Annotated in this window: 48 protein-coding genes (1 of these 48 running past the window's edge); 31 read left to right on the top strand and 17 right to left on the bottom strand. The window is 61.1% G+C overall.

Annotated features, from left to right (window positions below; genetic code table 11):
* Positions 1-2,317, top strand: the 3' portion of a protein-coding gene (locus ABNT42_RS17040; RefSeq protein ID WP_348698956.1) for a glucoamylase family protein. 6,434 nt of this gene lie to the left of the window's left edge; 2,317 of the gene's 8,751 nt are visible here — the last part of the coding sequence; the start codon falls outside the window, past its left edge; the stop codon is at positions 2,315-2,317.
* On the opposite strand, the gene ABNT42_RS17035 is transcribed toward ABNT42_RS17040, so the two are convergent.
* The gene (locus ABNT42_RS17035; protein ID WP_348698955.1) at positions 2,306-2,881 is read right to left on the bottom strand and encodes a TMEM165/GDT1 family protein; all 576 of its coding nucleotides are present in this window, start codon (positions 2,879-2,881) and stop codon (positions 2,306-2,308) included. The two genes, ABNT42_RS17040 and ABNT42_RS17035, sit on opposite strands and share 12 nt — an antisense overlap.
* A gap of 85 nt (positions 2,882-2,966) precedes the next feature.
* On the opposite strand from ABNT42_RS17035, the gene ABNT42_RS17030 reads away from it, so the two are divergent.
* Both ABNT42_RS17030 and ABNT42_RS17025 read left to right on the top strand, forming a co-directional pair.
* Entirely contained in the window at positions 2,967-4,823 is a 1,857-nt protein-coding gene (locus ABNT42_RS17030; protein WP_348698953.1) for a M1 family metallopeptidase, read from the top strand.
* Positions 4,823-6,460, top strand: coding sequence for a serine hydrolase (locus tag ABNT42_RS17025; protein WP_348698951.1), 1,638 nt, complete (start codon positions 4,823-4,825; stop codon positions 6,458-6,460). The genes ABNT42_RS17030 and ABNT42_RS17025 overlap by 1 nt, the downstream gene beginning before the upstream one ends.
* A gap of 1 nt (position 6,461) precedes the next feature.
* Here the strand turns inward: ABNT42_RS17025 and ABNT42_RS17020 are convergent, their stop codons facing one another.
* Complete coding sequence (locus ABNT42_RS17020; RefSeq protein WP_348698949.1) at positions 6,462-8,180, bottom strand: sensor domain-containing diguanylate cyclase; 1,719 nt, start codon at positions 8,178-8,180, stop codon at positions 6,462-6,464.
* A 189-nt stretch (positions 8,181-8,369) separates the two neighbouring features.
* Between ABNT42_RS17020 and panD the strand changes: the two genes are divergently transcribed.
* Positions 8,370-8,729 (top strand): aspartate 1-decarboxylase, encoded by a 360-nt coding sequence (gene panD / locus ABNT42_RS17015; RefSeq protein WP_155436685.1) that lies wholly within the window; start codon positions 8,370-8,372, stop codon positions 8,727-8,729.
* A gap of 100 nt (positions 8,730-8,829) precedes the next feature.
* On the opposite strand, the gene ABNT42_RS17010 is transcribed toward panD, so the two are convergent.
* Positions 8,830-9,450, bottom strand: a complete 621-nt coding sequence (locus ABNT42_RS17010; RefSeq protein WP_348698947.1) for a Crp/Fnr family transcriptional regulator — start codon at positions 9,448-9,450, stop codon at positions 8,830-8,832.
* A 443-nt stretch (positions 9,451-9,893) separates the two neighbouring features.
* On the opposite strand from ABNT42_RS17010, the gene ABNT42_RS17005 reads away from it, so the two are divergent.
* The 11 genes from ABNT42_RS17005 to ABNT42_RS16955 are packed head-to-tail and all read left to right on the top strand — an operon-like array spanning position 9,894 to position 20,562.
* Positions 9,894-11,060: a methyl-accepting chemotaxis protein gene (locus ABNT42_RS17005; protein ID WP_348698945.1), complete on the top strand. Its 1,167-nt coding sequence runs from the start codon at positions 9,894-9,896 to the stop codon at positions 11,058-11,060.
* A 23-nt stretch (positions 11,061-11,083) separates the two neighbouring features.
* On the top strand, positions 11,084-11,452 hold the full coding sequence (locus tag ABNT42_RS17000; protein ID WP_161040858.1) for a response regulator: 369 nt from the start codon (positions 11,084-11,086) through the stop codon (positions 11,450-11,452).
* Between the two features lie 16 nt (positions 11,453-11,468).
* Positions 11,469-11,783 carry an STAS domain-containing protein gene (locus tag ABNT42_RS16995; protein ID WP_348698942.1) on the top strand — a complete coding sequence of 105 codons (315 nt, stop codon included), beginning with the start codon at positions 11,469-11,471 and terminating at the stop codon, positions 11,781-11,783.
* A 45-nt stretch (positions 11,784-11,828) separates the two neighbouring features.
* Entirely contained in the window at positions 11,829-13,991 is a 2,163-nt protein-coding gene (locus ABNT42_RS16990) for a chemotaxis protein CheA (protein ID WP_348698941.1), read from the top strand.
* A gap of 16 nt (positions 13,992-14,007) precedes the next feature.
* Positions 14,008-14,589 (top strand): chemotaxis protein CheW, encoded by a 582-nt coding sequence (locus ABNT42_RS16985; protein WP_348698939.1) that lies wholly within the window; start codon positions 14,008-14,010, stop codon positions 14,587-14,589.
* A gap of 12 nt (positions 14,590-14,601) precedes the next feature.
* Positions 14,602-15,408, top strand: coding sequence for a protein-glutamate O-methyltransferase CheR (locus tag ABNT42_RS16980; RefSeq protein WP_348698938.1), 807 nt, complete (start codon positions 14,602-14,604; stop codon positions 15,406-15,408).
* Positions 15,405-15,932 (top strand): chemotaxis protein CheD, encoded by a 528-nt coding sequence (locus tag ABNT42_RS16975; RefSeq protein WP_348698937.1) that lies wholly within the window; start codon positions 15,405-15,407, stop codon positions 15,930-15,932. The genes ABNT42_RS16980 and ABNT42_RS16975 overlap by 4 nt, the downstream gene beginning before the upstream one ends.
* The gene (locus ABNT42_RS16970; RefSeq protein WP_348698935.1) at positions 15,929-17,002 is read left to right on the top strand and encodes a chemotaxis response regulator protein-glutamate methylesterase; all 1,074 of its coding nucleotides are present in this window, start codon (positions 15,929-15,931) and stop codon (positions 17,000-17,002) included. Before ABNT42_RS16975 ends, ABNT42_RS16970 begins: the two co-directional genes overlap by 4 nt.
* Positions 17,003-17,013: 11 nt before the next feature.
* Positions 17,014-18,288: an EAL domain-containing response regulator gene (locus tag ABNT42_RS16965; RefSeq protein WP_348698933.1), complete on the top strand. Its 1,275-nt coding sequence runs from the start codon at positions 17,014-17,016 to the stop codon at positions 18,286-18,288.
* Positions 18,289-18,328: 40 nt separating this feature from the next.
* Positions 18,329-20,008, top strand: a complete 1,680-nt coding sequence (locus tag ABNT42_RS16960) for a methyl-accepting chemotaxis protein (RefSeq protein WP_348698932.1) — start codon at positions 18,329-18,331, stop codon at positions 20,006-20,008.
* Between the two features lie 11 nt (positions 20,009-20,019).
* Complete coding sequence (locus ABNT42_RS16955) at positions 20,020-20,562, top strand: chemotaxis protein CheW (protein ID WP_348698931.1); 543 nt, start codon at positions 20,020-20,022, stop codon at positions 20,560-20,562.
* A 34-nt stretch (positions 20,563-20,596) separates the two neighbouring features.
* Here ABNT42_RS16955 and ABNT42_RS16950 read toward each other — a convergent pair whose 3' ends face one another.
* Entirely contained in the window at positions 20,597-21,418 is an 822-nt protein-coding gene (locus ABNT42_RS16950; protein ID WP_348698930.1) for a methyltransferase, read from the bottom strand.
* A gap of 391 nt (positions 21,419-21,809) precedes the next feature.
* On the opposite strand from ABNT42_RS16950, the gene ABNT42_RS16945 reads away from it, so the two are divergent.
* The 10 genes from ABNT42_RS16945 (at position 21,810) to ABNT42_RS16900 (ending at position 35,286) form a co-directional block, all read left to right on the top strand.
* A complete protein-coding gene (locus ABNT42_RS16945; protein ID WP_348698928.1) occupies positions 21,810-23,447 on the top strand; it encodes a TldD/PmbA family protein in 1,638 nt (545 codons plus the stop codon).
* Positions 23,448-23,464: 17 nt separating this feature from the next.
* Positions 23,465-24,802, top strand: coding sequence for a TldD/PmbA family protein (locus ABNT42_RS16940; protein WP_348698926.1), 1,338 nt, complete (start codon positions 23,465-23,467; stop codon positions 24,800-24,802).
* A 61-nt stretch (positions 24,803-24,863) separates the two neighbouring features.
* On the top strand, positions 24,864-26,501 hold the full coding sequence (locus ABNT42_RS16935) for a TldD/PmbA family protein (RefSeq protein ID WP_348698925.1): 1,638 nt from the start codon (positions 24,864-24,866) through the stop codon (positions 26,499-26,501).
* Between the two features lie 3 nt (positions 26,502-26,504).
* Positions 26,505-27,842, top strand: coding sequence for a TldD/PmbA family protein (locus ABNT42_RS16930; RefSeq protein WP_348698923.1), 1,338 nt, complete (start codon positions 26,505-26,507; stop codon positions 27,840-27,842).
* Between the two features lie 18 nt (positions 27,843-27,860).
* Positions 27,861-28,481, top strand: coding sequence for a DUF4159 domain-containing protein (locus ABNT42_RS16925; RefSeq protein ID WP_348698921.1), 621 nt, complete (start codon positions 27,861-27,863; stop codon positions 28,479-28,481).
* A gap of 14 nt (positions 28,482-28,495) precedes the next feature.
* The gene (locus ABNT42_RS16920) at positions 28,496-29,500 is read left to right on the top strand and encodes a MoxR family ATPase (protein WP_348698974.1); all 1,005 of its coding nucleotides are present in this window, start codon (positions 28,496-28,498) and stop codon (positions 29,498-29,500) included.
* A 15-nt stretch (positions 29,501-29,515) separates the two neighbouring features.
* Positions 29,516-30,412: a DUF58 domain-containing protein gene (locus tag ABNT42_RS16915; RefSeq protein ID WP_348698920.1), complete on the top strand. Its 897-nt coding sequence runs from the start codon at positions 29,516-29,518 to the stop codon at positions 30,410-30,412.
* Positions 30,412-31,527, top strand: a complete 1,116-nt coding sequence (locus ABNT42_RS16910) for a hypothetical protein (protein ID WP_348698918.1) — start codon at positions 30,412-30,414, stop codon at positions 31,525-31,527. The genes ABNT42_RS16915 and ABNT42_RS16910 overlap by 1 nt, the downstream gene beginning before the upstream one ends.
* Positions 31,511-33,550, top strand: coding sequence for a DUF4175 family protein (locus ABNT42_RS16905; RefSeq protein WP_348698916.1), 2,040 nt, complete (start codon positions 31,511-31,513; stop codon positions 33,548-33,550). Before ABNT42_RS16910 ends, ABNT42_RS16905 begins: the two co-directional genes overlap by 17 nt.
* Positions 33,547-35,286 carry a hypothetical protein gene (locus ABNT42_RS16900; RefSeq protein WP_348698914.1) on the top strand — a complete coding sequence of 580 codons (1,740 nt, stop codon included), beginning with the start codon at positions 33,547-33,549 and terminating at the stop codon, positions 35,284-35,286. The genes ABNT42_RS16905 and ABNT42_RS16900 overlap by 4 nt, the downstream gene beginning before the upstream one ends.
* On the opposite strand, the gene ABNT42_RS16895 is transcribed toward ABNT42_RS16900, so the two are convergent.
* Positions 35,243-35,899 (bottom strand): pyridoxamine 5'-phosphate oxidase family protein, encoded by a 657-nt coding sequence (locus ABNT42_RS16895; protein WP_348698912.1) that lies wholly within the window; start codon positions 35,897-35,899, stop codon positions 35,243-35,245. The two genes, ABNT42_RS16900 and ABNT42_RS16895, sit on opposite strands and share 44 nt — an antisense overlap.
* An 89-nt stretch (positions 35,900-35,988) precedes the next feature.
* Here ABNT42_RS16895 and ABNT42_RS16890 point away from each other — a divergent pair, with 89 nt between their 5' ends.
* The gene (locus tag ABNT42_RS16890; RefSeq protein WP_348698910.1) at positions 35,989-37,446 is read left to right on the top strand and encodes a PLP-dependent aminotransferase family protein; all 1,458 of its coding nucleotides are present in this window, start codon (positions 35,989-35,991) and stop codon (positions 37,444-37,446) included.
* A 9-nt stretch (positions 37,447-37,455) separates the two neighbouring features.
* Here ABNT42_RS16890 and ABNT42_RS16885 read toward each other — a convergent pair whose 3' ends face one another.
* The 11 genes from ABNT42_RS16885 to ABNT42_RS16835 all read right to left on the bottom strand — a co-directional run bounded on the left by ABNT42_RS16885 (position 37,456) and on the right by ABNT42_RS16835 (position 49,984).
* A complete protein-coding gene (locus tag ABNT42_RS16885; protein WP_348698908.1) occupies positions 37,456-39,876 on the bottom strand; it encodes a TonB-dependent receptor in 2,421 nt (806 codons plus the stop codon).
* Positions 39,877-40,148: 272 nt separating this feature from the next.
* A complete protein-coding gene (locus ABNT42_RS16880; RefSeq protein ID WP_348698906.1) occupies positions 40,149-40,916 on the bottom strand; it encodes a spermidine synthase in 768 nt (255 codons plus the stop codon).
* A 69-nt stretch (positions 40,917-40,985) separates the two neighbouring features.
* Positions 40,986-41,480, bottom strand: coding sequence for an FxDxF family PEP-CTERM protein (locus tag ABNT42_RS16875; protein ID WP_348698904.1), 495 nt, complete (start codon positions 41,478-41,480; stop codon positions 40,986-40,988).
* A gap of 217 nt (positions 41,481-41,697) precedes the next feature.
* Positions 41,698-43,065 (bottom strand): ATP-binding protein, encoded by a 1,368-nt coding sequence (locus ABNT42_RS16870; RefSeq protein WP_348698902.1) that lies wholly within the window; start codon positions 43,063-43,065, stop codon positions 41,698-41,700.
* Positions 43,065-44,399, bottom strand: coding sequence for a sigma-54 dependent transcriptional regulator (locus ABNT42_RS16865; RefSeq protein WP_348698900.1), 1,335 nt, complete (start codon positions 44,397-44,399; stop codon positions 43,065-43,067). The genes ABNT42_RS16870 and ABNT42_RS16865 overlap by 1 nt, the downstream gene beginning before the upstream one ends.
* A 65-nt stretch (positions 44,400-44,464) precedes the next feature.
* Positions 44,465-45,700, bottom strand: coding sequence for an FtsX-like permease family protein (locus ABNT42_RS16860; RefSeq protein WP_348698898.1), 1,236 nt, complete (start codon positions 45,698-45,700; stop codon positions 44,465-44,467).
* Positions 45,701-45,743: 43 nt separating this feature from the next.
* Positions 45,744-47,060, bottom strand: coding sequence for an ABC transporter permease (locus ABNT42_RS16855; protein WP_348698896.1), 1,317 nt, complete (start codon positions 47,058-47,060; stop codon positions 45,744-45,746).
* A gap of 10 nt (positions 47,061-47,070) precedes the next feature.
* Positions 47,071-47,781, bottom strand: coding sequence for an ABC transporter ATP-binding protein (locus ABNT42_RS16850; protein WP_348698895.1), 711 nt, complete (start codon positions 47,779-47,781; stop codon positions 47,071-47,073).
* A gap of 16 nt (positions 47,782-47,797) precedes the next feature.
* Positions 47,798-49,066, bottom strand: coding sequence for an efflux RND transporter periplasmic adaptor subunit (locus tag ABNT42_RS16845; RefSeq protein ID WP_348698893.1), 1,269 nt, complete (start codon positions 49,064-49,066; stop codon positions 47,798-47,800).
* A gap of 73 nt (positions 49,067-49,139) precedes the next feature.
* Positions 49,140-49,748 carry a hypothetical protein gene (locus ABNT42_RS16840; protein WP_348698891.1) on the bottom strand — a complete coding sequence of 203 codons (609 nt, stop codon included), beginning with the start codon at positions 49,746-49,748 and terminating at the stop codon, positions 49,140-49,142.
* Positions 49,749-49,759: 11 nt separating this feature from the next.
* Positions 49,760-49,984 carry a hypothetical protein gene (locus tag ABNT42_RS16835; protein WP_348698889.1) on the bottom strand — a complete coding sequence of 75 codons (225 nt, stop codon included), beginning with the start codon at positions 49,982-49,984 and terminating at the stop codon, positions 49,760-49,762.
* A gap of 166 nt (positions 49,985-50,150) precedes the next feature.
* Between ABNT42_RS16835 and ABNT42_RS16830 the strand changes: the two genes are divergently transcribed.
* Positions 50,151-51,701, top strand: coding sequence for a DNA mismatch repair protein MutS (locus tag ABNT42_RS16830; RefSeq protein WP_348698887.1), 1,551 nt, complete (start codon positions 50,151-50,153; stop codon positions 51,699-51,701).
* Here the strand turns inward: ABNT42_RS16830 and ABNT42_RS16825 are convergent.
* Positions 51,684-53,624 carry a phosphoethanolamine transferase gene (locus tag ABNT42_RS16825; protein WP_348698885.1) on the bottom strand — a complete coding sequence of 647 codons (1,941 nt, stop codon included), beginning with the start codon at positions 53,622-53,624 and terminating at the stop codon, positions 51,684-51,686. The genes ABNT42_RS16830 and ABNT42_RS16825 overlap by 18 nt on opposite strands.
* 270 nt (positions 53,625-53,894) lie before the next feature.
* On the opposite strand from ABNT42_RS16825, the gene rpsL reads away from it, so the two are divergent.
* The 4 genes from rpsL to ABNT42_RS16805 form a co-directional block, all read left to right on the top strand.
* A complete protein-coding gene (gene rpsL / locus ABNT42_RS16820; RefSeq protein ID WP_008444270.1) occupies positions 53,895-54,278 on the top strand; it encodes a 30S ribosomal protein S12 in 384 nt (127 codons plus the stop codon).
* Between the two features lie 154 nt (positions 54,279-54,432).
* The gene (gene rpsG, locus ABNT42_RS16815; RefSeq protein WP_155436655.1) at positions 54,433-54,903 is read left to right on the top strand and encodes a 30S ribosomal protein S7; all 471 of its coding nucleotides are present in this window, start codon (positions 54,433-54,435) and stop codon (positions 54,901-54,903) included.
* Positions 54,904-55,014: 111 nt separating this feature from the next.
* Positions 55,015-57,120: an elongation factor G gene (gene fusA / locus ABNT42_RS16810; RefSeq protein ID WP_348698882.1), complete on the top strand. Its 2,106-nt coding sequence runs from the start codon at positions 55,015-55,017 to the stop codon at positions 57,118-57,120.
* Positions 57,121-57,191: 71 nt separating this feature from the next.
* Positions 57,192-57,671 (top strand): GTP-binding protein (locus ABNT42_RS16805; protein ID WP_348698880.1); only part of this gene is annotated, 480 nt, incomplete at its 3' end.

The raw sequence follows: 57,671 nt of genomic DNA, 5'->3' as shown, positions 1-57,671 counted from the left end.
GCTGGCCAATCCCCAGTTCGGTAGCGTGATCTCGGAAAGCGGACAGGCCTATAGCTGGCACGAAAATGCGCACGAATTCCGCCTGACGCCATGGCATAACGATCCGGTCAGCGATAGCAGCGGCGAAGCGTTCTATATCCGCGACGAGCACAGCGGCCAGTTCTGGTCGCCCACGCCGCTACCGGCACCGGCTGCAGGGCGCTATGTGACGCGCCATGGTTTTGGTTACAGCAGCTTCGAACACAGCACGGCAGGCATCGCCAGCACGCTGACCACCTTCGTCGCCATCGATGCGCCGATACGTTACACCCTGCTGAAAGTGAGAAATCTGTCTGCTGTCAGTCGCAGGCTGTCGCTGGCAGCCTATGTGGAATGGGTGCTGGGGGATATGCGCGCCAAGTCCGGCATGCATGTGCTGACCGAGGTAGATGGCGCCAGTGGCGCACTGTTTGCACGCAATCCCTACAACACCGAGTTCACCGGCAGGGTAGCGTTCTTCAACTGTGATGCCGCGCTGCGCAGCCACACGGCCGACCGTAGTGAATTCATCGGCCGCAACGGCACGCTGGCGGCACCGGCTGCCATGCGGCGCCTGCGACTGTCCGGCCGCACGGGCGCCGGGCTGGATGCCTGTGCGGCGCTGATGGTGCCGCTCGAACTACTGCCCGGGCAGGAACGCGAAGTAGTGTTCGTACTCGGTGTGGCAGGGCGGCGCAATGCCGATGCCAGTACGCTGGTGCAGAAGCATCGCAGTGCGGCGGCCGCCTATGAAGCGCTGGACGCCGTACAGGCCTACTGGCAGGCCACGCTGGATGCGGTACAGATCCGCACGCCGGAGCCGGAACTCGATGTGCTGGTCAATGGCTGGCTGATGTACCAGACCATTGCCTGCCGTATGTGGGCGCGCAGCGGCTACTACCAGTCCGGCGGCGCATTCGGCTTTCGCGACCAGTTACAGGACGCCATGGCCACCATCCACACCCGTCCGGTACTACTGCGCGAACAATTGCTGCTGTGCGCGGCGCACCAGTTCTTGGAAGGCGATGTGCAGCACTGGTGGCACCCGCCGTCCGACCGTGGCGTACGTACCCACTGCTCGGACGACTATCTGTGGCTGCCGCTGGCGGCCGCGCGCTATGTGCAGGCGACTGGCGATCTGGCTGTGCTGGAGGAGCTGCAGCCGTATCTGGAGGGGCGTGCCGTCAAGCCGGAGGAAGATTCCTATTACGACCTGCCGCTGCGCTCGGCCCAGCAGGGCACGCTGTACGAGCACTGCCAGCGCGCCATACGCCATGGCTGGCGACTGGGGGCGCATGAGCTGCCGCTGATCGGTTCCTGCGACTGGAACGATGGCATGGACAAGGTGGGCGAGCAGGGGAAGGGCGAAAGCATCTGGCTGGCTTTCTTCCAGTGCGAAGTGCTGCAGCGTTTTGCCGAAGTGGCCGAGCTACGGCAGGATGCCATCTTTGCGGCCGAATGCCGTACCCGTGCCCGCGCGCTGGCCGCTGCCGTCGAACAGCATGGCTGGGATGGCGAGTGGTACCGGCGCGCCTATTTCGATGACGGCACGCCGCTGGGTTCGCACCTGAACGAAGAATGCCAGATCGATTCGATCTCGCAGAGCTGGGGCGTGCTGTCCGGTGCGGCCGATGCCACCCGCGCACGCGCTGCCATGGCGCAGGTGAACCAGCGGCTGGTGCGGCGCGAGGATGGCATCATCCAGCTGCTGCAGCCACCGTTCGACAAGGATGGGCCGAATCCCGGCTACATCCGTGGCTATGTGCCGGGCGTGCGCGAGAACGGCGGCCAGTACACCCATGCCGCCATCTGGACGGCGATGGCGTTTGCCCGTCTCGATGAAACGGCGCTGGCATGGGAACTGGCGCGCATGATCAATCCGCTGCGCCACACGGCGACGCCGCAAGCCATGCAGCGCTATCGGGTGGAACCGTATGTGGTGACGGCCGACGTGTATGCCGTGCCGCCCCACGTGGGACGGGGCGGCTGGAGCTGGTACACGGGATCGTCAGGCTGGATGTATCGGCTGCTGGTGGAAGCGCTACTGGGATTGCGGCGCAGCGGTAATCAGCTGGAACTGGCGCCGCGCATGCCGCCCGAATGGGCGAATTTCGAACTGGTCTACCGTTTTGGTGCGGCACGCTATGTGATCCGCGTGCAGCGCAGCCAGTCGGCAGACTGGCTGCTGGTACAGGATGGGGTACGGCTGGCGGGGCTGCAGATCACGCTGGAAGACCAGCCGCTCACGCATACGCTGGATCTGTACGTGCCCCGTGCTACCGAAAGATCAGGCGCCTAGTGCGGCGCCAGCGCCCATCAGTGTGGCCACGCCGAGGATGGCGAATACCAGTGCCGCAATGCCGTGCACCAGTTTCAGCGAAACGCGGTTGGCGATCTTATCGCCCAGATATACGGCCGGTACATTGGCCAGCATCATGCCGAAGGTGGTGCCGCACACCACTGCCACCAGACTGTGATAGCGCGCAGCCAGCGCCACCGTAGCTACCTGCGTCTTGTCGCCCATTTCGGCGACGAAGAAGGCGATCAGCGTGGTGAGGAATACGCCGTACTTCGCCAGCGGCATATCGTCTTCGTCGATCTTGTCCGGTATCAGCGTCCATACGGCCATGGCGATGAAGGAGAGACCCAGTACCCAGCGCAGAATATCGGGGCCTAGCAGGCCGGTAATCCAGCTACCGATGGCGGCAGCGAATGCGTGGTTGGCGATGGTGGCGACAAAAATCGCTGCCACGATGGGTAAGGGGCGGCGGAACTTCGCGGCCAGACAGAAGGCCAGTAACTGGGTTTTGTCACCGATCTCGGCGAGGGCGACGATGCCGGTGGAAATGAGGAAAGCTTCCATGATGTTCCTGCTTGAATAGTGGGGCGCATCTTAACATGGGGCTGTGCTATTCTGCTGCGCGCTCCGGTCATTTAGGATGAAACCCATGCAACTCAAGAAGACTCTCAAAACCCTCGCGGCGCTGCTGCTGTCCGCCGGTTCCATGCTTGGTGTGGCCCATGCCGATCCGCTGAGCTATGCGCGCTACGATCAGGTGCGCACTAGCGACCTGCATCTGGATCTGAAAGCGGACTTTGGCCGCCACACCCTGTCCGGCTATGCCGAGCTGACGCTGAACTGGCTAGATAAATCGGCCCGCTCGCTGGTGCTCGATACCAGCGAACTGAATATCGCCCGCGTGCAGTTGCTGCACCCTTCCGGTCGCTGGCAGGCCGCATCGTACATGCTGGATAAGCCGGACGCTGAAAAAGGTCGCGCGTTGCGCATCGCCGTGCCGTTCCAGCCGCACAAAGTGCGCATTTACTACCGCACGGCGCCGTCGGCGACTGCGCTGCAGTGGATGTCGCCGCAGCAGACCATGTCCGGCAAGCGTCCGTTCATGTTTAGCCAGTCCGAATCCATCCATGCCCGCTCGTGGGTGCCGCTGCAGGATACGCCGGCCGTGCGCTTTACCTACAGCGCCCGCATCGCCGCGCCGGAAGGACTGCGCGTGGTGATGAGCGCAGCCAACGACCAGCAATCGCATGGCGTGGGCGGCTGGAAGTTCAGCATGGCGCAGCCTATCCCTTCCTACCTGCTGGCGATTGCCATCGGCGAAATCGAAGTGCGCAATCTGGGCCCCCGTTCCGCCGTGTATGCGGAGCCGGCGCGTATCGATGCGGCGGCTTTCGAACTGGCTGATACGGAGCAGATGATCAGCGCTGCGGAGGAACTGTATGGCCCGTATCGCTGGGAGCGTTACGACATGCTGGTGCTGCCGCCATCCTTCCCCATCGGCGGCATGGAGAATCCGCGCCTGACCTTTGTCACGCCCACCATGATCGCCGGTGACCGCAGTCTGGTTGACCTGATCGCCCATGAACTGGCGCACTCGTGGTCGGGCAATCTGGTCACCAATGCCACCTGGAAGCACTTCTGGCTGAACGAGGGCTTTACCAACTACGTCACCACGCGGGTGGTGGAAAAACTGTATGGCGCCGAAGTGGCGCAGATGAATCTGCAGGTGGAGCAGGAAGAAGCCATGGCCTCGCTGGCTGCTATCCCGCCCGCCAGACAGGCGCTGGTGACGCGTGATGCCGATACGGGATCGGCCACCTATACGGATACGGAACTGGTCTACCCCAAAGGCGCATGGCTGCTGCGTACGCTGGAACAGCGCGCCGGCCGCAGCGTGTTCGATCCTTTCCTGCGCGGCTGGTTCGATCAGCATGCCTTCCAGTCGGTGCGCACGGAGGAATTTGTCAGCTATCTCAAGACCCATCTGCTGGCCGCCCATCCGCAAGTAATGAGTGCAGCAGAACTGGACGAATGGCTGTATGGCGCCGGCATACCGGCCAGCGCGCAGCATGAAGCGTCGCCAAGGTTAGCTGCACTGGATAGCCAGCGCAGCGCTTGGCTGCAAGGCACGCTGGCCACGGCCGATCTGCCCGCACAAGGCTGGATCGCGCTGGAATGGATGCACTTCCTGAACGATATCGATGGCAAGGCCACGGCCAGCCAGTTGCAGGAACTCGATCAGCGCTTTGCTCTGGCCAAGAGCGGCAATAATGAAATCGCCTACCGCTTCTACCTGTCGTCGATCAAGGCTGGCTACAACGTACGCGCGCCGCTGCAGGCCTTCCTGCTCAGCGTAGGACGGCAGAAATTCGTCGTGCCGCTCTACACGGCGCTGCTGAAAAATCCCGCTGAACGCGAATGGGCCAGAGCCCTGTACGCGCAGGCCCGCCCGCACTATCATCCGGTAACCCAAAGCTCGGTCGATAAACAATTCAAGAAACCATGATGCTGAAAATGACTCCTACTCTGGGCGCCGCGCTGGTGGCGCTGGCACTGTCCCACCATGCACTGGCCGCCGCGCCGCTCACCGATAGCGCGCCAGTCAGTGCAAGCCCTGCGCCGGCGGCGGTGCCTGCCCCTGTGCCAGCGTTCGATCTGGCCGCCGATGTGCAGCGCATTCTGAAGACCTTCGATGTGCCGGGCATGGCGGTGGCCATCGTCAAGGATGGCAAGGTGGTGGCTGCGAACGGTTACGGTGTGCGCAAACTGGGCGAGGCCACGCCAGTCGATGGCAATACCCTGTTCGAAATCGCTTCCAACTCCAAAGCCTTTACGGCGGCGGCGCTGGCGCAACTGGTGGATGATGGCAAGCTGGCATGGGACGATCCTGTCACCAAGCATCTGCCGGATTTCCAGATGCACGACTCGTATGTGACGGGCGTGATGACCGTGCGCGATCTGCTGACCCACCGCAGCGGTCTGGGTCTGGGCGCGGGCGATCTGCTGTGGTGGCCCACCACCAGTTTCAGCACGGATGAAATCATCGCCCGGCTGCGCTATGTGAAACCGGCCACCAGCTTCCGCAACAACTACGCCTATGACAATCTGCTCTACATCGTAGCGGGCAAGATCATTGCGCAGAAGTCCGGCAAGCCCTGGGGCGCGGCGGTGCGCGAGCGCATCCTCACCCCGCTGGGCATGCAGGACACCACCACCAGCGTGGACGCCATGCGGGCGGCCAGCAACCACTCTGCACCACACAGCAAGATCAACGACAAGATCAGTGTGGTCAAACCCATGCAGGTGGAGAACGCCATCGGCGCGGTGGGGATTAATACCAGCGCGAGCGATATCGCCCGCTGGATGACCATGCTGCTCAACGATGGCAAGCTGGAAGATGGTCGCCAGATCATCAGCAGCAAGCAGATAGGCGAGATGTGGACCGAGCAGACGCCGATGCGTATCCGTACGCCCAAGCCGGCGCTGGCTGCCACCAAGCCTAACTTCGCCGGCTACGGTCTGGGCTTCAGTCTGCGCGATTACAAGGGCCGCAAGATCGCCATGCATGGCGGCGCACTGCAAGGCTTCTATTCGACTGTGCTGATGGTACCGGAAGAAAAACTCGGTATCGCCATCCTGACCAATGCAGAAAATAGTCCCGCCATGGCCGCGCTGTACTGGCGCATACTGGACCAGTATCTGAACGTGCCGGCCAGCGACTGGATCACGCTGTATGCGGAACAGGAAGCGGCCGCGCATAAGGAAGAACTGGAACGGCAGGGCAAGGAAAGCGCGGCACGTGCCGCCAAGTCGTCGCCGTCGCTGCCGCTGGCTGCCTATGAAGGCGAGTACGAGGATGCGTGGTACGGCAAGGTCAGCATCCGGCGCGAAGGCCGCAAGCAGATCATGCGCTTTAGCCGCACGCCCGATCTGGAAGGCGAACTCGAACACTTCCAGCACGATACTTTTATCGTGCGCTGGAAAGAGCGTAACTTCAATGCCGATGCCTATGTGAGTTTTGCGCTCAATCCCGATGCCAGCATCGAGCGCATGAAGATGGCGCCCGTATCGACCGAGACGGATTTCAGTTTCGATTTCCGTGATCTGAGTTTTACGCCGGTGGTAGTACCGAAAGCGAAGTAACTCAGAGCTGGGTTTCCACCCGGTTGCGGCCCTGGCTCTTGGCGCGGTACAGGGCCAGATCGGCCGAGTGGAACAGGTCGTCGAGCGCGGCGTGCGGGCCATGTGCCACCGCCACGCCGAAGCTGGCCGTAACGCGCAGGATGTAGCCATCGCTGAGCGTGAGCGGTTCCTGTTCGATCGCCACACGCAGGCGCTCGGCCAGCGCGCGTGCCGCTTCCAGCCCGCAGTAGCTGGGCATGACGACGAATTCCTCGCCGCCGTAGCGCGCCAGTATCTCGCCATCGCGCAGGGTGGCGCGTACCACTTCGGCGATGCGGATCAGCACCTGATCGCCGGCATCGTGGCCATAGCAGTCGTTGACGGATTTGAAGTGGTCGATATCGAACAGAATCACGGCCAGCGATTCGTCTTTTTCCCGTGCGCCGCGCAGGCGCAGATTGCCGGCCGTAGCAAAGGCGCGCCGGTTCAGGATGCCGGTCAGGTAATCGGTATCGGCGCGGGTCTTGAGTTCTTCGATCAGACGGGCCCGTTCCTGCTCCAGCCGCTGGCGCTCCAGACTGTTTTCGCGCAGGGTGGCCAGTGCGCGCAGCATGTCGCCGATTTCATCCTGGCGCCGGCTGATGCGCGAGGGCGGCGTGTAGTCGCCATTGCCGAGCCGGACGACGGCGCGGGTAGCACGCAGCAGCGGCGTTACCACCCGCAGCCGGACGATCATCAGCAGCACCACCAGTACCAGCAGGATGGCAGCACCGTTCAGCAGGGCCCAGCTCAGTTCATGGCGAGCAAGCTGGAATTCGGCCCGTGCCTGATGCTGTGCCTCCTGCATCAGCGCATCGCGCACAGCCAGTATCGGTGCCATGGTGGGCACGTAGCGCTGGGCAAACTGCGCCGTGTCCATGCTGTAGTGCTGCCCCGTGCTGCTGGCATGCTCCACTTCGCCGATGATGTGCTGACCCGTTTCGAAATAGTCGCTATCCATGCGCGCGACAGCGGCCTTGATGCGCACCGCCTGATCGGCGTCGTTGTTGGCCATCTTGATCAGCTGGCGTAACTGCTCAAGCCGGCCGCGCAGGAACTGCAGCTCCTGCTGCTGGGCGGTGCTGAGCGCCTGCCCCGTCGCCAGCGGCACGGTCAGGGTGGAGCCTAAGCGGCCGGCGTACTCGCGCAGTTCCACGGCAAGGCGGGCCTTGACCAGCACGCGGGTGATGCGCGGATAGGCCTGTTCGGAGGCACGCGTGGCTTCGGTGACGGCATCGAGCGCCAGTGGCACCAGCGCATACATGCGTTCGACGGCGGTGTGCAGTTGCACCGGCGTACGGCTGCCCGGAGGCTGGGCGGCCAGCTGATCGACATTGCGGCGTGCTTCGCGCAGCGCCAGTTCCAGTGCACCCAGCTGGCCGGCCGGGGTGGCATGGTATTCGGTGAGCTGCAACTGGAGCTGGCGCAGGGCGCTATTGGTATCGTTGCGGGCGGCGCGCAGGCGCTCCTGTTTGGCGGCAGCGGCGGGGTGGCCGTCGCCCATCACGGCATTGCTGGGGCCACGTTCGAACGACAGTTTCTCTGCGGCCCGCATGGAGGCTTCCACCAGCTGCAGTGCCTGCAAGCCCTGTTCGGCTGCCTGATACTGGCGCCATTCACTCCAGAGGGAACGGCCCTGCACGCCACACACCAGCAGCGCCAGAATGGCGCTAATCAGGGTGAAAAGTCGGGTGAGTCGCATTGTGGCTTGCCTGAATGTTTTTTTGCTAGTTAGCAATATGCCACAAACTGCCTCGTTCTGGGGCAAATCTGCGTGCAAGTGCGCTAATCTCGGCGGCTAATGGTAGGATGTCGGCCTCACGTTGTCCGGCGCAGCCGTCGACGATGTAAAGCTTGTCAGTTTATTAAATGAAGGATGAATAAGATGTCTATGCAACGAGTTATGCTGCGCTCCAAGCTGCACCGCGTGACGGTAACCCAGGCCGACCTGCACTACGAAGGTTCCTGCGGTATCGATCAGGATCTGCTGGAAGCGGCGGATATCTGGGTGAACGAGAAGATCGAACTGTACAACGTCAATAATGGCGAACGTTTCTCCACCTATGCGATTCCGGGCCTGCGCGGCACGGGCGAGATTTCGCTCAATGGCGCCGCCGCACGTCGCGCCCAGCTGGGCGATCTGCTGATCATCTGCACCTATGCACCGATGACGGAAGAGCAGGCCAAAGACTACAAACCGAAGGTCGTGTTCGTCGATGACAAGAACAAGATCAAAGGCATGAAAGCCTAAGCGCAGTTTTACTGGCGCCCGATGGTTAAACGGGGCAGGCCGCGATTTCTAGTGAAATCGTTGCCTGCCCCGTTTGTTTTGCAGCGGTTCTGTGTTGCGCTTATTTGTCGATGCCGTCGCTGCGCAGCAGCTGCGACATGTATTGCGGCGTGATGCCGAGGAAGGATGCCACCACCTTCTGCGAGATGCGCTGCTCCAGTCCCGGATATTCGCGCCGGAACGCGGCCAGCCGGCCCTGTGCGGGCGAAGCATTGATGCACATGCGGCGCGCCTGTTCCATGATGCTGCACTCGGACACTTTCAGATAGTAGTCGCGCAGCATGCTATTGGTTTCGCGCATGGCCGTGTAGGCGGCCCAGTCCAGCTTGAAACCATGGACGGCCGTTTCGGCTACCACGAAATGCTGGGCCGGCAAGCCATCGCGCGCGCGCAGCAGGTCGTCGTGCGACGCGGCCGGTTCGCCATCGGTTACAAAGTGCAGCGTGACTTCGGCGCCCGCTTCCGTGATGAAGCCGGTACGCGCTACGCCGCTGTGCAGCCAGTACAGATTCTGCGCCACCGTGCCTATGCGTTGCAGAAATTCGCCTTTGCGGAAACTGACGGGAGTAGCCAGCGGAGCCAGCAGTGCGGTGACCTCATCGTACATAGCGGGTGTAACTTTGTAACGCTGGGAGGTGATGTCACGGTATTTCGCGCGGTGATCGATGAATGCCTGGCTCATTTTGATGTCGTTTTATTCCGGCGCGCAATGCGGCCTATCATGGGAGCCGAAAGTGTAAACCTTTTTTACGGTCTGTAGCGCAATTTTCATTGTATTTCGGAATTAAAATTAGAGAGATACTTCAGATTTAAACTAGTTGAACGCCACGTAAACACCCCATTTTCATAGGTAAAACCTGCCTAAAATGGGCTAAATTGTGAGACCTTGTCAAAAATGGTTGCAACATCGCAACATGCCCGATTTCTGATCTAGCACTCTGTACTCCGACTACAAAAAATTGCAAATTAAGCATGAGAATCCTGCTGTTGTTTAACTGTCAGTGACCATTGTTTTGCCAGTTACTTTGTGGCGCGGAAATAGTTTCTGCGATACATTTGCCTAACAGGTAATGCAAATCAACACGCTGTAAAAAGAAGCTGTAGCTAACCTCGGGGACACGAGTAATGAGCACGAATACGGGTTTCGAAAGCAGAGTTGTGATCCCGCTGGGTCTGGCTGGCGCAGGCGCGGCCGGCACTATCGTGGCAGGCTGGTCGCGCTGGGGCTGGTACACGGTGCTGTGGGGCGCTGTCCTGTTAGGGCTGGCCATCTGGAGCGTGCTGCGCGATCAGTCCGGCACGACCGGGACGGCGGGCGGCTCGGCCAGCGTCGAGCAGTATCTGCAGTCACGCGAACAGTTCGGTGATGCCGTGCTGCCGGTGTGGTGCCGGCATATCGAAAATTCCCGCAGCCAGATGGAAGAAGCCGTGTCCGATCTGGCTTCCCGTTTCTCGAATATCGTCGACCGCCTCGATACGGCGGTACATGTTTCCAGCCATGACAATGCACGCGATGGTCAGGGCATGACGGAAATCTTCAGCCGTAGCGAAACCCAGTTAGGTTCGGTCGTAGGCTCGATGAAATCTGCCTTCGAATCGAAGCAGGCCATGCTGGCCCAGATCAAGGATCTGGAACGCTTTACGCGCGAGTTGCGCGATATGGCCGAAGGGGTGGCCAGCATCGCTGCCCAGACCAATCTGCTGGCGCTGAATGCGGCCATCGAAGCGGCCCGTGCCGGCCCTGCCGGACGCGGCTTCGCGGTGGTCGCGCAGGAAGTGCGCCATCTGTCCAGCCGCTCGGCCGAGACGGGCAAAAACATCGCCAACCGCGTCGGCCTGATCAGCAGCGCCATCCTCGCTGCCAGCGAAGCGGCCGATCGTACGGCCGCACAGGAAAACAGTTCCATGCAGTCGGCCGAAGCCATCATTGAAAGCGTGCTGCACGATTTCCGCAGCATGACCGATGCGCTGGTCGATTCTTCCGAACAGCTCAAGCACGAGAGCGTAGGCATACAGGGCGAGGTAGGCGAAGCACTGGTACAGCTGCAGTTCCAGGATCGGGTGAGTCAGGTGCTGGCACACGTGCGGGAGAATATCGAGCGCCTGCCGTTACTGCTGCGCGAGCACCGCGATCGCTACCACGCTGCCCAGATACTCGAGCCTATGGATGCCCAGCCCCTGCTGCGCGAGTTACAGAAAACCTATGCCATGGCCGAAGAACACGCCGTGCATGGCGGCTCCAGCCGCGCCAAGCCGGCCGCTGCTGCCGCCGATGAAATCACCTTCTTCTGATTCGTAACCGGAGTAGAAAGACTATGGCAAAAACTATTATGGTGGTCGATGATTCGGCCTCGCTGCGGCAGGTAGTAGGCATCGCCCTGAAAGGTGCGGGCTATGACGTGATCGAAGGACGCGATGGCGCCGACGCGCTATCCAAGTGCACCGGCCAGAAAATCCATCTGGTGGTGTGCGATGTGAACATGCCGAATATGGACGGGATTACTTTTGTGCGCGAGTTCAAGGCACTGCCTAATTACCGTTTCACGCCGGTGATCATGCTGACGACCGAATCGCAGGAAAGCAAGAAGGAAGAAGGCAAGGCAGCGGGCGCCAAGGCATGGGTGGTGAAGCCGTTCAAGCCGGAAGTGCTGCTGGGCGCTGTTGCCAAACTGGTTCTGCCTTGAAGCGCGGGAGGATGCCATGTCCGAAACCCCTGCTGCACAGGATGGCGCAGGCCATCTGGCGCTCGAAGGCGAGCTGACGATTTACCATGCGGCCGAAGTCAAGCAGCAGGTGCTGGCGGCGCTGCGCGCCGGCCCCGTGCTGGAGCTGGATCTGGCTGGCGTAACGGAGCTGGATACGGCCGGCCTGCAAGTGCTGATGCTGGCCAAGCAGACCGCGCAGGCTGAACAGCGCGAACTGCGACTGGTGCAGCACAGCCCTGCCGTGGTGGAGATTTTCCAGATGCTCGATCTGGGTGCTTTTTTTGGTGATGCATTACTCATACACGCTTGACGCATAAAGACTGATCTTACGTTCCATCTGTTCTGAGGGCATGCCATGAATCTGGATGAAGCACTACAGACGTTTATTACCGAGAGCCGCGAACTGCTGGAGGAAATGGAGAACGCGCTGCTGAACGTCGATCTGGCTGGCGATCAGAGCGAAGCGATCAACGCGATCTTCCGCGCTGCCCATACCATCAAGGGTTCCGCCGGTCTGTTCAGCCTCGATCACATCGTGGCCTTCACCCATGTGGTGGAAAGCCTGCTCGATGGCGTGCGCGATGGCACCGTGGCGCTGAATGACGAAATGATCGTGCTGCTGCTGTCCTGCTGCGATTATCTGTCCGAGCTGACCGATGCCCTCGCGGCGGGCCGGATGGAGGCCGATCCCGATATGGCGCCGCAGGGCGAAATGCTGCTGGCCCAGTTGCGCCGCCACATGGATGGCGAGACGGCAGACGGCGCTGCGGAAGCGGCACTGGTGCTGCCTGCCGAGCCGGACGTGGAGCGTATCGATCAGGAGCCCGGGCATAGCGATTACTGGCATATCTCGCTGCGCTTCGGACGCGAAGTGCTGCAGAATGGCATGGACCCGATTGCCTTCCTGCGCTATCTGACCAAGCTGGGACGCATTGTCGGCATTGCCACCGTGCCCGATGCGATGCCGCCAGCCGACGAAATGGATGCGGAACAGTGCTACCTCGGCTTCGAAATCGCCTTCGATAGCAATGCCGATCGCGAAGCGATAGCCGGCGTGTTCGAGTTCGTACAGGACGATGCCGAGATCCGCATCATTCCGCCCCATAGCAAGGTGTCGCACTACGTCGATCTGATCCGTGCTTTGCCGGAGCAGGGCGCAAGGCTGGGCGAGATCCTCGTACGCTGCGGTAGTGTCACCGCGCAGGAACTGGCGGGCGCCTTGCAGCAGCAATCGGAGCGCAGCGAGGCGGAAGTGCCGCAGCAGCTGGGCAGCATCCTCGTCGATGGCGGCAACGTGCCGCCCGTGGTGGTAGAAGCAGCGCTGGCCAAGCAGCGACAGGTGAGCGAACAGAAGGCGCAGGAAAGCCGTTCGATCCGGGTCGATTCCGACAAGCTTGATAGGCTGATCGATCTGGTGGGCGAGCTGATCATCGCCGGTGCCCGCACCAGCATGGTGGGCCAGCATCTGCAGAACAGCGAACTGCAGGAATGTACGTCGGCGCTTTCAGGCTTAGTAGAAGAAGTGCGCGACGCCGCGCTGGAACTGCGCATGGTGAAGATCGGCGCCACCTTCAACCGCTTCCAGCGCGTGGTGCACGATGTGGCGCGCGAACTGGGCAAGGATATCGGCCTGATTGTCGATGGCGAAGATACCGAACTGGATAAGACGGTAGTGGAAAAGATCGGCGACCCGCTGCTGCATCTGGTACGCAACGCCATGGATCACGGGATCGAAGCAGCCGGCCAGCGGCTGGCCAACGGCAAGCCGGCCAAGGGCATGATCAAGCTGAATGCCTTCCATGAATCGGGCAGCATCGTGATACAGGTCAGCGACGATGGCGGTGGCCTGCGCAAGGACAGGATACTGGCCAAGGCGATCGAACGGGGGCTGATCGATCCCGAACGCAAGCTGTCGGACAGTGAAATCTACAACCTGATTTTCGAAGCGGGTTTCTCCACCGCGGAAAAGATCACCAACCTGTCCGGCCGCGGGGTGGGCATGGATGTGGTCAAGCGCAATATTCAGGCGCTGCGCGGCAGCGTCGATATCAGCAGCGAAGAAGGCAAGGGTACTACCGTGACGGTACGCCTGCCGCTGACGCTGGCCATCATCGACGGCTTCCTCGTGCAGGTGGGCAGCTCGGTGTTTGTTATCCCGCTCGACATGATCGAGGAGTGCATCGAATATGCCACCGAACCGGGGCAGGACTACTGCAATCTGCGCGGGCAGGTGCTGCCTTTCGTACGGCTGCGCGAACTGTTCCGGCTGGGCGGCGCCGCGACAAGGCGCGAAAGCATCGTGGTGCTCAAACTGGGCAACCAGCGTGCCGGTCTGGTGGTCGATACCTTGCTGGGCGAATTCCAGACCGTGATCAAGCCACTCAGCCCGCTGTTCAGCGAAGTGCGCTGCATCAGCGGCTCGACCATCCTGGGGAGCGGCGAAGTGGCACTGATACTCGATGTGGCAGCGCTGATGCAGTCCGTCAGCAGCAAGGGCACGGCGATACTGGCCGCCTGAATCAGGAAAGGACACCATGAATATTGTTGCGACTTCCCCTGTATCCGATCTGGCACCGCAGGCCGTTACCTATGGCAGTAGCGCTATCGTGGCACTGCAGTCCGGTGCCGCGTTGCCCAGCCAGTTCCTGACCTTCATGCTGGGCGAGGAGCAGTACGCTATCGGCATCCTGCACATCAAGGAGATCATCGAATATGGCAGTCTGGCCACCGTGCCCATGATGCCGCCCTGTGTGCGCGGGGTGATCAATCTGCGGGGCGCGGTAGTGCCTGTGCTGGATCTGTCGGCCCGCTTCGGCCGTGCGCCCAGCGTGATCGGCAAGCGTAGCTGCATCGTCATCGTCGAAGTCGCCAGTGGCGACGAGGAAGACAAGCAGGTGCTAGGCATGCTGGTCGATGCCGTCAATGCGGTGGTGGAGATTGCCGCCAGCGATATCGAAGCTGCACCCACTTTCGGCACCCGCATCCGGCCCGACTTCATCGCCGGCATCGGCAAATATAACGGCAAATTCGTTATCCTGCTCGACATCGAACATGTGATGTCGAGCGAGGAAATCATCGAACTGACGCGTGGCAGTGTGGCCACGCATCTGTCCTGAGGAGCGGCATACATGGCAGTGGTGGCCCTGTCCGATAAAGAGTTCTCGCAGTTCCAGCGCTTCATCTACGATGCGGCGGGAATCTCCATGGCCAATGGCAAACAGGCACTGGTCAGCGGCCGGCTGGCCAAGCGGCTGGCGCACCACCAGCTCAATAGCTACGGCGACTATCTGCGCATGCTGGAAAACCGCGACCACAGCCGCGAACTGCAGATTGCCATCGATCTGCTGACTACCAACGAGACCTATTTTTTCCGCGAGCCCAAACACTTTGCCCTGCTGCGCGATCTGGCCGAGCAGGCCCGTACGGCAAGGCGCAGCATGCGGGTGTGGAGCGCTGCCAGTTCCACTGGCGAAGAACCCTACAGCATCGCCATGGTACTGGCGGACGTGCTGGGCGATGGCGCATGGGAAGTGCTGGGTACCGACATCAGCACGCGGGTGCTGGAGCGGGCGCGCCTGGGCCACTATTCGATGGAACGTGCTAGCGGCATCCCGATCGACCTGCTGCGGCGTTTCTGTCTGAAAGGGCAGGGCAAGGAAGCCGGCACCATGCTGGTGGAAAAAGCCTTGCGCCAGCGCGTACAGTTTATGCATCTGAACCTGAACCAGCCCTTGCCGAAACTGGGCAGCTTCGACGTGATCTTCCTGCGCAACGTGATGATCTACTTTAATCTGGAGACCAAGCGGCAACTGGTGTCACGCCTGATGACGCACCTGCGTTCCGGCGGCTATCTGCTGATCGGCCATTCGGAGACGCTGAATGACATTAACGATACGCTGCAGGCTGTGGCGCCGTCCATCTATCGCAAGCCATGAACACCATGCCCGACACCAAAGTGATCGATATTTTTCTGATGCCCGGCGATGTCTTCGTCGGCGACGAACAATATCGCGTGCGCACTTTGCTGGGGTCCTGTGTTTCCGTCACGCTGTGGCATCCATTGCTGCGCATCGGTGCCATGTCGCACTTCCAGCTGCCGGGGCATGGGCGGCGGCGTCATCACAGCCAGCCCGGCATTTATGGTGCCGATGCAATGGAACTGATGTGCGATGGACTGGCCCAGCATGGTGTGCCGCTGATCCAGTGTCAGGGCAAGATTTTCGGTGGCGGAGCCATGTTTCCGGGGCATAGCAAGGCGCCCGATATCGGCGCCCAGAACGGCGACTTTGCGCGCGACAGCCTGCGCGAGCATGGCATACCACTGGTGTCGGAAAGCCTGTTCGGCGTCGGCCACCGGCAACTGATATTCACCATCCGCACGGGCGAGGTTCTGAGTCGGCAGGTTGCACCGGAACTGGCGCTGGTGGGTGGCAAGCAGACCAGAAAAGGACAGGTATGAGCGGAATCAACGTGATGATCGTGGATGATTCGGCGGTGGTACGGCAGGTGCTGAGCGGCCTGCTGAACGACGCGCCCGGCATCCATGTCAGCTATGCGGTGGCCAATCCGCTGCTGGCGATAGACCGCATGAAAGTGCAGTGGCCCGATGTGATCGTGCTCGATGTGGAAATGCCCAAGATGGACGGCATTACCTTCCTGCGCAAGATCATGGCCGAGCGTCCCACGCCGGTGGTGATCTGTTCCACCCTGACGGAAAAAGGTGCGCAGACTTCGATGGAAGCGCTCAGTGCCGGCGCGGTGGCCATCATCACCAAGCCACGGCTGGATCTCAAGCAGTTCCTGCACGACAGTGCCGACGAACTGATTTCGGCCGTGCGCGCCGCTGCCGGCGCCCGTGTGGGCAAGCTGATGAACCGTCCCGCGCCGCCACCGGTGACGGCCAAGCTGACGGCCGACGCGGTGCTGCCGCCACTCGATGCGCGGCCGATGAGCGCCACCACCGAGCGGGTGGTGGCGATCGGCACTTCTACCGGTGGTACCCAGGCGCTGGAAGAAGTGCTGACGGCTTTGCCGCGGGTTTCGCCCGGCATTGTGGTGGTGCAGCACATGCCGGAAAAATTCACCGCCGCGTTTGCGGCGCGGCTCGATAGCGTGTGTCAGGTCAAGGTCAAGGAAGCGGCGAATAATGACCGTGTGCTGCAGGGGCAGGTGCTGATTGCGCCGGGCGGCAAGCACATGCTGCTGCGCCGTACCGGTGCGCAGTATTTTGTCGAAGTGGTGGATGGTCCGCTGGTGAACCGCCACCGCCCCTCGGTGGATGTGCTGTTCCGCTCGGCCGCACGGGCGGCCGGTGCCAATGCGCTAGGGGTGATCATGACGGGCATGGGCGATGATGGCGCGGCCGGCCTGCTGGAAATGCTCAAAGCCGGTGCGCGCACAGTGGCGCAGGACGAAGCCAGCTGTGTGGTGTATGGCATGCCCAAAGAAGCGGTCAAGCGCGGGGCGGTGGAGAAGTCGATGCCGCTCAATCTGATCTATCGTGAAATTCTGCAGCAACTGGCGTATTGATGGATGCCCTGATGAGCGAAGCGACGGACACTGCCGCCATGGATAACCCGCCACCAGCACGCACGTGGGCGGGCCAGCGCGTGCTGGTGGTAGAAGACAGCACGGTGCAGCGTGGCTATCTGGCTGGCCTGCTGCGCCAGCTGGAATTCGGCGAAATTCTGGAAGCGGCGGATGGTAACGAAGCCTTGCAGGTGCTGGAGCGCTTTGGCGAGTTCGGAACTTATCTGGTGCTGACGGATCTGGAAATGCCGGGCATGGATGGCATCGAGCTGACCTGCCAGCTGCGTGAGCGCAGTCTGGCACGCCATCTGATTGTGGTCAGTGCGCGGGATCCGCGCCTGCTGGAAATAGTCGAGAGCATGAGTTTCGAAGGCGGACAGATCGACCTGCTGGGCACCTTGCTCAAGCCAGTGCAGCTCGATGCGCTGGGTATGCTGCTGGCCCGTGCCGGTAACAAGGCCGAGCCACGCACCGTCTGCGCCCAGCCGGACCGGCCCTGCATCGAAGTGCTGCAGCAGGCCATTGCACAGAAACAGTTCGTGCCGTACTTCCAGCCCAAGATCGCGATTGCCAATGGCCACCTGCGCGGACTGGAAGCACTGGCGCGCTGGCAGCATCCGCAGCGTGGCGTGCTGGCGCCGCTGCACTTCATCGACGCGCTGGAAGGCACGCCGCTGATGGCGGATTTTACGTTGCTGATGTTGCAGCAGGTGCTGGAGCGCCTGACCGAATGGAAGCATGCAGGGCTGCCGCCGCTGACGGTGGCTATCAATCTGTCGGCCGACAATCTGGCCGAGCGCAGTTTTATCGACCGCATGACGGAGCTGGTGGAAGCTTCCGGCGTGCCGACTTCGTCGCTGGTGTGGGAGGTGACGGAAACGGCGGTGATGCGCCAGTTGTCGCAGGCACTGACCAATATGGGACGGCTGCGCCTGATGGGTTACGGGCTGGCGATGGATGATTTCGGCATCGGCTATTCGTCCATGCAGCAGTTTGCCCGCTGCCCGTTCACGGAACTGAAAATCGACCGGGCTTTTGTCAACGGCGCGGCGCAATGGCCTAACCGGCTAGGGGTACTGAAAGGTGCGCTGGATCTGGCGCGTAGTCTGGATGTGGCCACCGTGGCCGAGGGGGTGGAGTTAATGGAAGACTGGCAGTTGTTAGGCAAGCTGGGATGCGATATGGCGCAGGGTTATCTGCTGGCCAGACCGATGCCGGCGCAGGATCTGGTGGGCTGGATCAAGCATGACCGGCGTCGTTTGAAAGCGCTGGCGGAACAGACGTAGTCAATAAATTCAATCGGTTTCAACTCTGAGGGGAATCACTATGTTTTCGACTTTAACGGTTCGGACGAAATTGATCGCACTGCTGACGATCGCCGTACTGGCACTGGTAGTGGTGGTCGCACTGGCGTTTAATGGCCTCAAGCAGGACGCCCTGATGCTCGATGAAATCGGCAAGAACCGCATGCCCTCGGTGAAAGCGCTACAGGTGATCAACGAGGGTAAGACGGCACTGCGTTCCGCTAGCCGGGGCATGGACGCTACGGCGCCCTATCCGGACGAAGTCGCCAATCTGACGCAAGAGCTAAAGCGCAAGCAGGAGATATTTGCCGAGATCGACAAGGCATGGAAGACTTACGATGCTTTGCCGCAGGAGCCGGAAGAAGCCAAGGTCTGGGACGTGTTCGTCAAGCAGTGGGATGCCTGGAAAGCGCGCGACGCCACGGTTAATGAACTGGCAGCACAGATCGTGCGTAGCGAACCCGCCAAGCGCAAGGAATTGTTCGAGCAATTGCACAAGACGCTGGCCGAGAATCGTCCTTTCTTCAGTGCGGCGTCCGAGAGTCTGGAAAAGCTGGTCACCTTAAACGTGGGTTATGGCGAGGATGCTGTCAAGAATGCGGAAGCGGCGTCGGAGCGGGCACGCAATCTGATGTACACCGCTTCGGGAATTTCGCTGGGTTTGCTGATGCTGGTTGGTGTGCTGATCCTGAATGGCATTATGAAGCAGCTTGGTGGTGATCCTGCGTATGCCGCTGAGATTGTGCGGCAAGTGGCGGACGGCGATCTGAGTGCCGAAGTGGAAGTCAAAGCCGGTGACACCACCAGCCTGCTGGCCGCCATGAAGGGCATGATCGAGAAGCTCTCGCATGTGGTTAATGAAGTCAACAACGGCGCCGAAGCGCTGGCCAGCGCCTCCGAAGAAGTCAGCGCCACCGCCCAGTCGCTATCGCAGGCCGCCAGCGAGCAGGCGGCCGGCACCGAGGAAACCAGTGCTTCGGTTGAGCAGATGACGGCGTCGATTTCGCAGAACACGGAAAATGCCCGCGTCACCGACGGCATCGCCAGCAAGGCGGCAGTGGAAGCGGCCGAAGGCGGCGAAGCCGTGAAGTCGACCGTCGCTGCGATGCAGCAGATCGCCAAGAAAATCAGCATCATCGACGATATCGCCTACCAGACTAACCTGCTGGCACTGAATGCCGCCATTGAAGCTGCCCGCGCCGGTGAACACGGTAAAGGCTTCGCCGTGGTGGCGGCCGAGGTGCGCAAACTGGCCGAACGTAGTCAGGTGGCGGCGCAGGAAATCGAACAGGTGGCGTCGAGCAGCGTGGAACTGGCCGAGAAAGCCGGTCATTTGCTTGATGAAATGGTGCCGAATATCCGCCGCACTTCGAATCTGGTACAGGAAATTACCGCCGCTTCGGAAGAACAGTCGGCCGGTGTGGGGCAGATTAATTCGGCGGTGACGCAACTGAGCCAGACCACCCAGCAGAATGCTTCCAGTTCGGAGGAACTGGCGGCAACGGCGGAGGAAATGAGCTCGCAGGCCGAACAGCTGCAGCAGACTATGTCGTTCTTCAAGCTGGCCGGTGGTACCCGTACGGTGCGGCCTGCCGTGGTGCACCGGCCCGGCAAACCGTCGGCACGCAGCGGCGGTATGGGCAGTAGCCGGCGCATGGCAGAAATGAGCGAGCCTGACGAGTCCCACTTCGTCAAGTTCTGAGCGGGGCCGCCATGAGCAGCCTGACGCTAGCGCAGCCGCAGTCGCAGTCGTCGCCCTCAGTGGCTGCAGGCTCGGCGCAGTACCTGAGCTTCATGCTGGGACGCGAGATGTTCGCCATCGGCATACTGGCGGTGCGCGAGATCCTCGAATATCTGGGGGTGACGCCGGTACCGCAGATGCCGCCCTGTATCAGCGGCGTAATCAATCTGCGCGGTACGGCCGTGCCGGTGCTGGATCTGGCGCGCCGGCTGGAACGGGCGACGGGAGAAATTACCAAGCGTACCTGCATCATTGTGGTGGAGGTAGCCAGCGCAGACGGACCGTTTGTGATCGGAATACTGGTCGATGCAGTGAACGCCGTGCTCGATATTAGCGCAGCCGATATCGAAGCGCCGCCCACTTTCGGTGCGCAAGTGCGGGCTGAAATGCTGCAGGGCATAGGCAAGGTGCAGGGGCGTTTCGTACTGCTGCTGAATGTGCAGAACGTGGTGTCGGGCAGCGATCTGGCCGCCATGGTGGCCAGCGGCGTGCGCCCGCAGGAAGCCGGCAGCTGATCACCTCAGCTGCCGGCCGTGTGTCGCAGGTGAATTACGGTTTGACGAACTTCAGGGTCATGCGGTCGCTTTCGCCGATGGCCTGATACTTGGCGCGATCTTCATCCTTGTTGGTGTAGGTGGGTGGCAGCGCCCACACGCCGCCTTTATGGTCGGCCGTATCTTTCGGGTTGGCGTTGACTTCCGACTTGGCCAGCAGCTTGAAGCCTGCCGCTTCGGCCAGACCGATCACATACTGCTCATGCATGTAGCCGCTGCTGGCGGAAGCATCCTGCACCTTGCCTGCCGGCAGACGGTGCTCGACGATGCCGAACACACCGCCTTTTTTCAGGCTGGTGTAGACGCTGCCGAACAGCGCTTTCAGATTATCCGGACCGGTCGGCATCCAGTTATGGATGTTACGGAAGGTCACCACCAGATCCACACTGCCTGCCGGTGCGTAGGCATAGGCACCACGGGCCGGGGCAAACACGCCCAGTGCTACCTTGTTGTATACCTCCGGCTTGGCATTCAGACGGGCCATAAAACGCTCGGCCGATTTGCGCTCGCCTTCGCCGGGCGCCGCCAGATCAGGGCCGGCGGCAATCAGCTTGCCGCGTTCGCGCAGATACGGTGCGAGGATCTCTGTGTACCAGCCGCCACCGGGTGCCAGTTCTACCACCGTCATGCCGGGCTGTATGCCGAAAAAGCTCAGGGTTTCATACGGATGGCGGTAGACGTCGCGCGCCACATTGTCCGGCGTGCGCGATGGAGCGGCGATGGCCGCCTTGAGTGCCGCGTCTTCAGCGGCGGTGGCGCCAGCGGCAGCGCAGAATAGCAGGGTGCTTGCCAGTGCCGACAGGATGGAACGTTTCATGCGAAATCTCCTCGGGTTGCAGAATAGGGTGACACGCCACTGCGCGTCCAGCGCGATGATCGTTCAAGCTTGTCGTAAGGTCAAGCAAATCCCCTTAGTGCGTACGGGGGATTAGCGCGGACACCAGCCGGACACTGGCCGGACAGTTTGCGGACACCGTGGTCACGGAAAACCCTGCTGACAGGGCGCGCCGGACAGCGGATTGCGAGCTGCAATCGATGGCACATATTTTGCCTGTACCGTAGCTTAATCTGGCGCTAAGATTGAATTACCAGCCATTACAGCGGCGGATATGTCAGGTGCAGTAGAACGTAGAAAACGGCGGAGCAAAACTCCAGCCGTGGCCAGTAGGCCAGTCTTCCCAACCTAGTTGTGACACTCTGGAGATACGATGGAACGACGTGCATTCCTCAATATAAGTAGTCTGGCGCTGGGCACCATGCTGCTGCCCGCCTTCGGCCGCGCGATTGCGGCAGAAGATCTGCTCAAGCCAGTCGCCCTGCAATTCAAGAAGATGCTGGCCGATACCGCCATGACGGCGGCCACCCAGGCTGGTGCTTCCTACTGCGACGTACGGGTAGGGCGCTACCTGAACCAGTTCATCACCACCCGTGATCTGAACGTGGAAAACGTGGTCAACACGGAATCGGCCGGTGTCGGCATCCGCGTGATCGCAGGCGGTGCCTACGGCTTTGCCGCCACCAATGACATGAGTGCCGATGGCGTGGCCGCTGCCGCACGTCAGGCTGTGGCAATTGCCAAGGCCAATGCCAAACTGCAGACCGAACCCCTGATCCTCGCGCCGGTCAAAGGTGTGGGTGAAGTGGCGTGGGCCACGCCTATCGTCAAGGACTGGCGCACCGTGCCGATCAAGGAGAAGGCCGAACTGCTGATCTCTGCCAACAAGGCCGGGATGGAAGGCGGCGCCAACTTCATGCAGTCGCTGCTGTTCCAGGTGAACCAGCAGAAGTACTTCGCTTCGACCGATGGCTCCTACATCGATCAGGATATGCACCGTCTGTGGATGCCGGTCTTTGCTACCGCGGTCGATCAGAAGACCAACAAGTTCCGCTCGCGTCAGGGCCTGTCGGTGCCAGTCGGCATGGGCTACGAATATCTGGATGCCCGCCCCGAGCACAAAATCAAGGCAGCGGGCGGCGTGACCACGCTGTACACCAAGTCCTATGACCTGATCGAAGATGCGCGCGCTGCAGGCAAGCAGGCCAAGGCCAAGCTGACTGCCAAGTCGGTGGAACCGGGCAAATACGATCTGGTGCTGTCGCCGGAACACCTGTGGCTGACCATACACGAATCGGTCGGTCACCCGACCGAACTTGATCGCGTGCTCGGCTACGAAGCCAACTACGCCGGCACCAGTTTCGCCACGCTGGATAAATGGCAGACCAAGAAATTCAAATACGGCTCGGAGCTGGTCAACATCGTGGCCGACAAGACCACTCCGGGTTCGCTCGGCAATGTCGGCTATGACGATGAAGGCGTCAAGTGCAAGCGCTGGGACATCATCAAGGACGGCATCCTCGTCAACTATCAGGCCACGCGTGATCAGGCGCACATCATCGGCGAAAAAGAATCGCACGGCTGCTCGTACGCGGATAACTGGAGCAGTGTGCAGTTCCAGCGTATGCCTAACGTCTCGCTTTCTGCAGGCAAGAAGAAGCTGACCCCGGATGAAATGATCAAGGACGTCAAGAAGGGTATCTACATCGTTGGCGATGGTTCCTTCTCGATCGACCAGCAGCGCTACAACTTCCAGTTCGGCGGCCAGCTGTACTACGAAATCAAGGACGGCAAGATCGGCCAGATGCTGGAAGACGTGGCCTATCAATCGAATACCCAGGAGTTCTGGAATGCCTGCGTGGGCATCTGCGACGAGCGCGACTGGCGCATGGGCGGTTCCTTCTTTGATGGTAAGGGACAGCCGTCGCAGGTTTCGGTGGTGTCGCACGGCGCAAGTACCACGCGCTTCAACGGCATCAACGTCATTAACACCGCACGCAAAATCGGCTAAGCCCTGGAGATTACGAGATGAAGAATTTGAGTCAAGAAGAAGCAAAACATATTTGCGACAAGGTGCTGTCCTACTCCACGGCTGACCAGTGCGAAGTGAATATTACCGGCAGCCGCAAGGGCAATATCCGCTATGCGCGTAATGCCGTTTCCACCGCGGGTCTGATCGAAGATACCCAGCTGGTAGTGTCGGTTGCCTTCGGCAAGAAGCAGGGTACGGCTACCATCAACGAGTTCGATGACAAGTCGCTGGAAAAAGCCGTGCGCCGTGCGGAAGATCTGGCCAAGCTGGCACCGGAAAATCCGGAGTTCATGCCGACCCCGGACAAGCAGGTATTCGCTGCCAGCGATACCTTCTTCCAGAAGACTGCCGACATCGATCCGGAGTTCCGCGCGCAGGTGGCTGCCTACAGCATCGAGAACAGCCGCAAGAACAAGCTGGTTGCAGCAGGCTTCTTCAGCGATAACGCCACCTTCAATGCGGTGGCAAATTCGAAAGGCGTGTTCGGCTTCCAGCGCGATACGGGGCTGGATTTCACCGTGACTGTACGTACCGAAGATGGTCGCGGTTCGGGCTGGGCCAAGCGCAGCGTGGGCGACGTCAATAAATTCGACGCGCGTGAAGCATCGAATGTGGCGATCGAAAAAGCTCTGCGTTCGGTCGATGCCAAGGCACTGGAACCGGGCCGCTACACGGTGATTCTGGAACCGGCGGCGACCTCCGATCTGCTGGGCTTCATGTTCTCCGGCTTCGATGCGCGTCAGGCCGACGAAGGCCGCAGCTTCCTGTCCAAGAAAGGCGGCGGCAATCGTCTGGGCGAAAAGCTGTTTGACGAGCAGGTGAATGTCTGGTCCGACCCTTGGGACAAGGATGTGGCCGTGCTGCCGTGGGATGCCGGCAGCCTGCTGGCGCGCGAACGTCAGGACATCATCAAGGGCGGTAAAGTGGCCAATCTCGGTTACTCGACCTACTGGGCCAAGAAGCAGGGCAAGCGCGCCGTCGGCACGCCCGGCAACATCATCATGGCTGGTACCAACAAGTCCACCGAGGAGCTGATCGCCAATACCAAGAAGGGCGTGCTGGTAACGCGCACCTGGTATATCCGTATGGTCGATCCGCAATCGGTGCTGCTGACGGGCCTGACCCGCGACGGTACCTTCTACATCGAGAACGGCAAGATCAAGCACCCGATCAAGAACTTCCGCTTCAACGAAAGCCCTGTAACGATGTTGAACAATATCGAAGAACTGGGCCGTCCGGAAATTCTGTCGGGTGACGAGTCGCAGTTCCAGCTGCTGATACCGGCCATGCGCGTACGTGATTTCAACTTCACCTCGCTGTCGGATGCCGTCTAAAGTCAGGTAGTCACCGGGGCCGGAAGCTATTCCGGCCCTGTTTTCATTTCAGGGAGTTATTGTGGAACGACGTTCATTTCTCAAGATAAGCGCTGCCGCTGGCGGTAGCCTGCTGATACCGGTGTTCGGCCATACCATCGCCGCGGAAGAGCTGCTGAATCCGATGGCGGTGCAGTTCAAGAAAGCGCTGGCCGATGCGGCCATGAACGCCGCCACGCAGGCCGGTGCCAGTTATTGCGACGTGCGTATAGGCCGCTACCTCAACCAGTTTCTCACCACGCGCGATCTGAACGTGGAAAACATCGTCAACACGGAATCGTCCGGTGTCGGCGTGCGCGTGATCGCCAACGGCGCTTATGGTTTCTGCTCGACCAATGTGATGACGCCTGACTCGGTGGTGGCGGCAGCACGGCAGGCGGTGGCAATAGCCCGTGCCAACGCCAAGCTGCAGACCGAACCTGTGGTGCTGGCACCCGTTAAAGGCGTAGGCGAAGTGGCGTGGGCCACGCCCTTCAAGAAGGACTGGCGCACGGTGCCCATCAAGGAAAAGGCCGAGATGCTGATCGCTGCCAACAAGGCCGGTCTGGAAGCGGGTGCCAGCTTCATGGCCGCCAATCTGTTCCAGGTGAACCAGCAGAAGTATTTCGCTTCTACCGACGGTTCCTACATCGATCAGGACATTCACCGTCTGTGGTCGCCGCTGACGGCAACCGCCGTCGATAAAGCCACCAACCGTTTCCGCACCCGTGACGGTCTGTCCTCGCCGGCCAGCATGGGCTATGAATTCTTTGATGCCAAGCCGGCCAACCGTGTGGCTGCTGCCGGTGGCGTCACCACGCTGTACAAGGGCGCCTACGATCTGATCGAGGATGCCCGCGCGGCGGGCCGGCAGGCACGCGAAAAGCTGACAGCCAAATCCGTCGAACCTGGCAAGTACGATCTGGTGCTGTCGCCCGAGCACCTGTTCCTCACCATCCATGAATCGGTTGGCCACGCCACCGAACTGGATCGTGTGCTGGGCTACGAAGCCAACTATGCCGGCACCAGCTTCGCCACGCTGGATAAATGGCGTGCGAAGAATTTCAAATACGGTTCCGACATCGTCAACTTCGTGGCCGACAAAACTACTCCCGGCTCGCTTGGCTGCGTGGGCTACGACGATGAAGGCGTGCCGTCCAAACGCTGGGACATTATCCGCAACGGTGTCCTCGTCAACTATCAGGCTACGCGCGATCAGGCGGCCATCATCGGCGAGAAGGAATCGCATGGCTGCTCTTATGCCGATAGCTGGAGCAGTGTGCAGTTCCAGCGTATGCCCAACGTTTCGCTGGAAGCGGGCAAACACAAGCTGACGCCGGACGAGATGGTCAAGGACGTCAAGAAAGGCATCTATATTCTGGGCCGCGGCTCGTATTCGATCGACCAGCAGCGCTACAACTTCCAGTTCGGTGGCCAACTGTATTTCGAGATTAAGAACGGCAAGATCACCAACCCGATCGAAGACGTGGCCTACCAGTCGAACACGCAGGAATTCTGGAATGCCTGTTCGGCCCTGTGCGACGAGCGCGACTGGCGCATGGGCGGTTCCTTCTTCGACGGTAAGGGCCAGCCTAGTCAGGTCAGCGCGGTATCGCATGGTTCGCCTACCACGCGCTTCAACGGTATCAACGTCATCAACACTGCCCGCAAGATAGGATAAGCCATGAAGATGCTCACTCAGGAAGAGACCAAGCGTATCTGCGACAAAGTCATGAGCTATGCGCAGGCCGACGAATGCCGGGTGCAGATCAGTGGCAGCCGGCAGGGCAATATCCGCTATGCGCGCAACAGCGTATCGACGGCCGGTCTGGTGGAAAATACCCAGCTGACCGTCAGCGTGGCCTTCGGCAAGCGTCAGGGCACCGCGTCGATCAACGAGTTTGATGACAAATCGCTGGAAAAAGCCGTGCGGCGTGCCGAAGATGTGGCGCGGCTGGCACCGGAAAATCCCGAGTTCATGCCGGCGATTAAACAGCAGGAATACAAGGCCACCAGCACCTTCAATGCGGCGACTGCCGCCATCGATCCCGAATACCGTGCCGAAGTGGCAGCGGCCAGCATCAACGCCTGCCGCAAGCAGGGGCTGGTGGCAGCAGGCTTCTTTGTCGATAAGACGGGCTTCGAAACCATCGCCAATTCGAACGGCGTGTTCGGGCATCAGGCCTACAGTGATCTGGATTTCACCATCACCACCCGCACCGAAGACGGACGCGGTTCCGGCTGGGCCACCCGTGCCGCCAGCGATGCACGCCTGTTCAGTGCGCGCGAAGCGTCGGAAGTGGCGATCGAAAAAGCCTTGCGTTCGGTCGAGGCCAAGGCGCTGGAACCGGGCCGCTACACGGTGATACTGGAACCAGCGGCCACCTCGGAAATTATCGGCCGTATGTTCGGCGCTTTTGACGCGCGTCAGGCCGACGAGGGGCGTAGCTTCCTGTCGAAGAAGGGCGGCGGTAACCGCCTCGGTGAAAAGCTGTTCGATGAACAGGTGAATGTCTGGGCCGATCCGTGGAATACGGAAGTGCCGGTACTGCCATGGGATAGTGCTTCCATGCTGGCACGCCGTCGTACCGATGTGATCAAGGGTGGCCAGATCGCCTCGCTCGACTACACCCGTTACTGGGCCGCTAAACAGGGACAGCAGGCGTTTGGCCGGCACGGCAATATGATCATGGCTGGTGGCGGCAAATCGACCGAGGAGCTGATCGCCAGTACCAAGAAGGGCGTGCTGGTCACGCGCACATGGTATATCCGTATGGTTGATCCGCAGTCGCTGCTGCTCACGGGCCTGACCCGTGACGGTACCTTCTACATCGAGAACGGCAAGATCAAGCACCCGATCAAGAACTTCCGCTTCAACGAAAGCCCTGTCTCGATGCTGAACAATATCGAGGAACTGGGCAAGCCGGTGGTGATCGGTGGCGACGAAGTGCGCTTCCAGATGCTGATACCGCCGATGAAGGTGCGCGACTTTAACTTTACCTCGCTGTCGGACGCAGTCTGAGGCAGCACGGGATAGCGCGTGGCCAGTTACGATTTCTATTTCACCCGCCTGACTTACGAGTCGGGCGATTGGGATGTGGATATCCGCATGCCGAGCAATGTGCTCAACTCGCTGGTCGAATATACGACCCTGCGGGTGGATCCCGTTGAGCGCATTGTCGCGCTATCCGACCCGAAGATGCTGGAAGCGCCGTTCTGCTATTTCGCTGGCCACAAGCTGGTGCAGTTCACGCCAGCCGAGCGGCGCAATCTGGAACGCTATGTGCGTGGTGGTGGCTTCCTGTTCGTGGATGACTGCAACCACGATATCGATGGACTGTTCGCCAAATCGTTCGAGGCTGAAATCGGCCGTATCTTCGGCGCGAAGGCGCTGCACAAGATACCCAACAACCATCCCGTGTATTCGAGCTTCTTCCATTTCGACGGACCGCCGAATACCAGCGTAGAACTGAACGGCTGGGGCGACGATCTGGTGCACGACTACCTGAAGGCAGTGGAGTTCGGCGGCCGCGTGCGGCTTTTGTACAGTAACAAGGATTACGGTTGCGAGTGGGATTACGACTTCCGCAACAAACGCTGGCTGGCGATTGATAACACCCGCTTTGCCGTCAACATCATTCAATACGCGTTGGGAGCTTGATTTTGTCTACATTGATGCAGGCCGAAGGTGCCGTCGCCTGGAGCGAAAATGAAATCGGAGCGCTGAGTGCCAAAGTCACGGCGCTCAAGGCCAGCATGGCGCGCGTAATCATCGGTCAGGAAAACGTGATCGACTCGCTCATCATCTGCCTGCTGGCTGGCGGCCATGCGCTGGTGGAAGGTGTACCGGGGCTGGGCAAGACGCTGCTGGTGAAGTCACTCTCGCAAGCTACCGATATGGACTTTCATCGCGTGCAGTTCACGCCCGACCTGATGCCGTCCGATATCGTCGGCACCGAGATACTGGAAGAAGACCACGCCACCGGCAAGCGCGAGTTCCGCTTCCAGCAAGGCCCCGTGTTCACGCAGGTGCTGCTGGCCGACGAGATTAACCGTGCGCCACCCAAGACCCAGTCGGCACTGCTGGAAGCCATGCAGGAGCGCAGCGTTACCTTCGCCGGCCGCACGCACCGTTTGCCCAAGCCCTTCTTCGTGCTGGCCACCCAGAATCCTATCGAGCAGGCTGGCACGTATCCGCTGCCGGAGGCGCAGCTGGACCGCTTCCTGTTGCGCATCGATGTCGGCTATCCGACCGAAGCGGAAGAAATCGCCATGGTGTCGGCCACCACCCATACGGGCTTGCGCGATGCCGAGCCGGTGATGGATGTGGCGACCCTGCTGCGTTTGCAGCAACTGGTGCGCGATATCGAGATCGGCGATCACCTGCTGGCCTATGCAACCCGACTGATCCGCGCTACCCGTCCTGCCCTGAGTACGGTGCCCGCCGTGCAGAAGCATGTGGGCTGGGGCGCCGGCCCACGTGCCGGACAGGCACTGGTACTGGCAGCCAAGGCGCGTGCGCTGATGCAGCAGCGGCTGGCAGTGACGCGGGAAGATATTGCGGAGATGCTGTTGCCGGTGCTGGCGCACCGCGTGCTGCGCAACTTCGAAGCGGAAGCGGACGGCATCGCGATTGCCGAGATTCTGCAGGCGCTGCGCGAACAGATCCGTCCCGAATAAGGCCGTTAGCAGACCATGATGCCTACCACCGCCGTGATGGCGCAGACCCGTGATCTGGATCTGGTGATTCGTCACGTGCTGGCGGGGCTCGGCCACGGCATCCATGCGGGCCGCGAACGGGGCGCCGGCGTGGAGTTTTCCGAGTACCGCGCGTATGCGCCCGGCGACGAATGGCGCCGCGTGGACTGGAAGTTGCTGGCCCGTGCCGACCGTTACTTTATCCGCGAAGCGGAGCGCGATAGCCATGTGGCCGTCTGGCTCTGGCTGGATGCCACGGCGTCCATGGCCGAACCTAGCCGCGAAATCAATGGCATCGACAAGTTATGGTTTGCCCGCACTGTGCTGGCCTGCGTGGCGGCGATCGCCCAGCGTCAGGGCGATGCGTTCGGGCTGGTAGTATGCAGCGGCGACAAGGTGGATTTCACGCCAGCTGCTCGCGGGCCGCGCCAGTTGCAGCGCGTGCTGGCACAGCTGAACAAGGCGCAGCCGCTGGGTGGCCTGCCCGCTAGCGAAGTGCTGAAAGCCCATCTGCATTTTGCCCGCAGCCCCAGCGTGATGTTTGTCGCCAGCGATTTTCTCGACTGGCCTTCGCCGCTTAGCGAGGCGCTGCAGCGCCTGCGCCGTATGCGTCACGATGTGCGGCTGCTGACCTTACGCACGCAGGCCGAAGTGGATGCCAGTTTCCGCGCCGGTGCCGCCTATCGTGATCCTGAGCGCAGTAGCGGCCTGCATCGTCTGAACAGCGCCGACCGTGCCAGCTACCGCGAGCAGAGCCGCGCCCATTTCGATAGCGTGGCGCAGGCCTGCCGGCAGAGCGATATCGTGCACTGCGAGGCGCGTATCGAGCAGCCGGTGGTGGAAGTGCTGCGCGGCTGGCTGCGCGCGGCCAGCGCACGAAGGGCTGCCAGCTAATGATCTTGAGTTCATATCCCTACTGGTGGCTGGCCTTGCCGCTGCTGTTGCTGCCGTGGTGGTGGCACCGCCAGAAGCGCCAGCGCCTGACAGCAGAGCCGCTGGCAACGGCACGCTTCCTGCCTGCCGCCGCGCCGCAGCAGCTACGCATCTGGCAGTGGCGTGACCGGCTGCTGTTACTGGTGCGCTGCCTGCTGCTGATTGCGCTGCTGGCATGGCTGGCGGCGACCATCGTGCCGTGGCGTGGTGATACTGTGCTGCTGGATCAAGGTGCCGATCCGGTGTGGGCGCAGCAGCAGATTGCTGCGGCAGGCATGGCGCACGCCCCGCAGATGGAACTGCCTGCCCAGCCATTGCGCTGGCTCGCCGAGCATGAGCGCGAGTGGCGCGCTGCGGCGCGGCTGCTGATCGTGAGCCGCGCGCAGCAACTGGCGATGCCTGCGCATCCGCCGCAATTTGCCCATGCGGTGGCAGTGCGTACTTTGCCCGCTCCGGCGAACGGCGCCCAGCAGAAAGTAGCGCCTGCGCTGCCTGTGCAGGAAGTGGTGCTGGCGACCACACCGGAACGCATGGCGCTATGGCGTGCCATGTTCGCTGCCTTTGCCAGTGTGTCAGCGGATCAGGCGCAAGGCGCGCAGCCGGTGCGCCTGGCCGATGCGCCTAGTCCGGCAACCAGCCTGATTATCTGGGATAGACCCGATGCAGTGCCCGCGCAGTGGGCGGCACCGCACTGGTGGCTGGGAACCGCGACTCCGCACAAGCTTAAGGTAGCGGGGCAGGCAGCGCAGGACGGTGTAGCGGCGGCAGGGCAGCCGGTGGATGTTCAGCTGGCGAGCGGCATGCATCTACAGTATGCCGATACGGCGCAGGGACGTTTCTGGACGTCGGCGGCGTTCCCGCCGCGCGATGCCGAGGCCGCCCGTGTACTGTACGAAAGCTGGCAGCAGTTACAGCCAGCCGCCGTACCATCCTACGGACTGACTTCGCAGCAGTGGAGTGCCACGGCCAGTGCTGGCGTGCGCATACTTGATGCGGAACCGGCGCGCTGGCTGGCCTATGTGCTGCTGGCGCTATTTCTGATTGAACGGGTACTGAGCCATGCGCGACGAATCTGAGCTGTTACGTCAGCGCCTGCGCCGCGCGGTGTTCGTGCGCCGTCTGCCCGTCTGGGCGGCGCTGCTGGCGCCGCTGCTGATCGCCGTCTGGCTGCTGCCGGCAGCACGTTTAATGATGCTGGCGGGTCTGCTAATGGCAGCACTGTGGGTGGTTTATGATTTGCAGCGCTGGCGTCAGCGCATTCATGCGGAATGGACTTCGTGGTTGAACGCAGCCATTCCGGCACTGGAGGATAGCGCCGATCTGCTGGCGATGGATGCCATTTCCGCCATCGGCCGCCTGCAGCAGCAACGCTTGCTGGCGCGTCTGCACGCCGTGCTGGGCGAGGCCGACTATACAGCGATTGCCCGCAGCCGTGCGCGCTGGCCCGTGTTGCCGCTGCTGGTAATGCTGCTGTGGCTTGTGATGGGCAGCGTGGTGCAGAGTCGCCAGTCGTCCGGCGGCGCGCCCGTAGCAGCGCAGCGCAGTGCCCGTGTGGCCGGTGGTGGCGAAGTCTATCTGCGCGTGGTGCCGCCAGCCTATACGGGTAGCAAGGCTTTCGAGACGGCGGCGCGCGATCTGCAGATAGGGCAGTATTCCGAGGTGTACTGGTGCCTCAAGGATGCCGGCAAGGTGCTGCCTGCAGTAGAACTGGGCGATGGCAGCGTGCTGCAACTGGGCGCCGAGTGTGTGCGCCAGCGCGTGGAAGAATCGCTGTTCTGGCGACTGCGCCAGACGGGTGCTAGCCGCTACACCATACGCGTGATTCCTGATCAGGCGCCGGAGGTGACGATTACGGAGCCCACCGAACTGATACATGTGCTGGCGCGTGATGCACGCAGCGTGCAGATTGCCGTCAGTGCGAAGGATGATTATGCGATCAGCCGCGCCAGCCTGCACATGACGCTGGCGCGCGGTAGCGGCGAGAATATCCGCTTCAGCGACCGCGAAGTGCCGCTGCCGCAGTCGGGCAATCCGAAAGAGCGCAACTGGAAGAAGCAGTGGAGTCTGGGCGAACTGGGTATGGAGCCGGGTGATGAACTGTATTTCTTCGTGCGCGCGAGCGACAATGCGCCCGATCATCCGCATACCACCCAGTCGCCGACCTACACGCTGCGCCTGCCCGCGCCTGAAGCGGAAAGTCTGGATGCAACCGCCTTGCCTAGTCTGGCCAAGCCGGAGACGCTGCGCAGCCAGCGCCAGATCATCATCGATACCGAGCAGTTGCTGGCCGATATGAAGGCGCAGCCCAATATGCCGCCCGCTACGGTGCGCAGCCGCAGCGAAGCCATCGCCAATGATCAGGCCAAGCTGCGCCTGCGTTACGGCCAGTTCCTTGGTGAAGAATCCAGCCTGTTCGGCGATGAACACGCGGACGAACATGGCCACGAAGACGGCCCGCCAGCAGCGGGCTTTGGTCGTGATAGTTCCATGCTCAAGGAGTTCGGTCATGCCCACGATCAGGAAGACAACGCCACCATCTTCGATCCCAAGACCAAAGCGATCTTGAAGCGCGCACTGGCAGCGATGTGGGATGCCGAGAAATCGCTGCGTGCCATCACGCCGAAGACAGCACTGCCGCCCGAATACAAGGCGCTCGAAGCGATCAAGGAATTGCAGTCTGCCGAGCGTATCTATCTGCATCGCACGGCATTTGTGCCGCCGGCACTGAAGGAAGAGAAGCGCATGAGTGGTGATATTGTCGGCGTGCTGGGTTACAAGCGGGCGCAGGGCACGGCTGCCACTAGTGTGCCTGCCGAAGTGCGCGAGCTGGTGCAGGCACTGACGCAGGATGGCACTTTGCCGGCGCTGTGGAGCAAGGCTGCGCGTGAAGCCATCAGCCAGCGCATCACCGACCCCGAACAGAAGCTGGCAGCGCAGCGTGCCGTGCAGGATGTACAGGATGGCTGTGTGCCTTGCCGAGGCGAGCTGCGTGCATGGCTGCGCGGCACCCTGACAGAAGCGCCTGTGCTGCTACAGGCACGCAGTGTCAGTGATACAGCATTCCGCCGTGCGTGGAGTGGCAAGGAGCCCGTGCAATGAACACCGCCATGTTATCGGCCATATTCGCCTCGACTTCGTTCGAGCAGTGGTTAGTGCGACTGGTCATTGTGCTGGCCGGTGCGGTCAGCGCTGCGCTGTATCTGCGGAAGCGCCAGCGGATCAATGCTGCGCTGGTGTTGCTGGCCGCATTGGCGCTGGCGTTCACACTGGCGGGATTGCGCCTGCCGGCCGGTGCAGCGGCGCCGCTGGTGATCCAGAGCGATGCGCCCACGGCGATCATTGCAACGCAACTGCAGGGCGTGGCCGCTGCCAGTGCGATTGATTTGCGCGGCGATGGTTTGCGCGATGCCGAGTGGCGCGATGTGCCGGCCCGCCCGCTGCAATGGACGCCCAAGGCAGCCGATCTGCTATGGCTGGACTTCCCGCGCACGCTGGCATTAGGACGGCAGTTCACGCTGACAGTACGGCGCGGCGTAGCGCAGAGTGGCTGGCGCTTGCAACTGCTGGCGGAGAACCGTCAGGTGCTGGCGGATTCCGGCCCCGCTGCCCAAGCCAGTACCACGCTGAGTGTGCAATGGCTGCCGCCAGTCGCAGAAGCCATGGTGCTGCAGGCGCGCTTACTGGATGCGGCAGGCAAGGTGCTAGCGCAGGGGGCCTTGCCCTTGCAGGTAAAGGTGGCGACGCCGTTACAGGTGCGTGGTTTGTTCGATGCGCCATCGTTCGATGCGCGTAGCCTGAACCAGTTGCTGGTAGATGGTGGCGCGCTGGTGGACTGGAATGTCACGCTGGGCAAATCGATCGCCCGACAGGAGACGGCAAGTGCAGCGCTGACCGCTCCGAATCTGTTGTTTGCCGATGCTGCCTATATCGAACATCTGGCACCCGCTGCACGTAGCGCCTTGCTGGCGCAGGTGAAGCAGGGTGTGCCACTGGTGGTGCTGGGCGGGAATGCGTCGGATACGGCGCTGTGGCAGCGTGAATTCGGCCTGCGTCTGCAGGTCCAGTCGGCTACCACGGAGAAGGAGGATATGCGCCAGTTTGCGCTGGCTGGTTCGCAGCTGGCGCTGGCACCGGCCCCTTGGAATCCGTCGGGGCAGAGCGCAGGCTGGAGCGTGCTTGCTCAGGATGACAGGAAGCAGCCGTGGTTGTGGCAGCGCGATCTGCAGCGTGGCCGGGTGGTCTGGCTGGGCCTAACGGAATGGCACCGCTATGCCATCAGCGCGCCGCAGGCACTGGCGACGTGGTGGCAGGGGGCGCTCGATACCCTCGCTTTGCCGAGCAGTAGCAAGCTGGCATGGCAGCTGGATGATCCTATGCCGCTGGCAGGACTGCGCAGCGAACTGTGTGTGCAGGGCGCAGCGGCGGGCACCGTGCTGCAGGTGCAGGGCATGCCGCCGCAGCCCTTGCAGCGCCGCGGTGACAAGGCGGCTGCGGTCTGCGCTGCCGTCTGGCCAGCGCAGGCAGGCTGGCTGTCCATGACGCTGGGTGATACACAGGAAACCGAGCGCGTGTACGTGTACGGCGCGAATGACTGGCTGGCGTGGCAGCGCGCGTTGCGGCGTGATGCCACGGCGCGCTATGCTGCGCGCCATACTCCGCAGGTGCCGGTGCACGCATCTGGTGGTGCGGCACCGGCACCTGCGGCACAACAGCCGGCTGCACTGCTGCCGGTCGCCCCTGCAGGTCTGCTGTTCATCGTCTGCATGCTGACGCTGTGGTGGCGCGAGCAGTTCAGTCCTGCTGCCACTGCTGCACGTACGCCGGAGCCGGCGTAACGCAGCCCTCGTCCATCACCGGTGCCAGCGGCTTCAGTGCCAGCGGCAATACGCCTGCCCATGCTGGCTGCTGCATATCTTCCTCATCATCGTTCGGACCACCTGTGCGGATTTTGCAGGCCGCTTCCGCCAGGCTGATGCGCAGGATGGTGGTGGCGGCATATTCCTTATCCGAACCAGCGCGGATTTCTGCCTGACGCCCGGGTGCCAGATGTTCCATGAAGTTTTCCAGCGCACGATGGCGCTGGGTTTCGTCGCTGACCACTACAAAGCGGCCATAGATCATGGCCGAACGGTAGTTCATCGAATGATTGAACGCAGAACGTGCCAGCACCAGTCCATCGAGATGGGTAATCGTCACACAGCATTCGCTTTCCGTCAGGCGCTTGAGCATACGGCTGCCGTTGGAACCGTGAATGTACAGGTGGCCGCCTTCGCGCCAGCAGGCCGTAGGAATGCAGTGTGCGCCCTTGTCGTCGGCAAAGGCGATGTGGCACAGGTAGGCCGCATCGACGATGGCATGCAGGGTGGCCGTGTCGTAGACGGCATTGGTGGGAATGCGGCGGATACGCGTGCGCTCGCTCGGTGCTGCGGCAGTTTCTGGTGTGGTCATAAGCTCCATCCGGTTGAATTGAAGTGCCAATATAATGGAGTGATGGTTCCTTAAAAAGATCCAGAACCTTGTTATTTTTTGGAGCCAGAATGGATTACTCCCTGCTGTTCAACGCCTACATTGCCCGTCACGGCCAGCATGGCTGGTCACGCCAGCGCCTGCTGCACGAATGCTTACGTAGTGCGATCCGGCAGGGCACGCTGGCCGCCGGTACGGCAATGGCTCCTTCGCGCGCGCTGGCCGAGGAATTGCAGGTGGCACGCAATACCGTGCTGTATGCCTACGAGCAGCTTGCCAGCGAAGGCTATGTGCATAGTGACCGGCGCGGCACAGTGGTGGCGGCGGTGCCCCTGCAGGTGGCTAGCGCGCAAGTGGTGCCGCCTGCCGTGCAGGTGGGGCTGGCAGAGCGCGTGCGTAATCTGCGCACGCCACCCACGGCGGTGCATCTGGCCGGTGCCTTCGTGCCCGGTGTGCCGGCGCTCGATCACTTTCCACTGGCCTTGTGGCGTCGTCTACTGGAACGGGCTTGGCGCAGCCTGACACCGGCCCAGCTCAATTATGGCGATGTGGCCGGCGAGTGGCCGCTGCGGGTGGCCGTGGCCGAACATTTGCGCGCCGCCCGCGGCGTGGTATGCGATGCGGCGCAAGTGTTCATTACGGATGGTACCCAGAGCAGTCTTGATATGTGTCTGCGTGCGCTGGCCGATGTGGGCGACACCATCTGGATCGAGCACCCCGGTTATGCCGGTGCGCTGGCAGCAGCACGTGCCGCCAGCCTGAATGTGGCCGGTATCGAGGTGGACGACGAGGGTATTGCACCGCAGCCGGATGACTGGCTGTTACGCCCGCCAAGGCTGATCTACACCACGCCGTCGCACCAGTACCCGCTGGGCAGCGTGCTGAGTCTGAGCCGCCGGATAGCGCTGATCGAAGCAGCGCGCCGTGCCGGTGCGCTGATTATCGAAGACGATTACGACAGTGAATTCCGTCATGATGGCGCCCCCCTGTCGGCCATGCAGGGACTGGCCGATGATGCGCCCGTGGTGTATCTGGGCACCTTCAGCAAGACCATGTTCCCCGCGCTGCGCATAGGCTTTGTGGTGGTGCCGGCGGCACTGGCACCGGCGTTTGCGCAGATGCGTGCGCAGTCGTCGGCACGGGGGCGCGTGGGGGAGCAGCTGGCACTGGCCGAGTTCCTGCAAAGCGGGCAGTTTGCCCGTCATGTGCGGCGTATGCGGCGGCTGTATAGGCAGCGGCGTGATGCGCTGGTGGCGGCGCTGGAACGCCATCTGGGCCAGCATGTCACGCTGCACGGCACATCGGCCGGCATGCATCTGGCGCTGTGTTTCAGGGATCAGGGCTGGAGCGATGTGGTGATCAGCCAGCGCCTGCTGGAGCAGGGCGTGGTGGCGGAAGCCTTGAGCGCCAAGGCCACGCAGGGTGGCGTGCTTGCGCAGGGGCTGATGCTCGGCTATGCACAGGTGCCAGCCGAGCAGATGGAAGGGCTGGTATTACAGCTAGCGGCGGCCTTGCCTGTGCGCCGCTAGCGATTCCGCTTAGAAGGCGGTGTCAGCACGCACGTACATGCTGCGGCCATTCACGCCGATCGGGCAGGTTTCCCAGCACTGGGTGAAGCCCAGTTTCGGGAACACGCCGCCGTTGCTCCAGTTCGACGGAGTCTGGTTGAACAGATTGTTCACACCCACGCTGAAGAAGGTGCGCTTGGTATAGGCATACCGCACCGAAGCATCGACCAGCCAGCGCGCATCCCATTTCTGCAGCGGGCTGAAGTTTTCAGCCTGTACTTCGCCGTAGTAGTTGGCGCGCGTGTTCAGGTTCCACTGGCCGGCCGTGTAATCCGCTGCCACCACATGGTGCTTGCGTGGCTGGCCGTGTTCGATCAGGGTCACTTGCGACTGGTCGAACAGCTGGGCACCGCTCAGCACCGACGAGGTGGAATGGCGCTTGGTGACTTCCGTCTTGTTGAAGCCCAGCTGGCCGGACAGCACCAGCGTGGAAGCGGCGAACTTGGAAGTATGTTCGGCTACGATATCCAGACCACGGGTACGGGTATCGACCGCGTTGGTGAAGAACTGCGCCTGACCTACGCCCAGCGGCTTGAGGATGTTGGCGATCGGGCCGCCATTGGCTTCCGGGGCGATCTCGCTCGAGAACACGATGCGGTCCTTGATCTTGATCTCGTACAGGTCAGCCGTCAGCGACATATTGCTGGCCGGACGCAGCACCATGCCGACGCTGCCGCTGGTGGAGGTTTCTTCTTTCAGCGGCGCGATGCCGAAGGCCTTGGTCACGGCGCTGCCCTGACGCGCAGTCAGGGTTTCCGTCAGCACGCCGTTATTCAGGTTGGTGGAAACGGAGCTGTAGAACTCCTGCTGCACGCTCGGTGCACGGAAGCCGGTGGACAGGCTGCCGCGCAGACCGAACTGCTTGGTGGGGTCGAAGCGGGCGCTCAGCTTGCCGGTGACGGTGCTGCCGAAGTCCGAGTATTTTTCGTAGCGCACGGCGCCGCCCAGCGTCAGCTCGTTGACGGGCTTGTGCTCGGCGTCGAGGAACAGGGCGATGTTGTGGCGGCCCGAATCGACCGCGGTGGCCGGGGTGTAGCCGGGGAAGCCCTGTATGCCGGAAGCTGCGGTAGCGCCGCTCGGGGTCTTGATGACGATGGCCGGATTATTGGTGCGGCCATACTGGTAGGACACCGGATCACCCGCTACGATCTGGTAGTTGTCGGCGCGGTATTCGAAGCCGGTGGCGAGGAAGATGCTGGCGCCGCCCAGTTGCACCGGACCTTTGATGTCGGCGTTGAAGGTGGTCTGGTTGAATTTCAGCGTGCCTGTATCGGCTTCGCGCGGCGATTCGCCGTAGATGCTGCCATCGGCTTTTTTCTCGTACCAGTAGCTGACGTTCAGACTGTCCGATTCATGGAAGGCCAGTTCGCTGGCGCCGTAGTTGATGCTGATGTCGGCTTTCCAGTCATTGGCCAGATCGCGCCGGTAGCCGAAAGCGAACGAGGCATCCTTGATGGTGGTGTGGATGGCTGGCAGGTAGCCGTTAGGCGATACGGCAGGCACGGTGCGGTCGTCGCCGGCCGAACGGAAGAAACCGAAGGAATCGCTCTTGCGCTTGGAGACACCACCGAAGGCATAGAACTCGCTGGCCTTGTCGATCGGCAGGGCGCCGTTCCACCACAGGTAGCCATCCTTGGTATTGCTGTCGCCGATGTGCTGGGTGACGCGCGGTGGATTGACGCGCAGCGAGTCGACGCCGGCGCGGTTGGTTTCGCCCCGTTTGCGGGCTTCCGCCGTCAGGTTGAGGAAGCCGCCATCCTGACCCAGTGCGAAGCCGGTATTCGCGCTGGCCGAGTACATATCGCCGTCGCCTTCCGAGGTGGTGCCGAGGCTGCCGCTGGCCTGCGTTTCGCTGGTCTGCGACTTCAGCACGATGTTGATCACGCCGGCGATGGCGTCCGAGCCGTACTGGGCGGCCGCGCCGTCACGCAGTACTTCGATGTGGTGAATCGCGCCCAGCGGAATGGCGTTGATGTCGGTACCAGCCGAACCACGACCGATGGTCTGCTGCACATTCAGCAGGGCCTGCTGGTGGCGGCGCTTGCCATTCACCAGTACCAGTACCTGATCGGGGCCCAGCGAACGCAGGGTGGCCGGACGGATCGAATCGGTACCGTCGCTGATGAAGGTGCTGGAGAAGTTGAAGGATGGATCCAGCGTCTGCAGCAGCTTGCCCAGTTCCAGCGGGCCGGCGGTCTGCATGTCTTTCAGGCTGATCAGGCCCACCGGAGCGGCCGTATCGAGTGCGGTTTTGGCGACCGAGCGCGAACCCAGTACCACCACGGTTTGTTCGGCCGGGGCGTCATTGCCTTCGGCGCTGGCGTAGCCGGTGGACAGGGCCAGAACGGCGGCTGCCAGCAGCGTGCGTTGGAATTGCGGTGCTCTTTTCATCGTTTTCTCTTTCTAGTTGGGACCTGCGCGGCGGTGACCGTCAAGGTGACTGGCGCAGGGCGGAGAAAAATACTAACGGTAGTTTTTGCAGTGCCGCAATTGTGGATGCCCCACTTTGTTGCGAATTCCGCACATCTGGCAATTTTTCGTGCTTTAAATTGGTGCGTGCCGTATTATGTTCGATGCATGCTCCATTTTCTGTGCAAAAGTGGTGCAAATTCACCACAGACCAGTGGATGCCGCGCCGCAATAGCGCAGCCTGCAAGGTTGATCTAGTGCTGATCCAGCATCCAGCCTTTGAGCCCGTTGACCCACGACTTGGCGGGCAGGTTGTAAGCCTTCTTGATGGCACCGGCCCGCTCGTACAGCACGCTGAAATCGAGCACGGGCGCGCGTTTGAAAGCGATCACGATGATGTTGGCATCATGCACTTCCGGTAACCATACGACGGCATCGAACACCTGTTCCATGGCCTGCAGATTTTTGTCGTAGTTGGAAAAGTCGCCGAACACATTGGTAGTCATCATGCCGTCTTCGCTCAGACAGTCAAAGCAAGCCTGATAGAACTCCGGCGTATCGAGCACGGGGCCGCGCGCCTCTTCGTCATACAGGTCGACCTGCAGGATATCCACCTTGCCGTGGTTGGCCGTATCGAGCACGAAATCCATGGCATTCATTTCCCGCACTTGCAGGCGTTCGTCGTTGGGTGGCAGGGTGAACTGGGCTTCGCACATGGCGATGACATTCGGATTGAGTTCGATCGCGCTGACGCGGGTATCGGGCAGGCGGCGGTAGCAGAACTTGGTGAGCGCGGCGCTGCCCAGCCCCAGTTGCACCACATGGCGCGGCTGCGGATTGAACAGCAGCCACATCATCATCATCTGGACGTATTCCAGTTCGATCTGGTCGGGCTTGGCGATGCGCATGGCACCCTGCACCCACGAGGTGCCCAGGTGCAGGCTGCGTACGCCCTGGAATTCGGTGATCGTGGCTGGCGGGTGGCCAGGAGCGTCGAAGCGGGTTTTGGTAGAGAGTTTCATGCCGGCAGTTTAGCAGCCGGCATGGCGGGGACGTAAAAAAAGACGCCGTAGCGTCTTTGGGAGGGGGGGCTAGCCTTTGCGGCGTCGTGCCACTACGCCTAGCAGGGCCAGACCGCCCAGCATCATGCCGTAGGTGGCAGGTTCTGGAACGGGGGCGGTGACATCCAGTGTACCGGCGTAGCTGGCGACACCGCTACCGGTACCATTGATGGTCAGCGTGATCAAGCCGGAGACCGGGGTGACAAAAAACACCGAACCGGAAACCGGCCACGAATTGACTACAGTCAGTGGCGTCCCATTGATATCTGCCCAGCTGAAATCCAGATTGCCGGTCACCGAGGCGATGTTGAAGAAAGCTCCCGTGGCCGAACCGGGCAGACCGGAATAGCTGAACTTATACGTATCGGTGAAAGCCTGACCATCCGAGTGGGTAGTCCCGAACGATATCGACCAGTTAGTGGGGCCACCCGTCATGGCGACGGTGGCTGGCGCATAGTCATTCGCATACGCCCCTGTGGTAGCGACAGCGAGTAAGCCCGCTGCTAAGAGTGAAGTTAATTTCATGTGATCCCCGCGTAGTGAGACATGTGAAAAAACCGAAAACATTGACTGCGAAGTCAAAGTACGCCTGTCGTTTTGGCATGTCAATTCGCTATTTTCTAATGGGAATTTATGGATCCATAGCGATAAACTAACTCAGGGGCTAAATGCGGAACATTTTCCAAAATACAATTTCTGTTGTGCAAAATATCATGAAGAATGCATGCTGCTAGCAGCGCACTTAGTGGTGTGTTGCAGACACTGGCAGGAACAGAGTAACGCTGAGGCCGCCGCCTACACGGTTGGCTAGCAGGATGCGGCCGCCGTGCGCTTCGGCGATTTCGCGCGCCAGTGCCAGCCCCAACCCCGTGCCGCTGCGCTTGGTGGAATAGAACGGCACCAGTGCATTGGCCAGCACGGTTTCGCTCATGCCGGGGCCACGGTCATGCACGTCGATCCGCACGGCGCCAGGCAGGGGCCGCACTTCCAGCGTCACCGCATGGGCTGGCGAACCGGATTCGTGGGCGTTCTTGAGCAGGTTCAGCAAAGCCTGCTGCAGCTGGGCTGGATCGAAGCTGGCCGGTTCTACCGGTGGGCTGCCTTGCAATTCGAACGGCACCAGTTCCCCTAGCTGAGCCAGAAACTCGTCCCAGCTTTGGGGCGACACGCGTGGCGCCGGCAGTTTGGCAAAGCGGGCATAGCCGAGGATGAAGCTTTCCAGATGGCGCGTGCGTTCCTCGATGGTGGCGAGGATCTGCGGCAGCCGCTCGGTCTGGCCCCGCCTGACTAGCTCGGCACCGGAGTGCGCCAGTGAAGTCAGCGGCGCTAGCGAGTTATTCAGCTCATGGCTGATCACGCGGATTACTTTTTTCCACGTCTGCACTTCCTGCCGGCGCAGTTCCATGGTCAGCTGGCGCAGCAGCAGCAGTTCGTGCTGGCGGCCGTTGAGCTGGAAGCGCCGGCGCGCCAGATGGAATACTTCTTCGTCTTCCGCGTCTTCGGCCGGATCGGCACCGCTGCTGGTGAACAGGCCGTCGCCGCCACGATCCAGTGCTTCGCGTAGAGCCGGATTGGCTTGCGCCAGAATGGTGGTGAGTTTGTGACCTTCCAGCTTGTGCCCCTGATGCAGCAGTTGGCGTGCAGCGATGTTGGCATACACGATGCTGCCGCTATCGTTATGCAGCAGCATGGCGACGGGGGTGTTCTGCACCATGGTATCGAGCAGCAGTTCGCGCTGTACCAGATCGAGCCGCTGCTGGCGTAGCACGTCACCGAGTGCGTTGTGGGCGGCTACCAGATCACTGAGTTCATCGTTCTGTGGCCAGTGCAGGCTGAAGGAAAAATCGCCATCGCGGTAGCTGGTCACGGTGCCGCTGAGCGCGCGGAACAGCGATAGCATGGTTTCCAGCTGGGCGCGGATAGTAATAATGCCGATCGGGAGTACGCACAGCAGACAGATGGCCAGCACCAACCACGGCTGGTCCGGCAGGTAGTGCAGCAGGGCCAGCGCGATCAGCATGCCCAGCGTGAGCAGGGTGGCGATCATGGCGGTCCAGCGCGTTAGCAGCGACAGCCGCATGGGGGGACGGCGCGGGGCAGGGCGCTGCATCAGGGACGGGCGATGCCTAGCCGCTCCATGCGGCGGTACAGCGCCTGACGCGACAGCCCCAGCTCTGCCGCCGCCTGCGCCACCACGCCACCGGCGCGGCTCAGCGCCAGTCCGATGGCATCGCGGTCCGGTTCGCGCACCGCGTCTTCATTGCTGGCAGCGGGCAGGCCCAGATCGGCCACCTTGATGCTGTCACCGCTGGCCAGCAGGCCGGCACGGGCCATGACGTTTTTCAGTTCGCGCACATTGCCGGGCCAGCTGTGCGCCAGCAGCGCCGCCTGTGCGGATGGATGCAGCGGGCGTGCCTGCGCACCGAGGAAGTGGCGTGCCAGCGGCAGGATGTCGGCTGGGCGGGCGGCTAGCGGCGGCAGCTTGAGTTCGATCACGTTGAGACGGTAGAACAGGTCTTCGCGGAAGCTGCCGGCCCGTATCATGGCGGGCAGGTCGGCATTGGTGGCACTGATCACGCGCACTTTCACCTGCCGTTCGCGGTTGGAACCTAGCCGCTCGAAGCGCCCCGTTTCCAGCACCCGCAGCAGCTTCATCTGGCCAGCCAGCGGCAGATTGCCGATTTCGTCGAGGAACAGGGTGCCGCCATCGGCCGCTTCGAATTTGCCTTCGCGTGCGCGCGATGCGCCCGTGTAGGCCCCCGCTTCGGCGCCGAACAGTTCTGCTTCGATCAGTTCGGAGGGCAGGGCGCCGCAGTTGAGCACCACGAAGGGGCCGTTGCGTACGCTGGAATTAGCTTGAATGATGGCGGCGATGCCTTCCTTGCCGCTGCCATTGGGGCCACTGATCAGCACTGGCACATCGGCCCGCGCTACCTGACAGGCCAGATGGATCACCCGTTCCGTGGCTGGGTCCTGCCACACCATGCCGCGCAGATCGTATTCGCTTTCCAGTGCATGGCGCTGGCGCTGCTCGCTTTGCAGGCGCTGCTGCAGGGCGCGTTTGGTGCGGCCTAGATCGATCAGGTTGTTGACGGTGGCGATCAGGCGGTGATCATCCCACGGCTTGGCCAGATAGTCGGCGGCGCCGGCTTTCACCAGCTCCACGGCCGCATCGAGATGGGTCCATGCCGTCAGCAGGATCACGGGCAGATCGGGATGGCGTGCGCGGATGGCGCGGAACAGTGCCGTGCCTTCCTCGCCCGAGGTGGTGTCGGCACTGAAGTTCATATCCTGGATCACCAGATCGACCGGCTGGCGTGCCAGCAGGGCCAGCCCTTCTTCCGGCGTGGCAGCACGCAGCGCTTCGATCTCGTGCAGCGAGAACAGCACTTCCAGTGCGATGGCGACGGCAGCGTTGTCGTCGATGATTAAAACGGTAGGCATGTTGCAAGCATATCATTGTCGTGCTGCGCGCGGGGCACGCCCGCAGCACGGGGGAGGTTACTGTTTCAGGTACTACGGGTGGCCGTGGCGGGCGAAATACTGGCCGCACGCCATGCCGGTCCATACACGGCTGCCACGCCCAGGGCCCACAGCAGGGTGGCACCGGCCAGCAGATAGCCGGCCGGTAGGCGCTGCATCTCCAGCTGGCTAACCAGCAGCTGGTTCAGCGCCAGTGCCAGCAGCACGCCGGCGGCCACACCGGCGCTGGTGATCAGCAGGTTCTCGGTGATGAAGTAGCGCAGGATATCGCTGCGGCGCGCGCCCAGTGCACGCCGCACGCCGATCTGCTTGCGGCGCTGGGTCACCCACAGGCTGGCCATGCCGACGATGCCGCTGGCGGTGATCAGCAACAGCAGCACGCTGACGGTGACCAGCATCCACGCCAGGGCCTGATCGGCGCGGTAGCGGTCGCGCCGCAGTTCGCTGACCGATTGCAGGCGGGTGATGACGGGTGTGGCCGTAGTCTTGCGGATCGCGCTTTCAGCTTCTTTCATCACCCGTTCCCGCTGGCCCGGTTCGGTGCGCACGGTATAGGTCGAGGAGTCCTCGCCGGTCAGGCGGGTGGGCAGCAGGACGGAAAAATCCGCTTGCTCGGTGATCTGGGCACCGGGTGTCTGCAGCCGCGCCACCACGCCCACCACGCGCAACTCCTTGGCACTCGCACCGCCGCCGTAATACAGGGTCTTGCCCAGATAGGTGCTGCTATCGGGCCACAGTTTCTGGCCGAGCTGACGGGTGATGATCACGCTGTGGGGGAAGTCCTGGCTGGTCTGGGTGTCGATTTCGGGAATTTCGCCAGGCTGGAAATCGCGTCCCTCGTGTAATTGCAGGCCCCAGGTGTGGATCAGCGAATCGGGCGAATAGTAGGTACTGGCCGAGACACTGGAAGTGAGCTGCTTGCGGTCCAGTGACAGACCCGAATAATTGCCCGAGCGCGACAGCGGCATCTGGGTGGTGTAGGCCACCGACTGGACACCGGCGACGGCGCGCAGAGCTGCTGTTTCACGCTGCTGTTCATCGAGCTGGGCCTGATGGTTGCGCGGCTCGAGGTGGCGCACTTTGAGCGAGAAGATATCCGCTTCGCTGGCGAGACCGCTGGGGCGGCTGGCCACGGCCTGACGCACTTGCACGATGTGCAGCGCGTTGGCGAGTATGGCCAGACTGAGCGCAACCTGCACGGCCACCAGTAGCGGGCCGGTCTTGTTGCGCAGTAGGGCAGACAGTATGGGGTGCAGTTGCATGGTGCAGGGTTCCTTAGGTCCGGGGCATCACAGCGCGGTGGCGCTACTGGGATTTCAGTTGCAGGGCTGGCGTGGTCTGGCAGGCGCGCCACGTAGGCAGCAGCCCGGCCAGCACGGCCGCTACTACGGACAGGGCGAAGGTCAGCAGCAGCATCAGCCAGTCCATATGGGCCACCACCGTCAGTGCTTTCGACTGCATGGCAATCAGGGCCAGTGCACCGAACGCCAGCAGCAGGCCTAGCAGGCCGCCGGCCAGTCCGATCACCGTGGTCTCGATCAGGAACTGCTGGAAGATCTCGCGCCGCGAGGCCCCCAGTGCGCGGCGTATGCCCACTTCGGCAGCGCGCACGGAGAACTTGGCGAGCAGCAGTCCGATCGTATTGACCAGACACAGGATCAGAAAACCGAACGCCAGCCAGGCCGACAGCTTGTTATCGTTGCCGACCACTTTCATGTAGTCCAGCCATTCGCGCACGTCATACAGCTTGTTGGGGGCCTGCCGCTGCATGCGTCCCAGCTTGCGCTGTTCGGTCGCATAGCTATTCAGGTAGTCCTGCAGCGCGCCCCGTTCACGTGCACTGCGCAGTTCGAACCAGAACTGTATCCAGGTGCATTCCGAATTCAGGTAGGCCTGATAACCGGGGCCGATATCGCCGCTGCAGCTGGAATTACCGTTGCGCTGCATTTCGTGCCGCACGCTGGTGGCAAATGGCAGATACAGTTCATCTTCGTCGCTAAACGCGCCATCGGGCGTACCGATCACGCGATGGAAGCGCGGCACCACATTCCACGTATCGAGCACACCGACGATCTGGTACTGCTGGCCATTGATGCGTACACGCTGGCCTACCGGATCGCTATCGCCATACAGCTTCTCGGCTAACTTGCGGCTCAGTACCACTACATCGGCTGCGGCCTTGTCTTCGGCCGGACTCCAGCCTTGGCCGTAGCGGAACGGTACCTCGAACATATTGAAAAAGTCGCTGGTAGGTGCCAGCCCACGTGCATTGAACAGGGGTAGATCCTTGCGCGCCGGTTCCACCGCCACGCTGATGCCATACAGTGCCGTGCTACGTTCGGCCACTTTGTTGGCCAGCAGGTTGTTGGCATCGCGGTAGCTGAGCTGGCGGTCATTCGGTTCGTCGCCCGCCGTGTAGCCGGCCAGCGGGCCGTTGTCGATTACGGGCACCAGCAGGCGGTCGCTCTTGTGCGGGATCGGGTCGCCCGACATCACGTGCAGAATGGTCAGGGTGGCGATGCTGGCGGCCACGCCCACGGCCAGCGTCAGCACCATCAGCGCCGTCAGGGCCGGATTGCGGCGCAGGCTGCGTAGGCCGAGCATGAAGTAGTACTGGAACATGCGGGGCTCCTTATACCGTCTGTGTGTGTGGCTGGACCAGCGTGGGCGCTTTGCGCACCAGATCGGCCACCTGCCCATCGATGATGTGCACATTGCGCTGCGAGCGCACGGCCAGTTCGGGATCGTGCGTCACCATCAGGATGGTGGTGCCCTGTGCGTTGATCTCTTCCAGCAGTTCCATCACGCCGCGCGCCATCTGGGTATCCAGATTGCCGGTCGGTTCGTCGGCCAGCAGCAGCTTGGGCGAGCCGGCCAGTGCCCGGGCGATGGCCACCCGCTGCTGCTGGCCGCCGGACAGTTCGGCCGGATAGTGCTTCATGCGCGAGCCCAGTCCCACCTTGGCCAGCGCGTCTTCGATGCGTTCCTTGCGTTCGGCCGCATTGAAGCCGCGGTAGCGCAGCGGTACATCGACGTTATCAAACAGCGACAGGTCGGGAATCAGATTAAAGCCCTGAAAGATGAAGCCCAGCTTTTCATTGCGCAGGCGCGAGCGGGCGTTATCGTCCATGCCACGCACGTTGATGCCGTCGAGGATGTATTCGCCATCGGTGAATTCTTCCAGCAGTCCCGCAATGTTGAGGAAGCTGGTCTTGCCGGAGCCGGAAGGCCCCGTCACGGTAACGAACTCGCCCTGCTGGACGTTGATCTCGAAGCCGCGCAGGGCGTGGGTTTCGATCATGTGGGTGCGGTAGACTTTGCTCAGGTTTTTCATGCGCAGCATGGCAGGCCTCGTGAGTTTATGGATTGAGCGAGACGCGCGCGGCGTTCTCGAAGGTTTCGGTACCGGCAATGACGACTTTGTCGCCCGCTTGCAGGCCGCTGAGAATTTCGACGTTGCTGATGCTGGTGGCGCCCAGCTTGACGGGCGTACGGACGGCCACGCCATCGCGCACCACGTAGGCATAGCGCCCCCCTTCCGATTCGACGAAGGGACCGCGCGCCAGCATCAGGGTGTTGGCGCGTTCGTCAATCAGCAAACGGGCGCTGACACGCTGGTTCTGGCGCAGGCCGGCCGGTTGCTCTTTTTCGAAGCGCACCCGTGCCAGTACCTGATTCTTCACCACTTCCGGTGACAGGGCCGACAGCTTGCCGGTGGCGCGGCCGGCGCCGAAATCGACCTCCGCATGCATGCCCAGACCCAGATCGGCCACGTAAGTTTCCGGCACTTCCAGTTCCACTTCTAGGCGTGACAGATCGACCAGCGTCATCAGCGGCGCATGGACCGGCACCACACTGCGGTTGGCGACGGACAGCGTGCCGATGAAGCCATCGACGGGAGCGCGCACGGTCAGTTCGTCGACACGGCGCTGGGCGTTGGCCAGCGACAGGCGCTGTCTATCCAGTTCATTGCGCTTGGTCTGCAGCCCCAGCGCCACATTATCGCTTTCCAGTTCGGCTGCCTGGGCGGCGTGGCGGGCGCGGATTTCCGCCGAGTTCAGTGCATCCTTGGCCTTCTGGTATTCGATCTTGGCGATGATGCCTTCGTTGGAGACGGCGTTGTAGCGTTCCAGCGTGCGCTGGGCCGACAGCCGTTCGATTTCGGCCGTATCGGCATCGCGCCGTGCCAGCAGTTTCTGCTGGCGCGCCAGTATCTGCTGGCGTGCCACTTCCGCTTCCAGTTGCAGATAGCTGGACTGTTCACGTTTGAGTGCGTCGCTGAGATCGGGCGATTCCAGCAGGGCCAGCACATCGCCTTTTTTCACCGTATCGCCAGCGGCCACCTTGAGCGTGACGGTAGCCGGTGCTGCGGCATACAGGGTGGGGCTGACGGCGGCAACGATGCGGCCATTCACTGCCGCGTCGCGCACCAGCGTGCCGCGCCCCACTTCGGCAATGCGCAGGCGCGCCATGCTGACGGAGTGGCTGCTGCCGCGCCAGCTATGCAGCACGCCATAGGCGGCACCCGCCAGCAGCACGGCAGCGGCGCCAGCAAGCAGAAGACGGCGCCGGCGCTGGCCGGCCGGTGCGGTGAGTACGGTGTCCTGTTGTGATGTATCGCGGATCATGGCAGCGTCTGAATAAGAGTTGCTGCTCTCTATGCAGAAACTGTGCCATGTGCTAAGTTATTGATTCATATGGTTATTGCTGCGCTTGTCCGCTGTCCGCGCGCGTCCGGCCTGTCCGCGGTCCGTTCGGTTTGCTGGTGTCGGCAGGCTGTAGAGCGGAATCTTCCGCGTCCGGAGTGTGCAACCCTACTCTGGATTCCGTGTCCTGCTGCATGCGGGAATAGGATTGGTAGCCCAGTACCAAAGTTCCTATCATTAAGATGGTAACGAGATTGACTAACAGATTGGCTCCGACATCGCGTAGCCAGCCTAGCAAAGTGCGCTTGCTGACGATGTTAGCGTTGATGGTTTGTAGTTCACTGCTGAGATCAGCGTGGACCTCACGCAGATGATGAAACAAAGCATCTTCTCGCGTTTCTGCGTCTGCCCGCTCTGCAATTTTTTTCAAGCCTGCATTGATGAAGACCTGAACCATAGCGCCAGCTTGCGTTCGATAATGTTCGAGCGAGGTTTCCATCGCCGCAACCGTCTGAAATTGTTCGATTTGTTCACGACTAGGATTGCCGTCGGCAGTTATCTGGCAAAACTCGATTTTGTGCTGCTTATATGCAATGTAGGCCAGTATGCCCACCAGATCGTCCGGGTCAGCGGTGAGCTTTTCATAAATCCCGTTACGCGCCATGAATATTCCAGTTATTTCTGCCCTAGGGACTGACGAGCCAGTCGATACGCCGCATTGATTTCCTCATTGGATACACCGACTTCGCGCATGAGCCTATCAACGATGGGCGAAGCAGGGGCGCGATGCCATGATCCCATTTTCGAAGCGAAGCGTGGTTTACGGGATGGTTCAGCGCTGTCGCCCTCTTTCAAATCAAGGGAAATGATGTCGCCTAGCGTGAAATAGACTTTAGCCATGATGTGCTCCTGTCAGCAGTGGATATCGCCACGGTGTAGCAGCGCCTCTGTCAGTTTAGTCATGCTGGTCTTACACGTTTAGATTTTGCGCAAATCGACGTGGAGCGGCTTGATAAAATTGAAATTTTCACCATGTGAGGCTCTGTTGCTTAACTCGGAGTAATTTATGTCGATGCTGGAGAAGTTGTCCCGCCTGTTGTTGCCGGCGCCGCCGGCTCCGTACGACTATCCCTTCGTTGCCAGCGACGTGGCGCAGTACCAGCGCTGCGCCCACCCCGAGGACAGTGTGCTTGACCACCAGACGTGGAATGATCTGCTGCTGGACCGTTATAGCGCCCAGCTGGCGCGCGGCACCAGCATCTTCGGCCAGCAGGAACTGCACCGACGGCTGCATAGCCGCAGCGGCGCAGCGCAGGCCAGCATAGCGTGCGTGCGTAAACTGCTGGATGATCCCGCGCAGGAAGCGGCGTTGCAGCAGGCTTGCGCGGGGCTGCGGCAGGCGGATTGCGAGGTCAGTGCGACGCTGTGGCAGCAAACGATACAGCCTGCACCACGCTGGAGCCGCTGGCTGCCATGTCTGCCACTGGGGCTGCTCGCTTCGGTGGCGCTGGCGCTGGCCAGCGCGTGGCCGCTGGTCTGGCTGCTGGTGCTGGGCTTCTGGCTAGCGCTGCTGGCCGTACAGATGCGCTACCACGAGGCCATGCAGGTCTGGACGCGTCAGCGCAGCGCGCTGCAGCAGCTATTGCGTAGCCATACTCTACTGGGTGGACTGGCGCAGCCGCTGGCACAGGCGTGGCAGGCCGATGCTGCTGAAGCGGCGCGATTGAATCGCTTGCTGGCCACCTCGCCGCTGGGCAGCCTGCCCGGCGTGGCCGAGTATCAGGACTGGTTGTGGCTGGCGAATCTGCGTCACTATTTCAACAGCCGCACGGCGGTGCAGGCGCACCTGCCGTGGCTGCGTGACTGTTTCACGCGCATGGCGGCGCTGGAGGCAGATCTGGCGCTGGTTCGCCATCTGCGCCAGCAGCCACGCCATTGCTGGGCCGAGCAGGGCGACGGGGTGCAACTGGCGCAGGGAGTGCATCCTTTGCTGGAACAGGCGCAGCCGCTGGATCTGCAGCTGGCACACAAGGGCGCCTTCATTTCAGGCCAGAATGGCATCGGCAAAAGCACGCTGCTGCGCACTGTGGGGCTGAATCTGCTGGCGGCGCGCGCCTTCGGCTTCTGCTATGCGGCGCAGGCCCGCGTGGCACGGCTGCCCGTGTATGCGAGCATGCAGAGCGAGGACGCGCTGGATCAGGGTGAAAGCCTGTATCTGGCCGAACTGCGCCGTGCGCGCGAATTGTTGGCGCTGGCCGAGCAGGGGCGGGCAGTGTTCATCATCGACGAGATTTTCCGCGGCACGAATCATCTGGAATCGATTTCGGCCGCGGCGGCCGTGCTGCAGCGCCTGTCCGCGCTGGCGCTGGTGATCGTCTCGTCGCACAATCTGGTGCTGGCGCCCCTGCTGCAGCGCGAACTGGAGCCGTGGTGCGTACGGCGCCATCAGCAGCAGTTGCAGCTGTTGCCCGGCGTGCTGGTGGAAACCAATGGCATCCGCTTGCTGGAAACCCAGGGTTTCGATGCTGCCGTGGCCGCACGCGCGCGTCAGGTATTCGACTGGCTCAGCGGCTATATGGCCCACCCTGACGAGCAGGAATTACTTCTCCTGCTTTAGCGGCTTGCCTTTGTCGATGACTTCGCGGCAGTCGCCACGGAAGCTGGCGTTGTCGTAATTGCTCCAGCCGTAGCTGTCGACGTAGCGCTTGTGCGCCTTCAGTTGCGGGCTGAGGAAGCTCCATTCCAGTTTTTCGTCGGGGTAGGCGATGTCGGCCAGATCGAGCAGGGTGTGGAACACGTTTTCCGTCGCCAGTTTGTCCTTGCGGTGGGCGATCAGCTGGGCCACCTTGTCCGGATAGTCGCTGCGGTACTGGTCGGAATACCACAGCATGGCCGGTACGTGGAATTCGTACTGGGTGTTGTGGCCGTGGAAGGCCAGATTGCAGCGGTCGTCGTACAGGGTCTGGCCATGGTCGGCCACATACAGCATGGCGCTGCGGCGCGGGCCGCCTTTGAGCTGGCCGATGACCTGCGACAGGAACCAGTCGGTGTAGAGGATAGAATTGTCGTAGCTGTTGTTCAGCCGCGTCTTGATCTTCAGATCCGTGTAGACGGGATTGTCCACGCCATACAGCGAGGGCTGCCAGCGGTCATACTGTTGCGGGTAGCGCTGGCTGTAGTTCCAGTGGTTGCCCAGCGTATGCAGTACGATCAGTTTTTTCGGCGACGGGTCGGCCATGGCATGTTGTAGCGGTTCCAGCAGCACCTGATCGAAGTTCGAGTGCTTGGTGTAGCCGCCCAGATTCATGAACTGCACCACGTCGGCCTCTTTGGCGAACACGGAAACCGGCGTATCGAATTTGCCGAAGGCGATCTGGTTGGACAGCCACCAGGTTTTGAATCCCGCTTCGCGGTAGGCCGTAATAAAGGATTTTTCCGAGAAGCCTTCGCGCAGGCTTTGCGTGGCCGGCTTACGGGAAATCATGATGGGCACGGACAAACGGGTGGCCGAGACGGAGGTAATCATATCGGCCAGCGTGACCAGATTGCTTTCTTTGCCCAGTAAAGGCGTGGTGTCGCGCTGGTAGCCGTTGATGCCCCAGCGGTCGTAGCGCGAGGATTCGCCGATCACCATGATGATGACTTCAGGCGTGCTGTCGCTCTGGCGCTGGTGGGCGCCGAAGCGGAAATTGCGGCTGCGCTGGCCCAGATCGGCCAGATAGCTGCGCTCCTTGTAGAAATCGATGCCGCGCACACCGAGGCCGAACGGCCACGAGGCCGCCACGTGGGACAGATTGAAGGGCGAACCTAGCCACCAAGGCAGGGCGGCAAAGTGCAGACGGGTATGGTTGGCGCCGGCAAGGGCGCTGCCGGTTTCCTCGTCGTCTTCCTCGTCATCTTCGCTTGCACTGGCGCTGCTATTCGTTGCGCTGGCCGCAGCTGAGCCAGACGCCGAGCCGGAATTGCTGGCCGCTAGCGGGCGGTAGGCGCTGGCAGGCGGCGCGCTGCGCACCACGGGCTTGCCTTTGACGCCGAATTCCCAGCCATACCATTGCCAGCCTGCCAGCAGTGCCAGCAAGGCCAGCACGATCCAGCGGCTCAGACCGCGCCATGCCAGCTGCGGGCAGCGCCGTGCCGCCAGCTGCACGGCCAGCCACCAGCCCAGCACGCCCAGCATCAGCCCCGCCATCAGCCAGACTTTATTGCCCAGAAACTCCATGGCTTCCTTGGGGCTGGTCTCGGCAATGATGCCCAGATGGTGAGTGGAGATGCCCTGACCATAGTATTTGAATAGATACACTTCCGTCGGCAGGGCCAGAAAGGCCGGCAGCAGCAGCCAGTGGAACCATGCGGGGCGTTGCAATATTGCCCAGACGGCAAGCCAGAGCGCGGCGGCGACGCCCATGGTCTGGGCTAGATCGGTGACGCTGCCGCCCAGTGCCAGCGGCAGCAGGGGCACCAGTGTCAGCAGGGCATAGCTGAGCAGGACGAACAGGGAAGCAGGGCGCAGCAGGGAACGGGGGGCGGAAAGCGATATCATGGCCGGTATTATCCGGTGTTTGGCCACCTTCTTGCTAGCCTGACCACACCCCGCCAGCCCGCATTCTGCCGCGAAATTGATTGACTGCGCCTCCGGTCAGGTCTATACTCGCGAGTTCTCAATTTAGTCTGCGCATCGTATACGCTATTTTTGGCTACTCCTCGTGAGTGGCTTTTGGCGCCTGCGCTGTGGCAGTAGATCGGGACGAAGTTTTAGTCGCCGGACTCCGGTCCGGGTTATTAACTGTTGTAATTTTGTTGGGTTTAAACGATGCCAACCATCAATCAACTGATTCGCAATCCACGCGTCGCTCTGACCGTGAAAAGCAAATCGCCGGCGCTGGAAAACAGCCCGCAAAAACGTGGTGTTTGCACCCGTGTGTACACCACCACTCCTAAGAAGCCTAACTCGGCTTTGCGTAAAGTCGCTAAAGTGCGTCTGACCAACGGTTTCGAAGTAATTTCGTACATCGGCGGTGAAGGCCACAACCTGCAAGAGCACAGCGTTGTTCTGCTGCGCGGCGGTCGTGTAAAAGACTTGCCAGGTGTGCGTTACCACATGGTTCGCGGTGCACTGGATACCCAGGGCGTTAAAGACCGTAAACAAGCTCGCTCGAAATACGGTACCAAGCGCGCTAAACAAGCGAAGAAGTAATCGCTCAGTAGTAGACAGTTTTCGCTTTGTGGCAGCTCACTTAGTGAATGTAATCGACCGCATTTGGTCGAGTAAGTGGATGGCTATGATGGCCCTCCGCGAGAGTGCGAATCCCATATCTGCGCACCTCAACTGAAGATTGAAAGGAATTGATATGCCACGTCGTCGTGAAGTACCCAAGCGCGAGATTCTGCCGGATCCAAAATTCGGCAACACGGATGTCGCGAAATTCGTGAACGTTCTGATGCTGTCCGGTAAAAAATCGGTCGCAGAAAACATCATCTACGGTGCCTTCGAGCACATCGCAGCGAAAACCGGTAAAGATCCTCTGGAAGTGTTCGCTACCGCGCTGAACAACGCCAAGCCACTGGTTGAAGTTAAATCCCGTCGCGTTGGTGGTGCTAACTACCAAGTGCCGGTCGAAGTGCGCCCAGTACGTCGTATGGCTCTGTCCATGCGCTGGCTGCGTGAAGCCGCTAACAAGCGTAGCGAAAAATCCATGCCACAACGCCTCGGCGGTGAGCTGATGGAAGCGGCTGAAGGCCGCGGCGGTGCGATGAAGAAGCGTGATGAAGTGCACCGTATGGCAGAAGCGAACAAGGCGTTCTCGCACTTCCGCTTCTAATCAAATCGGCCGGTTTTTTCAAAAACTGGCTGTTATCTGTTGTTCGAGGCCGGGCACACTTTGTAATTTGAAGTGGCTCGGTTTTGTCCATTCAAAGATTTAGGAATAATTATGGCCCGCAAGACCCCCATCGAGCGCTACCGCAATATCGGTATCTCCGCTCACATCGATGCAGGTAAGACCACCACCACCGAGCGCGTTCTGTTCTACACGGGCGTGAACCACAAGATCGGTGAAGTTCACGATGGCGCCGCCACCATGGACTGGATGGAACAGGAGCAAGAGCGCGGCATTACCATTACCTCGGCAGCGACCACCTGCTTCTGGAAAGGTATGGCGAACAACTTCCCTGAGCACCACATCAACATCATCGACACCCCAGGCCACGTGGACTTCACCATCGAGGTGGAACGTTCGATGCGTGTTCTGGACGGCGCATGCATGGTTTACTGCGCAGTCGGTGGCGTACAGCCTCAGTCGGAAACCGTATGGCGTCAGGCTAACAAGTACAAAGTGCCACGTCTGGCCTTCGTAAACAAGATGGACCGTACCGGTGCCAACTTCTTCAAAGTTTACGATCAGATGCGCGCTCGTCTGAAAGCTAACCCGGTTCTGATCCAGATCCCTATCGGCGCTGAAGAAAACTTCAAAGGCGTTATCGACCTGGTCAAGATGAAAGCGATCATCTGGGACGACGCAACCCAGGGTATGAAGTTCGACTACGTCGACATTCCTGCCGAGTTGGCTGATTCGGCCGCTGAATGGCGCGAAAAAATGGTGGAAGCCGCTGCTGAAGCCAACGAAGACCTGATGAACAAGTACCTGGAAGAGGGCGACCTGTCCGAAGCCGAAATCAAGAAAGCACTGCGCGATCGTACTATCGCGTCGGAAATCGTGCCGATGATGTGCGGTACCGCGTTCAAAAACAAAGGCGTACAGGCTATGCTGGACGCTGTGATCGAATACCTGCCATCGCCAGTGGACATCGCTGCTGTGACCGGTACCGACGAGCACGAAGAGCCAGCCAGCCGTAAAGCGGCTGACGACGAGAAATTCTCGGCACTGGCCTTCAAGATCATGACCGACCCGTTCGTTGGCCAGCTGGCCTTCTTCCGCGTGTACTCGGGCGTGATCAATGCTGGCGACACCGTGTACAACTCGGTAAAAGGCCGTAAAGAACGTCTGGGCCGTATTCTGCAGATGCACGCTAACCAGCGCGAAGAGATCAAAGAAGTGCGCGCCGGCGACATCGCTGCTGCAGTGGGTCTGAAAGACGTGACCACCGGTGAAACCCTGTGCGATCCAGCATCGATCATCACCCTGGAAAAAATGGTCTTCCCAGAGCCAGTGATTCAACAGGCTGTGGAACCAAAAACCAAGGCTGACCAGGAAAAAATGGGTCTGGCACTGAACCGTCTGGCTCAGGAAGATCCTTCGTTCCGCGTTAAGACCGATGAAGAATCGGGCCAGACCATTATCGGTGGTATGGGCGAGCTGCACCTGGAAATTATCGTTGACCGTATGAAGCGCGAATTCGGCGTGGAAGCGACCGTCGGTAAGCCACAGGTTGCCTACCGCGAAACCATCCGTAAGACTTGCGAAGAGTCCGAAGGTAAGTTCGTTAAGCAGTCCGGTGGTCGTGGTCAGTACGGTCACGTGGTTCTGAAGATCGAACCGCAAGAACCAGGTGCAGGCTTTGAATTCGTTGACGCGATCAAAGGCGGTACCGTTCCACGTGAATACATCCCTGCAGTTGAGAAGGGTGTACGTGGCACGCTGAACACCGGCGTTCTGGCTGGCTACCCAGTGGTTGACGTTAAAGTAACGCTGTTCTTCGGTTCGTACCACGATGTGGACTCGAACGAAAACGCGTTCCAGATGGCTGCTTCGATGGCCTTCAAAGACGGCTGCCGCAAAGCCAACCCAGTGATTCTGGAGCCGATGATGGCGGTGGAAGTGGAAACGCCAGAAGATTACGCCGGTACCGTGATGGGCGACCTGTCGTCCCGCCGTGGTATGGTGCAAGGTATGGACGAGATCCCAGGCGGCGGTGGCAAGATCATCAAAGCTGAAGTGCCTCTGTCGGAAATGTTCGGTTACTCGACCACCCTGCGTTCCGCAACGCAAGGCCGTGCAACCTACACGATGGAATTCAAGCACTACTCGGAAGCGCCTAAGCACGTTATCGACGCTATCGTTACCGCGAAAGCCAAGTAATTTTTTATATTTTTTGCGGGCGGGATGATCCCCGCCTGCAACTTTAAAACTTTGATCTAAGGAAGATTGAAATGGCAAAAGAGAAATTCGAACGGACCAAGCCGCACGTCAACGTCGGTACCATCGGTCACGTTGACCACGGCAAAACCACCCTGACCGCTGCTATCGCTACCGTTCTGTCGAAGAAATTCGGCGGCGAAGCTAAAGCTTACGACCAGATCGATGCTGCTCCAGAAGAGAAAGCACGTGGTATTACCATTAACACCGCTCACGTTGAGTACGAAACCGCTGGCCGTCACTACGCTCACGTTGACTGCCCAGGCCACGCCGACTACATCAAAAACATGATTACCGGTGCTGCTCAGATGGACGGCGCAATCCTGGTTTGCTCCGCAGCTGACGGCCCAATGCCACAGACCCGTGAGCACATCCTGCTGGCCCGTCAGGTTGGCGTTCCATACATCATCGTGTTCCTGAACAAGTGCGATCTGGTTGACGACGCAGAACTGCTGGAACTGGTTGAAATGGAAGTGCGCGAGCTGCTGTCGAAG

Origin of the sequence: Duganella fentianensis (assembly GCF_964031615.1) — a bacterium.
Classification (GTDB): Bacteria; Pseudomonadota; Gammaproteobacteria; order Burkholderiales; family Burkholderiaceae_D; genus Rugamonas; species Rugamonas fentianensis_A.
Note: the sequence above shows the minus strand (reverse complement) of the source record. Positions and strands in the feature narration are given on the sequence as shown.

What these genes read in the sequence shown, in the direction of transcription:
- ABNT42_RS17035 (WP_348698955.1), bottom strand. Translation starts at nt 2,881, where the DNA reads ATGGAAGCTTTCCTCATTTCCACCGGCATCGTCGCCCTCGCCGAGATC.
- ABNT42_RS17030 (WP_348698953.1), top strand. Translation starts at nt 2,967, where the DNA reads ATGCAACTCAAGAAGACTCTCAAAACCCTCGCGGCGCTGCTGCTGTCC.
- ABNT42_RS17025 (WP_348698951.1), top strand. Translation starts at nt 4,823, where the DNA reads ATGCTGAAAATGACTCCTACTCTGGGCGCCGCGCTGGTGGCGCTGGCA.
- ABNT42_RS17020 (WP_348698949.1), bottom strand. Translation starts at nt 8,180, where the DNA reads ATGCGACTCACCCGACTTTTCACCCTGATTAGCGCCATTCTGGCGCTG.
- panD (WP_155436685.1), top strand. Translation starts at nt 8,370, where the DNA reads ATGCAACGAGTTATGCTGCGCTCCAAGCTGCACCGCGTGACGGTAACC.
- ABNT42_RS17010 (WP_348698947.1), bottom strand. Translation starts at nt 9,450, where the DNA reads ATGAGCCAGGCATTCATCGATCACCGCGCGAAATACCGTGACATCACC.
- ABNT42_RS17005 (WP_348698945.1), top strand. Translation starts at nt 9,894, where the DNA reads ATGAGCACGAATACGGGTTTCGAAAGCAGAGTTGTGATCCCGCTGGGT.
- ABNT42_RS17000 (WP_161040858.1), top strand. Translation starts at nt 11,084, where the DNA reads ATGGCAAAAACTATTATGGTGGTCGATGATTCGGCCTCGCTGCGGCAG.
- ABNT42_RS16995 (WP_348698942.1), top strand. Translation starts at nt 11,469, where the DNA reads ATGTCCGAAACCCCTGCTGCACAGGATGGCGCAGGCCATCTGGCGCTC.
- ABNT42_RS16990 (WP_348698941.1), top strand. Translation starts at nt 11,829, where the DNA reads ATGAATCTGGATGAAGCACTACAGACGTTTATTACCGAGAGCCGCGAA.
- ABNT42_RS16985 (WP_348698939.1), top strand. Translation starts at nt 14,008, where the DNA reads ATGAATATTGTTGCGACTTCCCCTGTATCCGATCTGGCACCGCAGGCC.
- ABNT42_RS16980 (WP_348698938.1), top strand. Translation starts at nt 14,602, where the DNA reads ATGGCAGTGGTGGCCCTGTCCGATAAAGAGTTCTCGCAGTTCCAGCGC.
- ABNT42_RS16975 (WP_348698937.1), top strand. Translation starts at nt 15,405, where the DNA reads ATGAACACCATGCCCGACACCAAAGTGATCGATATTTTTCTGATGCCC.
- ABNT42_RS16970 (WP_348698935.1), top strand. Translation starts at nt 15,929, where the DNA reads ATGAGCGGAATCAACGTGATGATCGTGGATGATTCGGCGGTGGTACGG.
- ABNT42_RS16965 (WP_348698933.1), top strand. Translation starts at nt 17,014, where the DNA reads ATGAGCGAAGCGACGGACACTGCCGCCATGGATAACCCGCCACCAGCA.
- ABNT42_RS16960 (WP_348698932.1), top strand. Translation starts at nt 18,329, where the DNA reads ATGTTTTCGACTTTAACGGTTCGGACGAAATTGATCGCACTGCTGACG.
- ABNT42_RS16955 (WP_348698931.1), top strand. Translation starts at nt 20,020, where the DNA reads ATGAGCAGCCTGACGCTAGCGCAGCCGCAGTCGCAGTCGTCGCCCTCA.
- ABNT42_RS16950 (WP_348698930.1), bottom strand. Translation starts at nt 21,418, where the DNA reads ATGAAACGTTCCATCCTGTCGGCACTGGCAAGCACCCTGCTATTCTGC.
- ABNT42_RS16945 (WP_348698928.1), top strand. Translation starts at nt 21,810, where the DNA reads ATGGAACGACGTGCATTCCTCAATATAAGTAGTCTGGCGCTGGGCACC.
- ABNT42_RS16940 (WP_348698926.1), top strand. Translation starts at nt 23,465, where the DNA reads ATGAAGAATTTGAGTCAAGAAGAAGCAAAACATATTTGCGACAAGGTG.
- ABNT42_RS16930 (WP_348698923.1), top strand. Translation starts at nt 26,505, where the DNA reads ATGAAGATGCTCACTCAGGAAGAGACCAAGCGTATCTGCGACAAAGTC.
- ABNT42_RS16920 (WP_348698974.1), top strand. Translation starts at nt 28,496, where the DNA reads ATGCAGGCCGAAGGTGCCGTCGCCTGGAGCGAAAATGAAATCGGAGCG.
- ABNT42_RS16915 (WP_348698920.1), top strand. Translation starts at nt 29,516, where the DNA reads ATGATGCCTACCACCGCCGTGATGGCGCAGACCCGTGATCTGGATCTG.
- ABNT42_RS16910 (WP_348698918.1), top strand. Translation starts at nt 30,412, where the DNA reads ATGATCTTGAGTTCATATCCCTACTGGTGGCTGGCCTTGCCGCTGCTG.
- ABNT42_RS16905 (WP_348698916.1), top strand. Translation starts at nt 31,511, where the DNA reads ATGCGCGACGAATCTGAGCTGTTACGTCAGCGCCTGCGCCGCGCGGTG.
- ABNT42_RS16900 (WP_348698914.1), top strand. Translation starts at nt 33,547, where the DNA reads ATGAACACCGCCATGTTATCGGCCATATTCGCCTCGACTTCGTTCGAG.
- ABNT42_RS16895 (WP_348698912.1), bottom strand. Translation starts at nt 35,899, where the DNA reads ATGACCACACCAGAAACTGCCGCAGCACCGAGCGAGCGCACGCGTATC.
- ABNT42_RS16890 (WP_348698910.1), top strand. Translation starts at nt 35,989, where the DNA reads ATGGATTACTCCCTGCTGTTCAACGCCTACATTGCCCGTCACGGCCAG.
- ABNT42_RS16885 (WP_348698908.1), bottom strand. Translation starts at nt 39,876, where the DNA reads ATGAAAAGAGCACCGCAATTCCAACGCACGCTGCTGGCAGCCGCCGTT.
- ABNT42_RS16880 (WP_348698906.1), bottom strand. Translation starts at nt 40,916, where the DNA reads ATGAAACTCTCTACCAAAACCCGCTTCGACGCTCCTGGCCACCCGCCA.
- ABNT42_RS16875 (WP_348698904.1), bottom strand. Translation starts at nt 41,480, where the DNA reads ATGAAATTAACTTCACTCTTAGCAGCGGGCTTACTCGCTGTCGCTACC.
- ABNT42_RS16870 (WP_348698902.1), bottom strand. Translation starts at nt 43,065, where the DNA reads ATGCAGCGCCCTGCCCCGCGCCGTCCCCCCATGCGGCTGTCGCTGCTA.
- ABNT42_RS16865 (WP_348698900.1), bottom strand. Translation starts at nt 44,399, where the DNA reads ATGCCTACCGTTTTAATCATCGACGACAACGCTGCCGTCGCCATCGCA.
- ABNT42_RS16860 (WP_348698898.1), bottom strand. Translation starts at nt 45,700, where the DNA reads ATGCAACTGCACCCCATACTGTCTGCCCTACTGCGCAACAAGACCGGC.
- ABNT42_RS16855 (WP_348698896.1), bottom strand. Translation starts at nt 47,060, where the DNA reads ATGTTCCAGTACTACTTCATGCTCGGCCTACGCAGCCTGCGCCGCAAT.
- ABNT42_RS16850 (WP_348698895.1), bottom strand. Translation starts at nt 47,781, where the DNA reads ATGCTGCGCATGAAAAACCTGAGCAAAGTCTACCGCACCCACATGATC.
- ABNT42_RS16845 (WP_348698893.1), bottom strand. Translation starts at nt 49,066, where the DNA reads ATGATCCGCGATACATCACAACAGGACACCGTACTCACCGCACCGGCC.
- ABNT42_RS16840 (WP_348698891.1), bottom strand. Translation starts at nt 49,748, where the DNA reads ATGGCGCGTAACGGGATTTATGAAAAGCTCACCGCTGACCCGGACGAT.
- ABNT42_RS16835 (WP_348698889.1), bottom strand. Translation starts at nt 49,984, where the DNA reads ATGGCTAAAGTCTATTTCACGCTAGGCGACATCATTTCCCTTGATTTG.
- ABNT42_RS16830 (WP_348698887.1), top strand. Translation starts at nt 50,151, where the DNA reads ATGTCGATGCTGGAGAAGTTGTCCCGCCTGTTGTTGCCGGCGCCGCCG.
- ABNT42_RS16825 (WP_348698885.1), bottom strand. Translation starts at nt 53,624, where the DNA reads ATGATATCGCTTTCCGCCCCCCGTTCCCTGCTGCGCCCTGCTTCCCTG.
- rpsL (WP_008444270.1), top strand. Translation starts at nt 53,895, where the DNA reads ATGCCAACCATCAATCAACTGATTCGCAATCCACGCGTCGCTCTGACC.
- rpsG (WP_155436655.1), top strand. Translation starts at nt 54,433, where the DNA reads ATGCCACGTCGTCGTGAAGTACCCAAGCGCGAGATTCTGCCGGATCCA.
- fusA (WP_348698882.1), top strand. Translation starts at nt 55,015, where the DNA reads ATGGCCCGCAAGACCCCCATCGAGCGCTACCGCAATATCGGTATCTCC.